Here is a 54,385-nt window from a genome sequence, read left to right as displayed (position 1 = left end):
CGTGTGGGAAGCGGTGGGCCTCGTTCTCATCAGCGGGCTAGGCGTAGTGCTGCTGGGCGAACACCTGACGCCGACGCATCTGCTGGCGCTGGTGGGCCTGCTGCTGGGCGCAACCCTGCTGCACCGGGGCACGGTTGGTCATGAGGCCCAGCCGGCCAACATTTCCCGCCTGACTGCCCTCTCTCGGGAAGCTGCATGACCCCGTTTGCCCTGCTGCTGATCGTGGGCGCGGTGGCGCTGGACGTGCTGGCAAACCTGCTGCTCAAGCGTTCGGATGGATTCCGGCACAAGGGGCTGGGCGTGGCGGCGGTGGCGCTGGTGCTGCTGGCCTTTACGCTGCTGGGCGTGGCCGTGCGCGAGGTGCCTGTGGCCGTGGCCTACGCTGCGTGGGGCGGGCTGGGTATCGTGACCACCGCGCTGCTGAGTCGCCGCCTGGACGGCACACGCCTGACGCCGACAGCCTGGGTTGGCTTGGCGATCATTCTGGGCAGTGTGGCGCTGCTGCATTCGCACGGGTGATCTGAACACCCTGCCATCAACCCCGCGTCACATTGCCCCGCTAGACTCGGCTCATGCTGCGTTTTGCCCTGCCTCTGTCTGTGTTGCTCGCCGCTTCTGCCCATGCCGCGCCCGTTCGGGTGGAGTTCTGGCACGCGATGGACGGCGTGCAGGCCAAAGTCAGCGACTATGCCCGCGAATTTAACCGTTCTCAGACGGAATATGAGGTGGTGCCGACATCGCTGGGTAACTACCGCGAGTTGCTGCCGCGCCTGCAAACGGCGCTGAAAACGGGCAAGGCTCCGGCGTTGGTGCAACTGGAATACACCCAGTTTTCGCGCATGGCCGCCGATGGGCAACTGGCCGACCTGACCAGACCCCTAGACGCCCTGCCCGACGCACTGACCCGCGACTTTGCCCCAGCCGTCTGGAAGGCGGGCGAGGCAGGTGGGCGGCGCTTGGGCCTACCGTGGAACGTGAGCGTGCCTGTGCTGATGTATAACGCGGGCGCACTGAACCGCGCCAAGATCACGGCCCCCGATACGTGGACGCAACTGGAAAGCGCGAGCCGCAAACTGGCAGGCGGCAGCAAGCGTCCCCTGGTCATCGCCGCCGACGCCTGGACGTTTGAAGGCAATGTGCTGGCACGGGGCGGCACCCTCAGCAGCGGCACCCAGCCCACGCTCAACAGCCCCGACGCTGTGGAAGCCCTGACCCAACTGGCCCGCATGAGCAGCACTGGACTGGCCCAACCTCGCACGCTGAACGAGGCCACCCGCGCCGCGTTTGATTTTGCACGCGGCCAGAATACCTTCGTGCTGGCGAGCGTCGCCAACTGGGTGGACGCCAAGAAACTGCCCTTTTTTAGCCTCGGCATCGCGCCCTTTCCGTGTGAAAAGGTGGGCAACTGCACAGTACCACTGGGCGGCGCAAACCTGGCAGTTCCGCGTGGTACGCCCGCAGGTGAGCAGGCCGGAGCCGTGGCCTTCTGGGCTTATCTGATGGAAGCGCCGAGGCTCGCCGATTGGGTCAAAACCACCGCCTACGCCCCGCCCCGCCGCGCCGTGACTCCGCTGCTATCCGACTGGTACGCCAAAAACCCCCAACTCCGGGCCGCCCATGACCAGTTGGCCCGCGCCGTACCCCGCCTGAATACGCCCGATGCAGGCCAGTGGGCCACGTACTTGGAAGACGCGATTCTGAAGGCCACGACGGGCAAATTGACGGCAAAAGCAGCACTGGACGAGGCTCAGGCGAAAGCGCAGAAGTAGCCGAGGAAAGACAGGCACTCCAAACGCGTAGGCGGTGGGTTTAGAGTGGAAGTGAACAGAAGTACTCTGAGGCCATGACCAAACGAGACAAACCCGTCCGGCCACCGCGCCCAACTCAGCCAGCACCAATCCCAGCCCCAGATCACAGCGGAACCAAAGGCGGTTAACAAACCGCACTGCGTGGAACCGCCTCCCGCAACCGTTTCACCGGCAGAACAGCAAGGACTTGATCTCCGTGGATTGCCCCTCCCGCTCTCCCGTCACGTTCCCCTCGCTTCCCGCAGCAACTCGCTCACCCGGCTCAGGCAGCGGCTGTACTTTTTGGCATACGCGCCGTGCCGGTACTCGTCGCTGAACAGGGCGTTCAGGGGCACCCCGGTCAGGGCGGCGGGCAGGCCCAGGTCATACAGTTTGTCTATAAAATGCACGAAGCGCAGCGCCACGTTCTGATCGGACATGGGGGCCAGATCGTGCAGGCCCACCGCGCCCACGCCCGCCAGCATTGGGGTGAAGCGGCTGGGATGCACCTCCAACAGGTGGCGGTTCAGGTCACGGTGAGACACCAACGCGAAAGTTGCCGGGTCTTGCTTGGCCTGCCACACAGCCCACTCTTCGGGCGACAGCGGGCCTTCGGACACCGTGCCGCGTTGACGGTAATCGGGGCCATCTACCCGGTGGGTCTCGAAGCGGGTGGCAATCCCCTGAATCTGGCGCTGAAAATCTGAGGCATTGAAGCGGCCCTGTCCGAGTGCGCCGGGTTCGGTGTTGCTGGTGGCGACGACGCTGGTCCCGGCGGGCATCAGTTGGCCCAAAAAGGTGTTTGCCATGTGGGTATTGCCGGGATCGTCCAGCTCAAATTCGTCGATGAGGAGCAGTTGGTGGCCCCGGAAGGCTTCCACCGCCCGCACCATGCCGAGCGACCCGATGATGTACATCAAATCCTGAAAGCTCATCAGGGCGCGGACGCCGTGTGCCGCGTGGTAGGTGCTGGCGAGCAGGTGCGTTTTGCCCACGCCGAAGCCGCCGTCCAGATACAGCCCCCGGCCCTCGGAGCGCGTTTTACGGAACAGCCGGAAGCCGCCGGGCCGCACCTGGGCCCCCTGAAGAAACGCCTGCAAACTGGCCCGCGCCTCTGCCTGACTGGGAAAACCGGGATTGGGCCGGTAGTTTTCAAAGCGCACGCCCTGAAACCGCGCACTGGGCGTCAGGCCCGCCGTCAGTTCCTCCGGCGAGAGGCTGGGGTTGCGGGCCAGCAGATCAATCACGGCAGAGGCTCAGCCTGTCGGGGCGGTTTCTGCGGTTGGCACTCCACCTGGTGTCGCCCTCACCTATGAACATCCAACTCCACCTTGTAATTGCCCCGGCGCGTTTCGTTCACCACGCGCTTGAAATCTATGCGGCCCAGGCCCTCGGCGCTCAGGCTGTCTCCTTCGCGGATATCGCTGCTGGAGCGGGCGGGCTGACCGTTCAGGCGCACCTTGCCGCCCTCTATACCCTGCTGAAAATAGGCGCGGCTGACACCAAAGCCTTTGGCTCCCACCACATCCACGCGCATAGAAGGAACCACCACTTCGCGCACGCGGCTGCTTTTGCCTGCGCTTTCGCCCACGTCTTCTACGTCCAGGCCGCGCCCGCCCAGTTCCGTCAGGGCGGCCAGGGCTTGTGCGGCCTTGCCAGTAGCGGCGATCAGGAACGCGCCCCGGTCTTCGCGCACATCTCCGATCTGATCTTCGTTCAGTTCCAGCTTGCGCAGTTGCACGGTCAGGTCTTGCAAGTCCCACACGGGCGCGGCTTCTTCGGGCATCACGCGCAGCACGGTGATGCCGCTGTCTACGTCTGGAATATGGGCCGGATAGATGGTCAGGATCACGCGCCGGGCATCGGGAAAGCCGCCCGCGATCTTGTGGCGTACCTCGTCGTCTTGCAGCAGGCGACGGTCTATCTCGTCGCCGTCCAAGAATGGCGTGCGAACCACGCGCCCGCCCCGCGCCTGCGCGACCAATGTGCCGAGTTTCTGCTTCATGGGGGCAAGATAGCGCCCCGCTGCGCCTGCCGCTCCCAAACAGTTCATAGGCATGCTGGCTCATCTGGTGGCCCCCCGCCGCTACACTGCTTCTATGCAGCCCACCCACCGTTCACCCACAGACCTGCAAGTCTCTGACCCGCTGGGCGTGCCCGGTGCGCCGCAGGAAACGTGGGGTGCGGTACAGGCCCACCTTGCAGACTCGGCGCGGGCCGGTGGCCGCCTGATTCTGGTCACAGACCGTCAGGGCGACCGCCTGAACGCGGCATATGCGGCGCTGATCGTTCAGGATGGGAGAGCTGTCATTGCCGCCCCCGCGTTTGGGCCGCGCTATGGCCGCCCCGGTGCAGAAGCCTTGGCCGAATTGGTGCAGTGGGCACACGAGCGCAACTGGCCCGTGCGCGAAACGGTGCTGAATTCGTCCGACTTTGTGCGCGTGCTGGCCGAACCCGACGCCGAAGAGGTGGGCCGCCTGATCGCCGCGAGCAATCCCAGTGACCCCGGCATCTACACCACCTTGCCCAAGCTCAAGCCCGTGGATGAAGAGGACTGGGAAGACGCTTAAACCAGAGAGCTGTCAGAGCAGGGAGGAATCCCTGCCAGTTCAGCACAGCCTTACTGACAAGTTAGTCAACCCTGCCGAGCGCTGAGAACGCTGCTCAAAAAGGTACCCGCTGATCTGGCCAGTTAGATCTTTACAGAACATCAGTGTGCTGGCCGTCAGAGGAACGTTGGAGTGGGATGATTACACTGCCGAGGTGTCACATCCCATCTCCGCCTCTGAGCAAGACGCCTCTGGGCAAGAACGGCTGATCGAGCTTGCCCGCCTGCAAATTCTGGACACGCCCCCAGAAGCGGGGTTTGACCGAATTACGGCGCTGGTGGCGCGGGTGTTGGACGTGCCTTATGCGGCAATTAATTTTATGGACGCCACGCGGCAGTGGGCCAAGACCTCGCACGGCATGCCGCGCGGCAGCATCCCACGTGGATTTGCCCCGTGCGACTGGGTGGTCGAGGGCGGTCAGGCCATGATCATTGACGATATGGCCGAAGATGCCCGCTTTGCAGGCACGATGGCGGCCAAGCCCCCCGAAGGCCACGACCTGCACACCTACGCGGGCGTGCCCCTGAAAACAGAAGACGGCCTGAGCCTCGGCACCCTGTGCGTCCTGGATCATCAGGTGCGGCATTTTGGGGCCAGAGAACTGGAAGTCCTGGCGGCGCTGGCCGAAGTGGTGATGGATGAGCTGGCCCTGCGCTCCAACACCCGCGACCTGACCTTGGCCCGCGATCAGGCCGCCACCCTGCGCGACCTTGCCCAGCTGATGCAGCAACCCCTGACCCCCGAAGACACCGCCCGCTAGGCCATGCAGATTCTTCAGGACCGGGTGCCCTCCGACTGGTTTGGCCTGCTGCACCTGACAGCCAGCGGCGCAGAACTGCTGCATCAGGAGGCGAGTGTGGCAGCACAGCCGTATCTGGAGACCATTCACGCCCGGTTCGTGGCTCTAGAAGCGCCCGCGCACCGGCATGTCAGTACCCATAACATCAATTTTGTAGAGGAGTATTCCAGCTATGAGTACGCCTCTCCCGCCTGGTTGGCCATCGGCGTAAAGCGCACCGCTTGGCTGCATTTATCTCATCCAGCGGCGTCGCAAACCTTCGTGCTGGTCATGATGCGCTTTGAAGAACTGGGCCAATGGACGCCCGAAGAGCGCACGCTGCTGGAGGCCGCCGCCCGCAGTATCGAGGTGGTGCTGGAGCGCACCGGACATGTGCAGACGCTGGAGCGGGCCGCCCTGACCGACGCCCTGACGGGGCTGGGCAACCGCCGCGCCCTCGATATGGCCGTAGACGAAGCCACGAAGTCGGGCCAACCCTATACGGTGGCGATCATTGATCTGGACGGCATGAAATGCGTCAACGACACGATGGGCCATGCCAGCGGAGATATGTTGCTGCGCGAATTTGCCCACCAGTTATATGCGCCCGGAATCACGGCCTACCGCTTGGGCGGCGACGAATACGCGCTGCTGCACCTGACGGCTGCCGGGGACGCAGACGGTGTGTTGCTGAGGCTGGTGGCGCGGGCCTCGGCCCATGTGCGTGAAGCAGGCTATCCGGCCAGCGCCAGTATGGGCATTGCGGGCGTGCCGCACGACGCCCCAGACGCCACTTCTGCCCTCCGAACCGCCGATCAGCGCATGTACGCCCAGAAACGCGAACGCCAAGCCAAACGCGAGGTGTCGGCAGTCAGTTTCTGAAGCGGGCGACCAATGAAACCGGGCGCACACGGAAGGCCTCAAGCAGTTGTCCGAATGACAGCGTCAGAAAAAAACCTCTGACGCTTCCCTTCTCTCCACTGCTCGCCCGAATTCACTCCCTCCGTTCGGTCAACAACAAACAACTCTTTCGACAACTGCTCTAAAGACCAGCTAAACCGCGCCCGCCCTGGCCACTGCTCTAGTCTGCTGGTCTATGTCACACGCGCCCCATTCACTTTCACCTTCTGATCTGACGCTCGATCATGTCGCCATTGCCACGCCTGACCTGGACGAAGGGAGCCTGCCTTACCTCGCGCTGGGGCTCGTGCCAGAAGGCCCGGATGAAGAAGTGGGGTCTCAGGGGGTGAGGGTGCGGGCGTTTTGGGCAGGCCCAACGCTGATAGAACTGCTGGCCCCCACCCGCGAAGACAGCCCTATTGCCGCGTTTCTGGCACGGCGCGGGCCGGGGCTGCATCACACCGCCTACCGCGTGGCCGACCTGCACGCAGAGATGGCGCGGCTGCGGGGCCTCGGCGCACGCTTTTTGCAGGACGCACCCACGCCGGGGCGGGCAGGCACGCGGGTGGCCTTTCTTCATCCCAGATGGGGCGCGGGCACGCTGATAGAACTGGTGGAACATCCCGCGCCGCCTGCAAGCCAATGATTCGGATGCCGGCCATTCCGTTCCCTTTCGGGAAAGCGCCCAACGGGCCTGAGCGAAGCGTCGTCCCTCGACCGAAAGCTCACTCCATTCTCGAATCCGCACTTTTCCCACTCTGCTCCGCAGCTCTACGGGTCGCTTTGCTCGGCTTGCCCAGTTCTTTCATCACTGTTCAATCGGAATCCGCATGACCGCCGACGCCCACCCAATGCGGCGCGGTCTGTGGTGGGCACTGGCCCTGCTGATCATGGCCGTGATCTGGCTCCTGAGTGCCAGCAGCGATACGCCGGGGCCGCCGCTGCGCCATCCGCTGGACTGGGTGGCTCATTTTCTGGCGTATCTGGCGCTGGCTTTTGTCTTGGGCCGCGCAACGGGGCGCTGGCAGGTGGCGTGGGTCATCGCCGTGTGGTTCGGCGCAATTGATGAAGTGCATCAGGCTTTTGTGCCGGGCCGGGAAGCCGGAATTGTAGATTGGTTTTTTGATACGGCGGGCGCGTGGCTAGGGGCAGGATTGGGGGTCAAAAGAAGGGGAACTGGCGGGAACGACTCGCGGGATGACCCGGAGCAGACTCCGGGCACCTAGTTCACAGGCTCCAACACCGCATTCTCTGAAGTCGTTGCCGCTTTTTTGGCCCGTTTCCTGGCGGGCTTTTTGGTGGCGCTGGCCTGTGCCGCAGCTTGAGTAGATACAGCTTCGGCAGACGCATCTTCCACATTGGCTGGCACGGCGGCGGGCTGAACCACGCTTGCCAACTCCGCCAATTCCCCCCGCATCAGCGCCGCCACCGCTTCTTCTTTGCCCTTGGCCTCCACTTCTATCCACGGCACATCGGCATAGGCAGTGGGCAGGTGCGAAATCAGGTGGCTGTGGCGGCGGTCTTGCGGGCCGTCTATGCCGTTGCTGAGGTGAACCACCTGCCATTCGGGGGGCGTCCAGGTGTCGCGGGCGGCCAACGTCCACTGGCGCACGCTGGGGTGATCGAGGTCGGGCAGCTTGTCGTGAACAACGTGGTGGTGGGCATCGAATACCAGCGGCACACCCGTCGCCTGACAGACCGGCCAGAGGTCTTCCACCCCGTAAGCGTGTTCATCGTTCTCCAGGGCCAAACGCAGCCGCACGCCATCGGGCAGATCAGGGATCAGGGCGGCCAATTCTGCGCCACGCCCGCCTTTGCCGCCGTGTAGCAGCAGCAAATTCCACGTGCTGCGGGCCAGTCCCATTCTGTCCATCACGCCCGCGTGCGCTTCTATGGCCCGCAAACTTGATACCCGCACTTCGGGGCGGTCACTGTTCAACACAATAAACTGTTCGGGGTGCATCAGCACGCGAATTCCGGCGTCTTCGAAGGCGTGGCCTGCTTCCAGCAGTTGTGGTTTCAGGTGATCCAGCACCGCCATGCCCGTGTCGTCGTCCACCAGATCGGACATCGGGAACAGGCTGGAACTCAGGCGGTACAGCCGGATGCCCCGCGCCGCACAGAAGGCCGCCGCCGCCCGCACCCGCGAGATGTTGTCGGCGTACAGATTCAGCAGCGTGCTTTCACGTGCTTCCGGCTTCAGCATCCGGTAACGCGTGAGGGTGATGGTACGGAAGTGGACTTCTGGCCCGATGGTCATGCAGACGAGGCCATACGCCGGGCCGGAGACTAGAGGGGGCAGGCTCATGCTTTGGCCCCCGCACCTGTGCCTTGCCCAACAACACTTTTCCCCGCCGTGCGGCAGCGATCCGAGCAGTATTTGACGCCCTCCCAGTCGCGCTCCCACTTTTTGCGCCAACTGAACGGCAGCCCGCACGCCACACAAATTTTAGAAGCCCGTTCGCTGGGTTTGCGGCCCCCACCCATTGTCTTCTCGGCTGTTTTTTCTCCGTTCGTGCGCCTTGCCATAGGGCCAATATGACGGCTGGCGCGGCGGGGGAAGGTGGGAATGCTGCCCGAATGAAGGAAGTTGGTAGGTTCGGGAGGTGGGGTTGGAAGGTGAACCCCCCGTTGCTGGCGCAACGCCCCCCTGAGAGGTGGGGACTTAACAGCTTTTGCACTCCCTCCTGACTGGCACAGCCCGCAGGGAGGGGGGCTGACTGCGAAGAAAACTGGGGGGTCAAACGCAGCGTTAGGCGTGTGCTTCCAGCAACAGCGCTTCGGTTTCGGCCCAGCCGATGCAGGCGTCGGTGACGCTGACGCCGGGTTTGAGGGCAGACAGGTCGGCGGGAATATTCTGCTTGCCGGGGTTGATGTTGCTCTCGATCATCAGGCCGCGAATGGCCGTCTGTCCAGCGCGGCGCTGCTGCAAGACGTCGCGCCACACGAGGCTCTGACGGGTATGATCGGAGCCGCTGTTGGCATGAGAACAGTCCACCATCACGGCGGGTTCCAGCCCTGCGGCCCGCATCAGTGCCTCGGCTTCCTTTACAAATTGCGGCGCGTAGTTGGGGCCGCCGCGCCCGCCACGCAAAATCACGTGGCCGTCGGGGTTGCCCCGCGTATGCACGATACAGGCCTGCCCGTCGTCGTCCACGGTAAAGAAGGCGTGCGGATTCTGCGCGGCCACGATGGCGTCCACGGCCAATTTCAGGCCGCCGCCCGTGCCGTTCTTGAATCCCATCGGGGCGCTGACCGCGCTCGCCATGACCCGGTGCGTCTGGGATTCGGTGGTGCGTGCGCCGAGGCAGGCCCACGCCACCGCGTCAAAGAGGTACTGCGGCGCAAAGGGATCGAGCAGTTCGGTGGCGACGGGCAGGCCCAACTCCGAGACCCGGATCATCAGGTCGCGGGTGAGGTGCAGCCCTTTATTGATGTCGTTGGTGCCCGTCATATCGGGATCCATCAGGTAGCCGCGCCAACCCACCGTCGTCCGGGGCTTGTCGACGTACACGCGCATCTGCACTTCCAGGCGGTCTTTCACGCGCTCGCGCAGGGCGGCCAATTTGTGGGCGTAGGCCAGCGCCTCATCAAAATCGTGGACGGAACAGGGGCCGACAACCACCAGCAAGCGGTCATCGCGGCCATGCAAAATATCCTGTGCAGCGCGGCGGCCTGCCAGCACCACACGCTCGGCTTCGGCACTCAGCGGCAAGGCGGCTTTGAGGGCGCGGGGCGTCAGGAGGGGTGTAAAGCCCGTGACGTTCAGGTTTTCGGTACGGCCCGCTTCGATGATGGGCTGCGGGGAAAGTTCTGGGGCAGGGATTGTCGGTGTCATATGTTCTCCTCAGGCAGTGTTGGGGAAGCAGGGATAGGGTAGAAAAAACCGCCCGGAAGCTCTTGGCTTGACCGGGCGGTCTGGGAAAAACTCAATGCAACGCTAGGCCCGGCGATTCCCGAACCAATAAAAAAACGCTGCAAGAAAAAACTTCATGCCGGGCAGTGTACGCCGCGCCGCCTGTACGTGGGCAGGGGCGGTCTAGTCGGGCACAGCATAGAACAGAATAGAAGAACACCGCGCCTTCATCTGGCCTACAAACACCGCGAATCCAGGAACTTCTTGGCCAAATCAACCGTATTTAAAGCATATGAAGTCTTCCCGGTTTGTCTTTTCTGCCCTCTTAGTCACGCTGACGCTGGCTTCCGGCGTGGCCGACGCTGCCCGCCGTTCTGGGGGCGGCTTTGGCGGCAGCCGCAGCACGGGCAGCACCTACCGTGCCCCCACGCCACAGTACCGGGCACCTGCCCCGCAGTACCGCGCTCCCCAAAACACAGCCCCACAGAACACTGCGCCCCAGTACCGTGCCCCGGCTCCGGCCACGCGCACTCCGGCCCCCACGCAGCGCAGTACGACTGCTACACCTACGCGCACGCCCAATACCGCAGCAATCCCCAAAGTCACTGCCACACAACTGAACGGCTGGAAGAGCGTCAAGCTTCCGGCGGGCGTGCCCCGCAGCGCCATCACGTACAGCGCCGCCAAAAGCAGCAAGTATCCGTATCAGCTGCAAAATGGGCGCTATTACCCGTACCCGCAAAGCTATTACAAGAGCCGGGGCATCGGCGCAGACATCTTCAAATACGCGCTGATCTATACGGCGGTCAGCAGCATTGCCAACGCGGGCGCGACGAACGTGGTGGTCAACAACGTACAAACAGGCGGCGAACTCAGCGGCCTGACCTACGACACGCCAGTACCTATCACGCAACCCGCCGGGCCGAACATCTGGGCATATGTGGGCGTCGGCTTTTTGGCGGCGGCGGCGGGCTGGTTCCTGCTGGGACGGCGCAAACGCTAGAGCTTTTTAGTTCTGATACGGACTTGCTTTGATTCCCGAACATCCGTACCGACACCGGATGTTCTTCCCTCGCCGCCAGCCCGTACTTGTTCCCACTCGCTCTGCTTCGCAGCCGTTCCAGTCCGATCGGATGATCCTCGCGAATTATCGCAATTTGGTATGAGTCTGAAGGCCGCTTGGAAATCGCTTCCCGGCGGCCTTCTTATTGACCTGCTTGTTGGCGCAGTTTCATTGCGATGGTTTTGACTTACAAGTCATTTGCATCGTGATTTGTCAGGTTTTTGTGACAATTTATACACCTCAAATCAAGCACTGCGCGGCGGGTGATCAGGGTTCGCAGTCTGTACACCCAATCAACAGAGGCGGCACAGTCGAGCTTACGGCCTATATTTCACATTTCACCGACTTACCGGTCACTATCCATACCCCCAATCAGGTGTTAGATAACATGACAAAAATACAGGTAAATATCATAAGACCGTATGGCACCAAAATATGATCCGTCTTACTGATGCGTACACATCTAACTTCGCGTATTGTCCATCATCAATATATATACGCAGATGTTAGACCCCTCAGCCATCAGCTCAATCTTCTCGATTTTGACTTTCTGGAGTGTAAGTTGACCCTTTTCTCCCCTGTGGTGCGCCGCTTCTGCTCTGTGTTCCTCTGTACGGTGCTGGCCCTGTGCAGTCTGCTTCTCGCCTCTCCCGCCGCCCACGCCGAGGGCAGCAAAGAACTGAACAGCAGCGGTGGTGGCCGCGTATTTTTGGAATGGAATCCAACCGCATCTCTGGGGGTTGATTTGGCACGGCGCACCCGAATCTTGGTGTATGCCCAAGCAGGCGAAACGATTAATTTGGGATCGAGCGTCAGCAACAGCAGTGACAGCAAAGACATCGTGTACAGCAGTCCATCGGGGGCACAGGCGGGCGTGTGCGATGTCCTGGCTGGCGGATATGGCCTGATCAATACCACAGCCAAAGAACTTGCCGGGCCGCTGCCGAACGTGGGCGGCTACACCCCGTGCGTGGTCACCGCCACAGAAACGGGCGTGTACCTCATCGAATTTCATGGAGCGACTGGCAGCAACCCGACGCCGCAGCCCGCGACTGCCGAGATCACAGCAGCTGTTCCCGGTAACACCATAACCACATGGGACGTGACCGTGAAAAATGGGGCCGTCGCCTTTGCCGGACGGGTCTTTACGCCGTATCTATCGGTCAATATGGGCAACAGCGGCCAATCCCTGAGCAGCAACGTGTATGTACAAACGCGGGACGGCTACCAGTACCGGGTGGATTTCAACGGTGTAGACCCATACGGCTTCATTCTCGTCGCCAACCGCAGCGGGTTCACCCTGAATGGCAAGCCTACTTTTCAATCGTTACAACTGGCCGATAACGGCGCGACCATTCCCGCAGGCTACAAGGTGGGCAATGAAAACGTCACCGACCTCAATTCGTTTCATAAGATTTTTTTCAATCCGCCCAATCCCAGTTTGCCCACCACAGCGGCGGCACCGGGCGGCAGCATTTGGCTTCATCCCCCAACTGCCCTCCCCGCCGATATCAATAATGTGACCTTCACGGGACAGGATGGAACTCCCGGCCAGTTTGCCCCCGGCACAGGCGGCACGTTCTCTTACAATGCCCTCGGCGCGGGCACGGTGCTGTTTGCCCTCGACCTGAACAACGACGGAATTTACGGGAACGCCAAAGACCGGGTGCTGTTTGGCACGGCAGAAATTGGCACGAATACCCTGACTTGGGACGGCAAAGATGCACAGGGTGTGGCCGCTTCCACGGCAGCGACCATTCGCGTGCGGGCCGAACTTGCCGCCGGAGACGTGCATTTCCCGTATATAGACGGCGAAACCAATTTAAACGGCCTGATCATCGAACGCCTGACCTTCTCGGATGCCAACAAATACACTGTGTATTGGGACGATACATCGCTGAGTCCGGCTGTTTCTGGAAGCATACCGCTGGGCACCCAGGGCACCAGCAGCGTGGGCGGGGCACACCGTTACCCCGGCAATTACGGCGACAACCGGGGCATCGACACTTGGGCGCTGTATCCATCCGGGCGGCCCCTGTTTCAAAATTTGGCGACCCCCGGTCTAGCCGATGTGTCTATCACCAAAACCCACAGTCCAGCCGTGCTGGTGCCGGGGCAACCCGTAACCTACACCGTCACCGTTACCAACGCTTCCACGCTGGCGCGGGCCAACGGCGTCAGAGTGACCGACAACGTGCCCGCTGCGGTTACTGGCGTCACTTGGACGTGTACGCCGACAGGAGCCGCCGTCTGCGCTCTGGCGAGTGGCAGCGGCAACACCATCGACACCATCTTGAATTTGCCGCCGAGCAGCAGCGCCACGTTTACTGTTTCAGGCACCCTGAGCAGCACTTACGCCAGTGGCACCATCAGCAACACCGCCAGTGCTGCACGCGGCAACGACACCACCGACCCCAACCTCAGCAACAACACGGCCACCAATGTCGCGCCGATAGATGTGGCCGATATAGGCGTGGTCAAAACGGGTTTTATGGCTGCCGCACCACTCTCAGATATGACCTATACGCTGGTGTTCACCAACAACGGCCCAGCCAGCGCCACTGTTACGCGCCGCGACACCTTCAGCAACTCCACGTTTGTGAGTGCCAGCGACGGCGGAACAGCTCCGGGAGGCGCAGTCACCTAGCCTCCCGTGACGCTTGCCAACGGACAAAGTGTGACCCGTACCGTGGTGTTGAAGGTACGCGGCACGGCAGGCAACAGTGTGAATACGGCCAGCTTCACCAGCACCAAGGCCGATTTGGTGGGGGGAAACAATACCAGCGCCGTGACCACCAGCGTGCAGCCCACCAACGGCCCAGATGTGATGGTGCAAAAAACGGGCACACCCCTGATTCGTGGGCAGAACGGCACATTTACTCTGCTGCCGCGCAATATTGGGTTGCAGGCCACCACAGGCACGATCACCCTGACAGACCCACTGGACGCCAACCTGACTTTTGTGAGTGGCACAGGTATCGGCTGGACTTGCGGTGCTGCCGGACAGAACGTGACTTGCACCAGCACGACTGCTATCGCGGCGGGGGCAAGTGGCAACCCGATTACGCTGACCGTGCTGACGGGGCAAAGTGCCGGAGCCACAGTGGCCAACTCGGCCTCCATCTCGGGCGGCGGAGATTCGGCCAACACCAACAACAGCAGTAGCGTCACCGTACCTGTGAGCAGCCTGACCGACATACAACTGACCAAAACCCCGACTGGCACGGCAGTCACAGCGGGTACGAACATCGTGTATACCCTGACGGCCTTTACTGCTGGCCCCAGCAACGCGGCGGGCGTCACCATCAGCGACCCGCTGCCCAGCAACGTGACCTACGTCAGTACTACCGGGGGCGGCGTGTACGACGCCAGCACCCGCACCGTGACCTGGACTGTGGGGGCAGTAAATGTAGGAACGCCGGTCAGCCGCACCGTCACGGTCACTCCGCCCCTCAACGGCAGCGTCGTGAATACAGGCAATGTGACCACCAGCACCACCGAAAGCAATTCAGCCAACAATGCATCCACCTCTACCCTGACTGTCACCCCCCGCGCCAATCTGGAAATCATCAAAACGGGCGCGGCCAATTACGGCCCGCTTGCCAATCTGACGTATATGCTGCGGGTCGCCAATTTTGGCCCCAGCACCGCCGAAAGTCTGACCGTCACCGATACGCTGCCCACCAACAGCACCTATGTCAGCAACACCGGGGGCGGCGTGTACAACGCACTCAACGGCACCGTGACCTGGACGGCTCCGGGCCTGGACGTAACGGGGCCAAACAGCAACCTGACCTACACCGTGACCGTGCTGACGCCTGCCACAGGCACCCTCCTCAACACGGCCGCCGTCAGTAGTGTGGGCAGCGATGCTATACCGGGCAACAATTCCAGTACCGCCAGTACCACCATCATTCCGCTGGCCGACCTGCAAGTCAGCAAAACTGGGCCTGCAACGGTACTGCCGAACGGCGACATGACCTACACCATCAGCGTGCTGAATGCGGGGCCGAGTCCCGCCACTTCTGTGACGGTCACCGACCTGTTGCCCAGCGGCATCACCGTGCAAAATACAGGCGGCGGCACGCAAACGGGGAGTAGCATCGTGTGGACTTTGCCCCTGCTTGCCAGTGGCGCGGCCCAAAACTACACGGTAGTCGTCCGTGCGCCCAATACGGCAGTCACTCTGGTCAACGGCTCCCGCGCCAGCAGCCCTGTATCTGATCCCAACAGCGCCAACAACGACGGCACCAACTCCGACTCGCAGGTCAGCACCACTGTCAACGGAAGCGCCGACGTGCGAATCACCAAAACTGCCCCTGCGGTAGTGCGCGGCGGCGCGGCGTTCAGTTACACCATCACCGTGACCAATGCTGGCCCAGCCGATGCCGACGGCGCAGCCCTGCAAGACGCTGCCATTCCTGAATTTACGGCCAGCGCCATCCTCTGCACGTCCAGCGGCAACGCCACCTGTCCGGCGGGCCTGACTGCCGGCACGTTGCAGTCAGGCACCACCATTCCGACTTTTCCGGCGCTAGGAAAACTGATCATCACACTCAGCGGCACGGCAGCCAGCGGCGGCCAACTCGTGAATACCGCCACAGCCACAGCCCCCAGCACGCGCACCGATCCTGATCCCCTGACCAACTCTGCCGTCGCCACCACCGACACCGTGAACCTGAGCCTTAGCAAGAGCGTGCAGAACCTGACGGCGGGCGGCAGCATAAGCACCACCAGCACGGGCAAACCGGGCGATACGCTGGAATACTGCGTCACTTACACCAACTCCGGCAGCGCCCCTTTGCCCAACCTGACCCTTGCCGATATTCTGCCCAGTACCACCGAAATCCGGGTCATCGCCGCCTATGTTCCGGGCAGCAACATCAGATTTACCCGGACGCCCGCGCGGACACCGACGCCTGATGACCTACATCCCACCAATGCCGCAGACACCGACGACGGCACGCTGGGTACCGGACTGACCTTCAAAGTAGGCACGGCAGCAAGCGGCGAGACAGGAACCGTGTGTTTCCGGGCCACCGTGAAGTAGCAGGGAGAGATTCAGACAAACAAGGGGGCAGACCCACGATGCGTCTGCCCCCGCTTTTTTGCCCCCGCTCTAGCCTTTCTTCTCCCCTACCCCGCCCCGGTTTTTGGGTGCGTTTTTTACGGCTTGAAGCAGTTTGGCAATGGCGCGGGCCACATTGTCTGCCTCTTCGCGCACCTGTGGGTCACGGCTCAAGTCGGCCAGTTTTCCGGCAGCGCTTCGGGCGGCATTCAGCAGGGCCTCCGTAGGAATCTTAATTCTGGCTTTGCCGGGTGGGGGTGAGCCGGTCATCGTGGAGCCTCCGATTGGGTGAGCCACAGGGCACGGAAGGGAGACAGGCGCGTGGTGGCCCGCTGGAGCGTGAAATGCGTGCCCACCACGGCGTCGGTGGCGTGTTCGCCCAACTGGTCGCGCAGCAGGTAGGTGGGAAAAGCCACCTCGTGCTCACTGAAATTGTAGACGCACAGCATGACGCCGAGCGGATGGTCGCGGCGCAGGAGCAACACGCGGGGATCGGGGCTGGGCACAGCGCGGGATTCGATGCTGGCGTGCAGGTGCGGCGTGCGCTGGCGGGCGGCAATGAGGGCGCGGATTCCAGCGTTGACCCGTGCTGCGGGTGCAGAAGGATTGTCCTGTACGGCTTCGGCCAGCGCCCAATCCATTTTGGGGCGGTGAACCCAGCGGTTGTCGGGCGCGTGGGCAGGATCGGCCTCAAAGGTGTAGTCGTTCAGGAGCGCGAGTTCGTCGCCCATATACAGCAGGGGCACGCCGCCGAAGCCGAGGGTGACGGCGTGGGCCAGCAGCAAGCGCCGCACCGCGTGGTCTGTCCATTCGGCGTTACTTGCGTCCAGCGCGGCTTCCAGACCCGCCAAACTGGCCGCGCTGCCGCTGATTCGCCGGTCTCCGGTGGCGGGGTTGTGCTGAAACACCAGCCCCCGCGCAAAGCTGCCGGGATACTCGCCGCTGTAAAAGTCGCTGAGAAAATGGCGGTGGCCCGGCCCGCTGAGGCCCGCGCGCCCCGCATCCTCGTCGCTGATGGCCCAGCCGATATCGTCGTGGCAGCGCACGTACATGCCCCAGGTGGTGGTGGTGGGTTTGGGCGGAAAGGCCAGCAACGCCGTCTCGAACAGGCGGGTATCGCGGCTGGCGAGGCTGCTCCAGATCTGCACCATCAGGCTGTTCTGGTAGGCCATGTCGCTGACCTTGCCGTGATGCCCCCCGGTGCCGAGGTAATGGATCAGGTCGGCGGGGGCCACGATGGCTTCGGCCTTGAAGGCCACTGCCGGGGCCACGATCCGGATGGCCGCCCGCAGCGCCCGCGTCAGGTGATGGACTTCAGGCTGGTTCTGGCTGGCCGTGCCGAGGCGCTTCCACATAAAGGCGATGGCGTCCAGCCGGAACACCTCTACGCCCCGGTTGGCAAGGTGCAAGATCAGGTCGGCGAACTCGCGGAACACCGCCGGATTGCCCCAGTTCAGATCCCACTGGTAGGCATTGAAAGTTGTCCAGACCCAGCCCCCGGCACCGTCTTCTCCAGCCTCGTCGTCCCAGGTAAAGTTACCGGGGGCAAAGTCGGGAAACACTTCAGGCAGCGTGCGCTCGTAGGCGTCGGGTTGGGTGCGATCCGGGTAGATGTGAAAATAGTCGCGGTAAATGGGGTCGCCCGCCCGCGCTTTCTCGGCCCACTCGTGTTCGCGGGCCACGTGGTTCAGCACCAGATCGAGCACCAGGCTCATGCCGCGCCCACGCAATTTGGACGCCAACGCCGAGAGGTCGTCCATGTCACCGAGGTCGGGCCGCACGGCGCGGTAGTCCTGCACTGCGTAGCCACCGTCGTTCTCGCCCTCACGGGGCTTGAGAAGCGGCATCAGGTGCAGGTACTTGACACCCAAGCCTTCTAGGTACTCCAGCCGCTCCTGCACGCCGCGCAGGGTTCCGGCAAAGCGGTCGGTGTAGGCCACGTAGCCGATCATTTCGGGCGCTTGCAACCAGTCGGGGCGCAGCAGGCGGGCCTCGTCCAGCCGCTTCAGGTCGGGGGCGCGGGTGTGGTGCGCGTGAATCAGCACCTCCAACAGTTCGGCCATCAGCGTGTCGGTGGCGTCGCCGTACACCGCCCGCAAACTGCCCTCCAGGTCAGCGCCGTAGCGTTCCAGCCGCAGCAGAAAGGTTTCCGCATCGCGGTCATCATCAAAAGCGGGCCTCAGCCGCGCCGCCAAGTCCGTCTTTAGCACGTCTCCTAGCATACGACGCGCCGGGTGGGAACGGTTCCAGCTGCTTGTCTGACGCCCCTCTGACGCCGCCACGACCTCTGATCACGCCGCGCCCGCTGCCGATCATGGGCCGTTCACGGGGGCGTGAGTACGCTTGGTTTACCAGCAAGAGGAAAGCGAAAGCGCCCGCTGGGACGGCCAATCTACCCTCTCCCCGCACCCGGCCCACGAGGCCAAAGGAGTTTCACCATGCCCAACTTCAACCTCAGCAAGCTCAGCCGTTTTGCCCTGACCGCCTTCGCCACCCTGACCCTCGCTTCTTCGGCCCACGCCGCCACCTCCGACTTTGTAGGCACCTGGACGAACACCAACGCCACCACACGCGGCATCACCCGCCTGATTTTTACCCCGAACGGCGACGGCACGCTGAATGTGCAGGTGTTCGGCAAGTGCAGCCCCACCGACTGCGACTGGGGCAAGGCAGGCGTGCTGACCTACGGCACCAGCGTGTCGGACAGCAATCACTGGTTAGCCAGCGCCGTGTACGCCAAGGGCTTTTCTAACACCATGCTGGTCATGAACCTGTTCCCAAACAAAACCCTGAGCGTGCAGAGCATGACGCAATTTGTAGACAAGAGTGGCCGCCAGAACTACGCCAACCGGGAGGTCTTCAGGCGCTAGAGGGCATGAACAGGCCGCCCCAGTTGGTGCCGAGGTGCGCGGGTTGGAGCGACAGACCAGAGACACTCACAGCAAAAGTGCGGCCCTGTCGGGAGTGACGGGGCCACACTTCTTAATTGACGGTGGAAGGCGAACCCCACCCATTGCTTCGGAACGCCCCCTTAGAGGGAAGGACTTAACAGCTTTTGCGCTCCCCTCAAGGTGGCTGGCTGCGAACTGGTACAGCTCCGAAGGAGAGCAGACTGGGGGTACCCGGAATCTGCCTGCTATTTCCCTGCTTCCAGCGTCAGCGTGAGCGTTTTCCCCCAGTCTTTGGCATCCGTACTCATGGGCAGATATTCGCCCGCCACCCACATTTTTTGTTGGTCGGACACGTTGCTCCCCAGCGGGTTTCCGCTCTGGCCGAGGCTGCCCACGTACAGGCTGCGGTTGGGGTCGCTGAGGTCTACGATCTGGCGGTAGCTGGCCCCATGCGTCTGGCGGTAAGTGCCGACTTCGGGACGGGCCACATTGACCGTGTTGGTGCCGCCGGGGGTGGGGGCGCTGTGATTGAACAGCCAGGACAGCGCCGACACGTTGCCAAAAGCGCGGTGATTGCTGGCAACGGTGTGCAGCTTGCCCGCGCTCCAGCCACTCACATCGGAGCCGAGGCGGGTGCTGAGGTCGTCTACGGCCTGCTTGAGGGTCGCGGTCAGAGTGGCGGCGCAGTTGGTCAGGGCCGCCCCCTGACCCACACTCTCGTTCTGGCACAGGTCGCCGTCTGATTTGAGTTGGTTCAGCACGGCCAGACTGTTGATCTGAGTCTCGTTGCCGAGTTCGTCGCGGGCCATGCCCTGCAATTTCATCAGCCATGCTTCAAAGATCAGGCTGGGTACGCTGGACACGGTTTGGTTGCCATCCCAACCGCGCAATTGCTCCAACGCCCGCGTGCTCAGGTCTCCGTCGGGGCGGGCGGCCAGCAACAGCGGTTTCAGCCCCTCCCACACCAGACTTTGGGTGTCCAGTTGCACCTTCCGCACCTCATCCACCGTCCAGCCCTGCGCTTTGGCGGTCAGCAATTCGGTAATCCGCTCGGCGCGGTACGGCTCGGCCCAGTTGCGAACATTGGCGAGGTCGAAGCGGTAGGCATCCGGCGTCACGCGGTTGTTGGCCGTGACCACCAGGCCGTCGGCAGGATTGTAGGTATGCGGCAATTGCTCGAAGGGCAGGTAGCCAGTCCACTCGCGGGAACCGTCGCCGGACACGGGCAACGAACCATCCCAGCCGCTGCGAATCGGCACGCGGCCCGGTGCGTAATAGCCCGTATTGCCGTCTACATCGGCGTACACGAAGTTCTGACTTGGCCCCACGTAACTCTTGAGCGCTCCCACGAATTCTGTCCAATTCTGCGCGTAATTCAGGCCCATGAAGGCGTCCATGGTGGTGTCGCCGGGTTGCAGCGCCGTCCATTTCAGGGCCACACGCGGCCCCACGTCGGCAGCCCCCACGTCGCTGATGATCGGGCCGTGACTGCTCTCGCGCACCACCAGTTGCACGTCTTCCGCCCCCTTGACCTTGATGATTTCGGTGCGTTCGGTCAACTTTGTTCCTTGGGGTTCGATGTACAAGTCCTGCACATCGGGATTCACGTTGGTTACGCCCCACGCCACGCGCTCATTGCGCCCGATTACGATGGCGGGCAGGCCGGGAATGCTGGCCCCGATAGATTTCAGCGTCGGCCCCTGAATGTCGGCCAGATACCACAGCATCGGGCTGGTCAGAGACAGGTGGGGATCGTCGGCCAGGATGGGTTTGCCGCTGGCCGTTCGGCTTCCGGCCATCACCCAGTCGTTGCTGCCCTTGCCCGGTACAGCCTGCATCCCCAGTTCCCGCGCCGCTGCAAGGTGAGTGCGCAGGGCGGCAACGGTCGAATCCGGCAAGGTGGGAGCCGCTGCCAACGCCGGGGCGCGGGTCTGCGCGGTGGTTCCGGCGGGCAATTCATCGGCACTCAGGATGGTCGTGCCGTCTTTGGGGTACGGCGGCATGATTTCATTCAGCCCGCTTTCGCCCAGGCGCTTGACCGTGCGTGCGCCCAACACCTCGTCCTCGTAATTGCCCCCCAGATCGAAGGCCATCAACTTGCTCCAGGCAATGCTGTCCACGTCTGTCCACGGTTCAGGCGTGTAGCCCAGAATGCGGAACTCGGGGGCGGTTTTGCCCTGCTTAAAGCCTGCATTCACGCCCGCCGTATACGCGGCCACCATGCGCTTGCTGCGCTCAGACAGGGCAGGCAAGGCCGACTGGGCCGCGCGGTAAAAGCCCCATGTCCGCAAAAATTTGTCCTGACCGAGTGCGGGGGCACCCAACACTTCCGACAGGCGGCCCTGAGTCACCCGCCGCTGGAAATCCAGTTGCCAGGCGCGATCCTGGGCATGTACGAAGCCCAGCGCGAACACGGCGTCTTCATCCCTGGCGGTGGCCCGGATGTGCGGCACGCCCCAGGCGTCGCGCGTAATGGTCACTTTGCCCGATACGCCTGGTAAGGTCACGCTTCCCGAAACACGCGGGCTGGACGTACCCCGCAGCCACAGCACTGCTGCCAGCACCAGCACCAATACCACCAGAATCAGCCACAGCAGACCCCTTCCCAACCGTCCCAGTATCCTCACCCATTCACCCCTTTGGTGGCCCCAGTCCGCCCATACCGCGCAGGCAGAAGCTATGTTGCCCTGATTTGTAGTGAGTACAAGATAGGGCGCAAAGAGCAATCAGCACCACAGCAAAACAGCCGAGAGCGCCCGGACAGGCTCCCGACTGAGGCTTGCTCACCCGTTTCAGCTCTCGGTATAGGCTCCCAGCGCCCGGAAACGTGCGGCCCGTTGCGCTTTCAGCTCTTGCTCGTTCAGCAGGCCCAGTTCGTCCAGATGGCGGCCCACAGCCTCGCCCAGTGCGGCAGCGGCAGCGTCCAAGTCCAGATGTGCGCCGCCCACAGGTTCGCGGATCACTTCTTCTACGATGCCCAGTTCCAGCAGATCGGGGGCCGTCAGCTTCAGGGCTTCGGCGGCTTTGGGGGCCTGCGCCGAATCGCGCCACAGGATCGCCGCGCACGATTCGGGCGAAATGACGCTGTACCACGCATTTTCCTGAATCAGCACGCGGTTGCCCACGCCGATGGCCAACGCCCCGCCGCTGCCGCCCTCACCGATCACGGCGCACACGGCGGGCACGCGCAGGCGTACCATCCGCTGAATGCTTTCGGCAATGGCCCAGGCCTGGCCGCGCTCCTCGGCCTCTATGCCGGGGTACGCGCCAGGAGTGTCGATCAGGCACACCACGGGCAGACCAAATTTGTCGGCCAGATCCATCAGGCGCATAGCTTTGCGGTAGCCCTCCGGATTGCTCATGCCAAAGCGGCGGCGCACGCGGCTTTTGGTGTCGCGGCCTTTTTGCTGCATCAGGAGCATCACGGGGCGGCCCTGCCAGCGTCCCGGCCCGCCGATCAGTGCGTGGTCATCGGCAAAATTGCGGTCTCCGTGCAACTCGGTGAAGTCGGTGACCAGACGCTCGGTGTAGTCGTGCGCGGTAGGCCGCCCCGGTGCGCGGGCCAGTTGCACCCGCTCCCAGCGCGTCATGGGGGCATTGGACGCCCGAGTGGGGGCCGCTCTGAGGCGTTCTACCTCGGCCCGCAGGGAATGAATGGTGGAATCCAGATTCTGTCCGGTTTCACGTGCCGTCACTTCCAGATCGTGCACGCGGGCTTCCAGCTTCAGGAGGGTGGCTTTGAGGTCGGTGGGTGGGGTCGTCATCACGCGGGGGCCTCGGCGGATTGCTCGGCAGACTGTTCGGCTGGGGGGGCGTCGGGGGCGCGTCGGGTCAGGACACCCAGCAGCCCGGCCAGAAAGGTGCGGTGGGTGCGGCGGTCGACCACATCGTCGATCATGCCGTGTTCCAGCAAGAATTCGGCCCGCTGAAACCCTTCGGGCAGACTCTGGCGAATGGTCTGCTGAATCACACGCGGCCCCGCGAAGCCGATCAGGGCACCGGGTTCGGCCATGATCACGTCGGCAATGGTGGCAAAACTGGCCGTGACGCCCCCGGTGGTGGGGTCGGTCAGGATACTGACGTAGGGCAGGCCCCGCGCCGTCAGACTTTCCAGAGCCACGGTGGTTTTTGCCATCTGCATCAGCGACAGCGCACTTTCCTGCATTCTGGCCCCGCCACTGGCCGCCACCAGCACGAACGGCGTGCCGATTTCGGCAGCATGTTCGGCGGCGCGGCTGATTTCCTCGCCCACCACACTGCCCATGCTGCCGCCACTGAAGGCGAAATCCATAACCGCCAGTGTAACGGGCAGCCCCAGAATGCTGCCTGTGCCCGTCAGAATCGCGTCTGGGCGGCCCGTTTTCTTCTGGGCGCGGCTCAGGCGGTCTACGTAAGCCTCCGTATCCTGAAACTTCAGGGGATCGGTGGGATGCACGCGGCCCGACAACTGCACGAACGAACCTTCATCGAGCAGCACCTCCACGCGCCGCCCCGCCTCCAGGCGAATGTGGTGGCTGCATTTGGGGCACACCCAGAGATTGGCCTCCAGGTCGCGGTTATAGACACTTTCCTTGCACGCAGGACACTGCGTCCACAGGTCTGGCATGTCGCTGCCCGCTTGCTGCTGCGGGCGGCGTCTGCGAAAAAAACGATCTAACGCCATTCAGGGAACACTCCTTGCCCCCATTCTAGACGCCACTTGCTCTAGGGGTTGCACCGGGTTCAAGTGAGGGGGCGGGAAGGGCGAAAGGCTGGTCTCCGGGTTTAGGGTCGGAGGGTCTAACGGAGGGCCCGAAGGCAACAACCGCCACGACACCGCCCACCCGAATCATTCTGCCCAGATGCGTGTGAGGCCGTCGTCCACGCAGTGGGCGGGCCAATTCCATCTCAAAGACGAGTGGCGATTCCGCTTCAAGTGAGGGATTCAGCCGACTTAAAACGCGACAAGATCAATCCTGCCGACCGCAGCGACCAACTCCCCCGCCCCCAAAGGGGTCAGGGGCTGGGGGCGGGGGGAAACGTGTGAGCGACACCAGAACTTAGCCTAAATCCTTTCCCTAATGCCCACTCGTCACCTTCAGCCCAATAATCGCCACAACCATCAGCGCCATAAAGCCGAGGCGGGCTGCACTTGCAGGCTCCTTGAACAACACGATGCCCAGAATAGCCGCCCCCACTGCGCCAATGCCGACCCATACGCCATAAGCCGTGCCAATCGGCAACGTTTTAGTCGCCAGACCCAGCAGGCCAATGCTGGCAATCATGCTCACCAACGTGAGGGCAGTCGGCAGCGGGCGCGTAAAGCCCTCGGTGTATTTCAGGCCGATGGCCCAGCCCACTTCCAACAGTCCAGCCAAGACGAGTAGTATCCATGCCATGTTTCAACACCTCCGCAGGTGCGCCGTCTTGTCCTGACCGGGTACGGCGGTTCTCTCGTCCGGAGTCTTGCCCGCAATTCAGACAACTCGGGGGCGACTGAACCCAGTGTAGCGACGGGCTGTAAGCCAAAAGGGAGCGGAGCGTAAGGCTATGCTTACACTCCGGCCTGGAAGGCTAAACCCCCAGTCTGCTTCGCAGACGGCCCCCGAAGAGGGGAGCGAAAAAGCTTTCATCCCCACCTCTCAGGGGGCATTGAGGAGCAGTGAGAGGGTTCACCTGCCAACTCAGAATGCCCCCGCCACCCCTCACCGTGCCCTTCTTAAACCCCTCGACCCTTGAACAATCTCTTTGCCCCTCAGACTCCCAAGTAAGCACTCCGCACCCGGTCATCGGTCATCAGCTCGTGCTGGCTGCCCTGCAAGCTCACGCGGCCTCCCTCCAGCACATACCCCCGGTGGGCAATGCCGAGGGCAGCGTAGGCGTTTTGCTCGGCCAGCAGCACGCCCACGCCAGCCGCATTCACGCGTTGCACGGCCTCAAAGACCTGCTCCACCACCAGCGGCGCAAGGCCCAGCGACGGCTCATCCAGCAGCAGCAATTTGGGCCGGGCCATCAGGGAGCGGGCAATGGCGACCATCTGTTGCTGCCCGCCCGACAAGCTGCCTGCCTGCACATTCCGCTTTTCCACGAGGGCCGGAAACAGTTCGTAGACGCGCTCCAGCTCGCGGGCCGTGCCTGCCGGGTCTTTGCGGTGAACGAACGCGCCCAGCCGCAGATTCTTTTCGACACTCAGTTCGGGAAACAGCAGGCGGCCTTCTGGGCACTGCGCGACCCCGTTGGCAACATTGAATTCAGGCTTGCCCCCGGTCAACGAAACGCCGTTCCAGGTGGCCGTGCCGCCGGAAGGCCGCTGCAAGCCCGACAGGGTGCGAAACAGCGTGCTTTTGCCCGCGCCGTTGGCCCCCAGCATCACCACGATTTCTCCGGGGCTGACGGTCAGGTTCAGGCTGTGGAGGGCCGTAAAGTGGCCGTAATTCACACTCAGATCACGGATTTCAAGCATGGGGCGTTTCTCCTGTGGCCGCTGCGCTGGCCTGTGCCGCCGCTTGGCCCATCTGCCCGCCGTGCGCGTGTGATCCCAGATACGCCTCGATGACCGCCGGATCGCGGCTGACCTGGGCGGGCACGCCCTCGCTGATCTTCTGGCCGTGATGCAGTACCAGAATGTGGTCGGCGAGGCTCATCACGAGGCTCATTTTGTGTTCCACCAGAATCACGGTCAGGCCGCCCGCCACCAGTTCGCGGATCAGGGCCATCAGGCTCACAGTTTCCTCGGGGTTCATTCCGGCAGCGGGTTCGTCCAGCAGCAGCAATTTAGGGTCGCTGGCGAGGGCCATAGCGATACCCACGCGCTTCTGGCCTTCCTGCGTCATGGCTCCGGCAGGGCGGGCGGCGTGTGCGGCAATACCCACACGGGTCAGGGCGGTGAGGGCGGCGTCGCGGCTTTCCTGTTCGTCGCGGCGCTCGCGGCCAGTCCTCAGCAGCGCGTCCAGCAGACCGGCGCGGGTACGCACGCGGTGGCCGATCATGGCGTTTTCCAGCACGCTCAGTTCCTTGTAGATGGTGGTGGTCTGAAAGGTGCGGGCCATGCCGCTCGCCACCACTTCATGCGTTTTCAGGCGCGTGATGTCCTGACCCTGAAAGATAATTCGGCCTGTGGTGGGCTGATAAAACCCAGAAATCAGGTTGAAGAAGGTGCTTTTGCCCGCACCGTTGGGGCCGATGATGGCCGTGATCTGGCCCGCCGGAATGGTGGCCGTGACGTCGCGAACGGCGTGCAGGCCGCCGAATCGGATACCCAGTCCCTCTACACGCAGCAGTTCGGAGCCCGTCTGAACAGAAGAATCAAGCACGTTCGGCCCCCTTTTTGCCCGTAACCGCCGACATGGCCCGTTTGGCCTGCGCTTTCATCCACAGGCCTGCCAAGCCCTGCGGCGCAAACATGATCAGCACGATGAGCAGGGGCCCGAACACGATGTATTGGTAATCTTGCAGTCCCTTGAGGCTCTGGGTCAGCGTGTACATCAGCGCAGGCCCGATGAGTGGCCCGGCCAATGTGCCCAGCCCGCCCACCAGCAGGTACAGCAGCACTGTAAAGGTCATGACGGGGCCAGCCGATGCCGACCCCAGAAAGCCGACGTACACGGCATACACGCCGCCCGCAAAGCCTGCGATGGCCGTAGACAGCATCATGGCCCGCAGCTTGTGCGTAAACACATCTATGCCCGCACTCCGCGCCAGATCCTCGCCGCCGCGAATGGCGATCAGCGAGCGCCCGAACACGCTGCCCCGCGCCCGCGCCACCGCCAGCACGGTCAGAATCAGGGAAATCAGGGCCAGATAGTAAAACCCAGCCGACAGCTTGATGCCCACGCCCTGAGACAAGGCCTCCAAGCCTGCGGGCGGATTGATGCCGTTCAACCCTTCGTTACCGCCCGTCAGCGTGTCCCATTTGTTGATGACCAGCATGATGATGACGCCCACGCCGAGGGTGAAAATAGAGAAGGCGTCGCCCTTGGTGCGGAAGGCCACCAGCCCCAGCAGCAGCCCCAACACGGCGCACAGCGCCACCGCCACCGGCCACGCCAGCCAGAAACTCCAGCCCGCCTTGAGGGTCAGGATGCCCACCGTGTACGCGCCGATGCCGAAAAAGCCCGCGTGCGCCAGCGGCAACTGCCCGGTATAGCCCAGCAACACGTTCATGCCGTAGGCCAGCATGGCGTAAATCATGATGTTGATACCGATATCGAGCAGGTAGCCGGAGGGCCCCAGCAACGGCAGCAGCGCGGCCACCACGAACACGGCCACCCAGCCCCACGTGCCCAGTTTGAAACGGCCCGCTCCCGCGTTTCCCGGTTGTGTTTTGCTGAGCATCAGTTTCCCCTCTTAAACAAACCCTGCGGCCTGATGGCCAGAACCAGAACCAGCATGGCAAACCCGATCACATCGGAGAAATCGAGGCTGATGTAGTAGCCGCCGAAGACTTCGGCCAGCGCCAGCAGGAACGCGCCTACAATCGCCCCCGGTACACTGCCCATGCCGCCCAGAATGATGATGGCGAAGACCTTCAGGTTCATGACTTCGCCCATGCTGGGAGACACCGAAATAATGGGCGCGATCAGGGTAGCGGCAGCCGCAGCCAGAGCCCCCGAAATGGCAAAGGTCAGCATGCCGACGCGGTTGGTATTCACGCCCACCAGCCGCGCCCCCTCGCGGTTCTGGCTCATGGCCTCAATGGTGGCCCCGGTCAATGTGCGCTTCAGGAAGTAGTTCAGGCCGATCATGGTCAGCACCGACGCGCCGATAACCAGCAGGCGCTGCCAGGTGATGATGACGCCGCCCACGTTCACGATGCCGGGCACAGGCTCAGTAATTTGCTTAAAATCCGGCCCCCAGATCAGTTGCACGGCGGCTTCCAGAAAAAACAACATGCCCAGCGCCGCAATCATGGAATGCACGTGCGGCGCGTCTCTCATCGGATAAAAGATGACGCGCTCCATGAAGGCGGCCAGCAGCGCCACGCCCAGCGCCGAGATGAGCAGCGCGGGCACGTAGCCCCAGCCCAGCCCGGTCAGCACAGCGTAACTGAGGTAGGCGCCCAGCATGTACAGCCCGCCGTGAGCGAAATTGGGCACGCGCATCACGCCGTAGACCAGCGTCAGGCCGAGGGCCACCAGCGCGTACACGCCGCCCAGCGCCAGCGCATTGAACAGTTGTTGCAAGAATGTAGACAAGGGCAGATTCTCCTGATGCGGTTAAGTAGGTCGAAGTTAATCTGTAGATTAACCGAGCGAAGCGACTATCGAAGAAAGTACCTCGTAGTGGGAATGAAGCTTCATCCCGTCGTTTGGGATGAAGCGCAATGTTAACTACGACGTACTTAAAAAGGGAGGGAAGCTCATCAAATAACCCGCGCCCCAACACGGATGTAGGGCGCGGGCAGTGGGTTCTGGATCAGGCGGGCTAGGGCACAGGTGCCCACCGAACTGGGTTGCTCGGCGCACCTGTGCTCCGGCTTTACTTGAAGACCTTGGTCACGCGCAGCTTGGTGTATTTGCCGTCTTTCACGCTGGCGATGATGAACTCGGCGTCCACGTGGCCGCCTGCCGTCACGCCCAGCAGCTTGTACACGGTTTTGCCGAGGGGGAGGGCCTTGGCCGCCGCGTTCAGTTGGGCACGCACGGCTTTGGGGTCTTCGGTGGTTCCGGCCAGTTCCATGGCCTTGGCCAGCACGTTCATGCCCATGTAGTTCAGGCCTGCTTCGCTGGTGGGAATCTTTTTGTAGGCCCGCTGGTACTGGGTCACGAAGACCTGTGTGCCGGGGAACTCTTTAGTGGGCATCACGCCGACGGAGCCGTCGAGGTAAGCGCGGGGCACGATGGTATCCATCTGCTCGAACTTGGCCTGATCCATGACGATGAAGCCGCCCTTAAAGCCCTGCTCGCGGGCCGCCTTGACCACCAGCGCGGTGGGCTGGCTGGGGCCGCCTATAAACAGCACGTCGGGCTTGTCGGCCAGCGCCTTGGTGACGGCAGAGGAGTAATCCACGGTGGTGGCGTAATCGACGCCGTTGTTGGTGCCCAGCGTACCGCCCTGCTTCTTCCACTCGCCCATAATCGCTTCGGCCCACTGCTTGCCGTAGGCGCTGGTGGTGCCGATCATGCCCAACTTCTTGCCGAACGCCTTCATCTGGGTCGACACGAAGGGCTGGAGGTAGTTGTCGTAGCGGGGAGGCAGCATGAACGTCATGGCGTTCTTGGCTTCCAGAATGGCGGGTTCGCTGGAGTAGGCCACCAGTAGGAATTCGGGATCACGGACGGCCAATGGCTGCACCGTCAGAATGCCCCCGGCGTGCGGCACGAAAATAAAGTCGATGCCCTGAGAGGTCAGGCGGCGCACGTTGGTCGCGGTTTCGTTGGGCAGGTAGCGGTCATCGAGGCTCACGAGCTTGAAGGTCACTTTCTCGCCCTTCACGGTTACGCCGCCCGCCTTATTCATTTCGTTGATCGCCATTTCGATGCCCGACTGCACGTCTTTGCCGTAAAACGCAGCGCCGCCGGAGAGGGGGCCGCTGTAGCCGATGCTGACCACTTTTTGGCCGAGGGCCGACGCGCCGAGGAGGGCGAACGCGAGGGAAGCGAGTTTGAGGCCGACCCGCTTCTGACGACTGCTGTTGCCTAAAATTTGCTTCATATGTACTCCTCCTGCCGGGCGCAGACAGCCCTGAAGGGCAAAAAGATCGCCCGCCGTACTGCTGGCTGCTCCAGACTGCTGATCTAACGTTTTGTGTAATGTTCATGCTGGCACGCAGGAATAGGGGTGTCAATTCATTCGGTTTCAATCAGCCCACTTGCCCCCAATGTTTGAACTGCCCCTCTAAATCTCACAATCTACTCATCTGAGGCTACATCGGGTGATTCTGGCCCGTGCAGGCGCGATACTGCATCCCGATGAACGATCAGCCCGCTCCGATTGCCCCCGCCCCGCGCAGCCGCGCCCGCATGCTGGAACTGGTCTTTCCCAAAGACAGCAACTATCACGGCACAGCGTTCGGCGGGTTCGTGCTGTCTCTGATGGATAAGGCCGCGAGTGTGGCCGCCGTGCGCCATGCCAGAGGCAGTGTCGTGACCGCCCGCATGGACGGCGTGGACTTTCATGTGCCGATCCGGGTGGGCGACGCGGTAGCCCTCGATGCCCGCGTGGTGCGCGTGGGCCGAAGCTCTATGACCATCCGGGTAGACGTGTACCGCGAAACGATGGCGAGCGGTGAGGTACAACTGGCGACCACCGGACATTTCGTGTTCGTGGCGCTGGACGAACAGGGCAAGCCGCGCCCCGTGCCCGCCCTGCACGACGGCGCAGATTTGGCCCAGAACGATCCGGACTTCGAGGAGCGCCCGTGACAGGTAACGCCCTGCACCTGACGTTGGTACGGCACGGGGCCACCGACTGGAACGGCATAGGCCGCTGGCAGGGTTGGACAGATACGCCGCTGGGCACGCTGGGCGAATCGCAAGCCGCCCGCCTGGCCGCCCGCCTGAGCCACCAGACCTTCGACGCCGTGTACAGCAGCGACCTGAGCCGCGCCGCCCGCACCGCCGAACTGAGCTTGCCCGGTCTGAGTTTGTCCGGCGCACCGCTGCAATTGGATGTGCGCCTGCGCGAAATGCACTTTGGGCAATACGAGGGCGTGACCACAGACGCTGTGACCCACGACGCCGACTACGCCGATTGGCAGCGCGACCCCTGGCTGCTCGCTGCCCCCGGCGGCGGCGAAAGCCTGCGCGTGGTGGCTGACCGAATGCAGGATTGGGCCGACGGATTGAGCGGCGAGCGCGTGATCGCCTTTTCGCATGGGGCGGCCATTCGCGCCCTGCTGTGCGGCCTGTTCGGGTGGCCTGCCTTGCCCCAACCGGGCTACGTGTTGCCGTTTCCGTACCAGTTGGCGCACACGGGCCTGACCCGTCTAAGCCGTGCACAGGGCCGCTGGACGCTGGTGAGCTACAACGACGCGGCGCATTTGGAGGAGTGAGCGGCTGGTCTAAGGAGGTGGGGCGGGTGCAGAGCTGAATTACCCCCTCACCCCAAAAACTCCGCTCCCACCTCTTCTCCCAGATTCGCCAGAAATGTCCGCATGACTGCCGTGCGCCGCGCCGCCTCCTGCTGACCTACAGGCGTCTGGAAGGTGGTTTCTAGCCGCAGCAGCTTAGTAAAAAAGTGATCCACGGTGTAAGCGGCGTCGTCGGGTGTGCGGGCAGTACAAAAGGGATCGGTGGCGTGTAAAAGGGCGCGGCCCATGCTTCCGCCTGCTGCCGCTGCCCGCAAAATGCCCAGTGCGCCCAGGGCGTCCAGGCGGTCTGCGTCTTGCAGAGCGGCCCCCAACAGCGTTTCCGGCGTGGCTCCGCGAGAATAGGAATGGTCGCGCACGGCGGCAGCGACAGCTTCTGCTTCCGCCCCATCAAAGCCGAGGGTGGGCAGCTTGGCCAGCACCATTTCGGCAGCTATGGTGCTGGCCTGCGCCCGCTGGGGGTGGTTTTTGGGCAAGTTGACCACATCGTGCGTAAGGGCGGCGGCCACCGCGAGGCTGGGAGCCAAAGCTGGGGCGCAGTGCAGCGTCCAGCGGGCCACCCGTGCCAGGTGGGCGGTGTCGTGGGCGGCGTCGAAGGTCATGCTCGCCCCCACCCAAGCCCATACCACAGGCAAGCGGGAATCTTGCGCCAGCAGCGGCTCCAGCAACTCCGAATCCGGTACGACTGGACTCAAACGCCCGTGCCTGTTCCTGCACCAGAAAAGGCTTCCAGCAATCGCACCACAATCACCAGCACACTGAATCCCATCAGGCCCAGATAGAGCCAGCGGGCCTGTCCCATCTGCCCGGTGCGAGCGTGGCGCACCCGCCGCCACTGGGTGTAGGCCCAGTAGCCCAGGCCGCCGTAAATCAGGATATTCAGGGCCGCGTACAGCAGGGGCGTGTTACGGGTGGCCGCCAGCAACACCGACAGCACCAGCCCCGCCACCACCATCAGGGCCACGCCCATCCACGGCGTTCTTTTCATCGGGCCAGCCCCGAACCCAGCGCAATTTGTGCGTGTGCAAGGTGATGACGCAGGTGCCAGTCGTGCTTGGCGACCAAACGCCACAGGGTTTGCTGGCCTTCCTGCGGGTGAATAATCTGCACATCGAAGGCGCTTGGGTTGGTGCCGTGCAGCAGGGCGGCCCAACGCAAGTTCAGCGCGTCCAGCAGCGTGAGGGCGTGCTGCACGGGCGCGTCGGTGGTGGGCAGGGTCAGCCAGGCCTGCTCACTCATCGGCTGGATGGTGTAGGGTTGCTCGGCCAGGCCGTAGCTGAGGCGCATCAGGCCATGCATATGGGCGTCGGCAGCGTGGTGGGCCAGTTCATGCACCGTCCAACTGCCGGGGCGGTAGCGTTGGCCCAGTTCAGCTTCATTCAGGCCAGACAGCAGCGTGCGCCATGCCTGCGCCGCCTCCACCATTCGCGCCGCCACCGCCTCCAACGTGGCCCGGTCATGGCCCGGTAGGTTGGGAATCGGCCCAATAGGGTACTGATCTGGACGGGGCGAGACTGTCATGGACGCAGTATCGCAGCCCTGACATCCGGCGTGGGTGAGCACTATCCTGACCCCATGTCCTCTCCCCTGCCCGTCACTGTGCGCCGCGTGCTTGACCCGGCAGACCCGGCTCTACCTGCTTTCGGGCGCGTACAAGACGAGACTTACTACGATCCCGACACGCTGATGCCGCCGCAGATGTTCCCGCGGCTGGTCTCCGGGCCACGTAACCGGGTGCTGGTGGCCGAAGACGAGGCTGGGCAAGTCCTGGGCGGCACGGTCTTTCACCTGATGGCGGGGGCCGGATTCACGTCGTTTACGGGTGTGGCGCGGCAGGCGCAGGGCCGGGGCGTGGGCTGGGCGCTGCACGCTGCCAAGCTGAAAGAAGTGCGGGCGGCAGGGCTGGCAGGCATCTTTGCCGACAGCGTATATGCGGGGCGGCAAGATGGAGCAGACCGGGAAGCCGAAGCAAAAGCGGGCAGCAGCGCCACTGCCCGCCGAGCCGCCCTGCACGCCTGGGGCCTGCGAACCGTAGACATTCCGTATTGGCAACCCGTGGGCGGCGAAGGCGGTGGCCCGCTCACCGACCTCGATTTGTTGTATCAGCCGCTAGATGGCTCGGATACGGTGCCGCTGGACTTGGTGACGCAAACGCTGCAAGCCTACTGGAATGGCTGGCTGGGCCAGAAACGCGCCGTGCAGGAAGCGCAAGCTTTGGCAGACCGCGCTGATGCACAGAGCCTGCGCCTCTTGCCCGCCACGGAAACGTCGTCGTATTGGCGGGAGCGTGAGGGAATCGAGACGGAAGAAAGATAGCCTCTGCAAGTGTTCAAAAAATCCCCCCTCTTGAGGAAGGCGCGGGAGTAGAGGCACGCCCTTGACCTTCCCTTAGACCCTCAGACCCTTGACCCTTAAACTCAGCCAGCCCAGATCGAGCACAACCCAAAAAAGCCGCCCCACACAGGACGGCTGATCTGTTCCGATTGCTGAAATCCGATTGTTGAAACAGGCTTAGGCGGCAGGCTGATCGGCGTTGCCCGCTTCGGCTTCGGCACTGCGGCGGGGGCGGGCAGCGCGTTCGGCGCTGGGTGTGGTGGGGGCAGAAGCCGTTTCGGTGGTCGGAGCAGCGGCAGCCGGGGCAGGAGCGGGCGTGCCAGCCGTAATCCGGGTCAGCGTGTCGGCAAAGGCACGCAGGGCGTCTCCAGCCTCTATATCGGCCACGGCGCGGGCGTTCAGTGCGCCGAGCTCCTCGCGGGTCACGGCGTATTCAGGGGCGTCGTGGCCCTTCAGAGTGCGCAGCACGGCGTAGGCGTTGCCCGACACGATGGTCGCGCCTTTGGTGGTGGTCACGTTCGGTGCGGCGCTCTGCTCGCTGCCGATCAGCGTGATGGTGTCGGGGCTGATCAGGGTCACGCGGTCGCCCCGCTCCTCCATATGTGCGGCCAGTTGCAGCAGCCCGCGCAGGTGCAGCATGTGGTGAAAGAGGTCGAGGTGGGCCAGCATCGCGCCTGCTTTCTTGAGTGCGGAGTCCATACGTCACAGTATTCTGCTCTGCACAGAATTGTCAAGCTTAATTCTAGGTTAATAATTCTGTAATCAGCAGAATACACAACTACAAAAAAGGGCCAGAAGCTCTGGCCCTCTCCATCTGCTGACCCCAATTGCCGATGTGTATGCCAATCAGTTCGCGGCCACAGTGCTGCGGCCTGTCAGCACCAGCTTCACTTCGATGGGTTTGCCTGCCCGCAGCACGCTCAGCGTGACCGTATCGCCGGGGGCATAGGAGCGCACCGCGAACTGAAACTCCAGGAAGTTGACGATGCGTTTGCCGTTCACGGCAGTCACGATGTCGCCGCGTATCCGCTTGCGTTCCTCATTGTATTCAAGGGGTTGTAAGCCCGCTTTGGCTGCCGGACTGCCCACAGAAACGCTGGTAAAGAATGCGCCGGGAGTGTTGCCCAAGTCCAGTTCCAACACCCGGTTGGCTTCGGCAAAGTCGCTTGCGCTGAGGTCGGTCAGGGCCGCCAAAGTGCCGCCAATGGCGATGCCTATAATCGGGGCGTCGCGCTTCTCACCGCGTTTGAGGGCGGCAACGCGGGCGTCGTTGGTGGTCACGGGCACGGCGTAAGACTGAATCCGGCGGATGCCCCCCTGCCCCTGCACGCTGATATAGCTGACCACGCCCGTCACTTCACCCCTGGCGTTCAGAATCGGGCCGCCGCTGTCGCCGGGGATCAGTTGGGCATTCAGTTCCAGCGTGCCTGCCGGAAAGTCGGCGCGGCCTGCTTCGGAGTCCAGCCCAGTCAGGCGGCCCGTTTTGGAGGTCAGGAATGCGCCCCCGCCGTTGCCGATAGCCAGAGCCGCGTCACCCACTGCCGGGCGTGTCACGGCCAGCGGCAAAAAGGGCGTGCCCTTGGGCACCTTGACGCGCAGGAGGGCCAGATCGGACTGATCGTCGTACCCGATCACTTCTACGGCGTAGCGCTTTTTGTCTACGGTTTGGGCGCTCAGGTTCTTGGCCTGAAACACCACATGGTAGGCGGTGAGCGCCAGGCCATCGGCACTGATCAGGAAGGCAGTGCCCACGCCGTCCGAATCGGCGCAGTTGGTGGGTGGGCACTGCTCTATCCGCAGGGTGGCGGCACGGCTTTTGCTGAACAGGGCGTTCAGGGCCGCTTTTTCGGTGGTGGTCAGTGGGGCGGGCGTATTCCCGGCGCGGCGTTCGGCGGGGGTGGCGGGCTGCGCCGACTGAGCCTGAACCACCTGCGGCACAGCCTGAAGCGCCAGGCTTGAAGAAGACACGGCAAAACCGCCGACCAGCGCGGCAGAGAGGGCCAAAGCTAGAGGGCGGACGCGTGCGTTCTGAGATGTCATAAGTCAGTTTGGACGGCGAAGGAGTCGCGGTGTGTGGGGTTGGTTTCGTTCCTGAACGCACGGGATTACAGTTGTCCTTCATGATTAAAATGAGCTGTGCATAGACCGCTCTGTGCTCCGATTTGGCCGCGCCGCTAGCATGTGCCCATGACTGTTCCCGCGAGTGTTCCCGGAATTGGCCCGCTGACTACCGTTTTCGTGTACGGCACCCTGATGCCCGGTGAGCGTAATGCGGGCGTTGCGGCGCGGGGGGGCACTTTTCGCGCCCAGCCTGCTACTTTGCACGGCTACCAGTTGCTGCATCTGACGCCGGAAGCCTACCCCGCCGTCATTCCCGGCAGCCCGCAAGACTTCGTGTTGGGGCACGCGCTGACCTACGCCCCCGCCGACTGGCACGCCGCACTGCCCTTTTTGGACGCGCTGGAAGGGACTGAAGAAACGCCGCCGTTATACACCCGAGAACGTGTAGAACTGGAGTTGCAAGGCGGCCAAACCTTGCCTGCATGGGTGTATCTGTATGCCCGCGCCGACCGCCTGAAGCAGCCCGGAGCCGACGCCATTGCCAGCGGCGACTGGCGAGAAGCCCCTGACCGGATGCGCCCGCGCCCCAGCGATAGGTAAGACTCCTCTCCATGAAAAACGCGTGTAATTTGACGGTTGACCCGGCTTGAAAGCTGCAAAGGGGCAGTGTAGAGGAACGAGTAAGAAGTCCGTATCAGACGGCCTGAGAGCGCAGGGCAGTTCACACATGAGCGTCTGATGTGTCACGCTACAGGCATGGCCCACATCCAACCGCAGCCGCTCTCTTCACAAGCCTTGCCGTCGCGTGCCGAGCGCCGCGAACAGGGCCGGAGCCTCCGCACCTCTACACCGCGCGAAAGCCACGCCACGTTTACCCCCGCCGCAGACCGGGCCAATGTGCTGGACGTGCTTCACGCGGGAACGCAGGGCTGTATTCCGGGCCTGATTCCGCTGCGGTATGGACGCATGGTGACTTCACCATTCGCATTTTTTCGGGGCACGGCGGGCATCATGGCGGCGGATCTGGCGCACACCCCCACCACCGGGGAGCGCGTGCAGGCCAGCGGCGACGCCCACTGCGCCAACTTCGGAGCCTTTGCCACCGGAGAGCGCAATCTGGTTTTCGATCTGAACGACTTTGACGAAACGCTGCGTGCGCCGTGGGAATGGGACATCAAGCGGTTGGCGGCCAGCGTGGTACTGGCGGCGCGGGGGGCCGGGCACAGCGAATCGGACGCCTGTTTTGCGGCCCAGAGCGCTGCGCGGGCCTACCGCCTGCACCTGCGCGAATACGCCTGCATGACCCATCTGGACGTGTGGTACGACCGCATAGACGCCACCGAAGCACTGGAGGACATGGCCGCCGACGCCCGCGAACAGGGCCAAGAAATGTTCCGCAAGGCGCAGAGCCGCACGCAACTGCACACGCTGGGCAAACTGGCGTACAAGGAAGGCAAACAGTGGATGCTGCGCGATGATCCGCCGCTGCTGACGCACACCGATGACCCCGAAGCCGCTTCCTGGCTGGATGAAGTGCGGGGCGGCTACTTCGACAGCGTGCCCGCTGACCGCCGGGCCCTCCTCTCGCGCTATCACCTGACCGATTGGGCGTTGAAGGTCACGGGCGTGGGCAGTTGTGGGCGGCGGGTGCTGGTGCTCCTGCTGGCTGCCGACGGCGACGACGTGATTTTTTTGCAGGTGAAAGAAGCGCGGCCCAGCGTGCTGGAACCCTACGCAGGCAAAACCGTGGCCCGCAATTCGGCGCACCGGATCGTGCGGGGGCAACAGCTGATGCAGGCGGCCAGCGATCCATTTCTGGGCTGGGCCACGCGCGGCGAACACTGTTTTTATGTGCGCCAACTGCGCGACATGAAGGGCCGTTTTGATCTGGAAGAGGTGACGCCGCGTTCTCTGGAAGAAATTGCAGAACTGTGCGGCTGGGCACTGGCCCGCGCTCACGCCCGCACCGGAGACGCCGCCACCATCGGCACCTATCTGGGCAAAAAAGAGAAGTTTGACGGGGCCATTGCCCGCTTTGCCACCCTCTACGCGGATCAGGCCGAGCGCGACCACGCCACGCTGGAGAAGGCCGTGAAGTCGGGGGCGATAGAGATAAAGGCCGATCCAGACGACAAGTAATTCAAATTAAATACCTCGCCGTAAAGTATTCGCTTTACCGAGCGGAGCGAGTATGGAAGAAGGTCGGGCGCACTGGGAATGAAGAGGTCCCGGCGCAGTTCCGGAAACTCGTAAGGTTAAATGCGCCCGACTTAACACGGTATCCAGATCAACACAAAGCGCCGCTTCACTTGGAAGCGGCGCTGAGTTGAGGCTGGACTCAGCGAACGATGCGCTGGCCCCGGCGAATGCCGAGCTTGTCCGTCAGGGTGATGTACTCGTCGTAGTTGGTACGCTCGAGGTACTTCAGCAGGCGGCGGCGCTGGCCGTTCATGAGTTGCAGGCCGCGCTGACCGTGCTTGTCCTTCTTGTTGGCGGTCAGGTGGCTGCTCAGGTTGCTGATGCGGGCGCTGAGCAGCGCGATCTGCACGGTGGTGCTGCCTGTGTCTTTGTCGCTCTTGGCGTTGTCCTGAATGGTCTGTTTCTTGTCGATCATAGTGAACCTCTCGTGTTATGGAGTCCCGCACGCAGCAGTCGGAGTAAGGACTGAAACAAGTATTGAGCTGACTTCAGTGGCCCCACCGCTCGCGGCGGCAAACGCTAGGGTAGCACAGGCAGGGGCAGCCTGCACAGGCTCCACGAGTCCCCAAAAATGCGGCCAAACTTGACATGGCTGCTCACCGCCCCTATCATTGCTACCGCTTCATCACCTGCTGGGGTGGCGGAATTGGTAGACGCACTAGCTTGAGGTGCTAGCGCCGCGAGGCGTGTGGGTTCAAGTCCCATCTCCAGCACCAACGCACTGCCGAAGTCCTTTACGGGGTTTCGGCGGCGTTCTTTTTGAGCCTCTGGAGTGCAGCTCTATTTGGCCCTCTTGCGGTTGCCCACGCCTGTGCTACACTCCCGAACGCATTGCTGGCGCAGCGCAGCGTGAACGCCTGAACCTGGTCAGGGCCGGAAGGCAGCAGCCATAAGGGATGATTCGCGGGTGCCGTTGCTCACCGGCAATGCTTTTTTCTTGTTCAGATAACACAGGACACCCCACAGGGAAACTCCGCTTCAGGCCGGGTTTCCCTGTTTTTAGGATTGCCGGGGGTTCAAACTGGTTCCATGCCTGCCCGACCCGCCACCCTTGCCGACGCCCCTGCCATTGCCCAGATTTATAACGAGGGCATAGAAGACCGAATCGCCACCTTTGAAACCCAGCTACGTACCCCGGATGACATTCGGGAACGCCTCAGCAGCCCGCTGGCGGCCCAGCATCCGGCGGTGGTGATCTCGGCGGCGGACAGCGTTGTAGCGTTCGCCTGGAGTGGCTCCTACAGCGCCCGTGAGGTGTACGCGGGCATTGGGGATCACGGCGTATATGTGGCGCGGGCCGCACGAGGTCAGGGGTACGGCGAGGCGGCGCTGAGATCGCTGATGGCAGCGGCCACAGTTGCGGGCCTGCACAAGCTCACCAGCCGAATCCTGACCGAGAACACCGCCAGCCGACGCCTGCACACCCGCTGCGGCTTCCGCGAGGTGGGTGTTCATCAGCGCCATGCCCAGCTTGACGGCCTCTGGCACGACGTGGTGACGGTAGAAGTGCTGTTATAGGCAGCAAAAAACAACCCGACTCGGTCAGAGGAGGGTTGGGAAAAGGAGGAATTAGAGTGCGCGGTTCCGCCAGAGGCTCGCGGCGTCATATGGAACAAGGCGCACCGCCGTTATGGTGCTGCTGCTCCGACACAGGCTTTGTGGTGATGTACCCAATCTGGCACGGCGTTTAAGGCCATCTCAAGCGGAGATCAAGACTCGCCCAATACGATCTTCCAAGATCCTACAAAGAAGCGCCTGAAATCATGCGGTGCGTCGGTGTGAGGTAAACCGTGCCTTTGCCCGAAAAGACGTACACGAAGCCTTCTCCGGTTCGCATGGCGTTTCTCAGTCCACGTACCAGCGGGCGCAGTTCTACATTCAGGGAGGCGCTGTACATCAGGGCAAGGTCGCCGTCTGCCGTCAGGGTCTGGCGGCCATCCAGCTCAATCACCTCTATTTCACTGACGGGCACGGGGCTTTCTACAGCAAAAATGCCCCGGCCCGACAGCTTGGGCTGGCGTAAACCGTTGCCCGACAGGATGCCGGAAATGCTGGAGTGCGTGTGCGTGCCGAGCTGCATGGTGTCCTGCGCCAGATAAAAAGCGCGGTCATCCAAGAGCATCGTGTCGCTGGGATCGCCCGACATTTCGGCAATGATGAAGTGTTTGCGGGTGGGTTCCGTCCAGACCTTGCCGTGTCCAGTAAAACGTGTGGCAAACGCGCTCTCACCCGACCCGGCGGTGGCGATGGCGCGGCGCAGGAAACCGCCCTGCTGCTGTTGCTGCACGCTGGCTTCCACCTGTCCCAGCGAATATTGAAAAGCTCCGGGCTCCAGCAACACGCCCGAGCCGCTCAATTCCGCTTCGATGGTAAAACGCCCGTCCATCTCCCGCGTTTCGCCCAGTTCGCCGTCTGGGGTGCGGGAAAAGCGGGTGACATGCGTCAGGGCATGAACCCGCAACGTGAGGCCCGAACCGACGTGCTCCTGTACCAATTGCATGTGTGACATTGAGCTTCAGCATGGCACAGTTGTGTTGATGGGCACACAGTTGCAGGGGCGCATCTATTTTTTATCCTTGCTGGCGCGTCAGCCCAAGCAAATCCAATTTAGCCGGATCGACTGAAACCAACTCAACCTCATTCACTCAGGTACTCGTCGGGTTCGATGCCTTCCAGCACCAGTCCCATCTGCTGACCTATGGCCTCGCGCATCTCGGCAGCCGACTCTTTGTCGGGTTTCCAGCCCTCGAAGCGGATTTCGGCCTGCCGCGAGTCCACCACGTTCAGCTCCAATTCGGGGTAGGCGTCGGCAGCCCAAATCTCCAGGCCTTCTTGCAAAAACCCCACCAGTTTGTCGGTGTTCCAGTCACGGGTGCGGCTCACGCCTTTGCTCACCGCAATTTTGATGGGCGCGGGCGGCACGAACCGGATGAGTACCTTTTTGTTCATGCCGCCAGTGTAGGGCTGCCAGAGGAGACACTGGGGCAAGAAGGGCAGCGAGCGGCATGCTCAGATTGGCTTGGGAATCAGCGCCTCGAAGAAGGCGTCGATGCCTTCTTGAGCGCTATGGACGTTGTCTGCCGAGCGGTTGACGAACAGAGTGTAAGACGTGTCGGCGTTTTTGCCCAAGCTCAGGTACACCGTTTCGGCGGGCAAATTGGTGTTGCCGTCAAACTGAATTTGAAGACTGCTGAGCAGGCGGCCATCTTGCCAAATCGGATGTTGGATAACAGTCGTGCTGCCGCGCAGTTGTCCAACTTCGGCTTCTATGCCGCTTGTCATGGACATTAGAAAGGAGCGCAGCTCATCTTGAGTGCCGACCTGATCGACTTGTTGATTCATGCGTGCGTTCACAACATCTTGGAATCGCGCCATAGTCCATTGTTCCATATTCACTCTTAGCGGCGCAATGAAAGCCGGTGGGCTGATCATCGGGTTGTATTCAGTACCTTAAGTAACGCCAGCGCCAGGGCTTCCACGGGTGTAGCAGCGTCCGCAACACACTCTAAGAGGCGTTCCGGTGCTCTACAGGTCACGCAGGCGCCAGCAAGTTCTACCGTCTCACCAGTGACCTGCCACTGCCACCCCCGTTCCTCGCAGGCTTCCCTCAGAGCCGCTTCCAAAAACAGCAGCCCACTCGAGGTCAGAGGGCGGAACATATCGGTGATCAGGCCCACCGTAATCCAGCCGTCATTGAAAGGGTAGTCGCTGTAGCGCACTTCTATAGCCAAAGCGTCGCGGGAAGAGGACTGCCGTACACGCTCCGGCAGGCACCGGGTCAGCTCCCGTAGCGTCTCCTCCCAAGGCATGATCCCTATTCTCACCTAATTTCGTCGCCAGCCGGGCCAGATGAGCGGCATCTTGTCCAGTTCATCCTTTCTTAAGTGGCCGCAGCGGCGCGTAAGCAGTTGGATGCTCTCGGCCCTTGCCGAATGCAGGACAGTGATTGACACTGATCAGCTACCTCTGATTGTGCGGTGGGTATACGCCGGGCCGCTTCGCATGGTTTCTAAGGATGGGAGGCAATAAAAAACCCCGTACTGGACGGGGTTTCTACTTGGTGCGCCCTAGTGGACTCGAACCACTGACCGACCGCTTAGAAGTGAGCCGCTACCTCATCCCAGCCCGCCCCGTTATAACTTCACTGATCCCATCAAGCACGTCTGATACAGCATATTTTGCCCTCGCTTCGGGCGGTTGCTTTCGGTTCATCCCGGCTTGTGCCGCCCTCTCCCGTTCCGGTTGGGCACGCGTTGGGCACGCCGGGGCATGGAGAAGAACTGGACAGGCTCCCATCCTGTGCGGCGTCATGCACTCTGAGCCCAATAAGTCCCATTTGGTCATTGCGTTTTGGGCCACCAACCTCTATATTTTTGTTAATCTAGTCAGCGTTTATTTAAGCGGCCTGTTTCCACTGTGGAGCGGGCCACTTTGCTGTGCTGAGTTTCACAAGCTGTGGATAACCCTGTGGATAACCAGTGGATAAGTCCCTAAATCGTGTGGGTAAAGTACCAAATAACAGGAGGTAATTTGACGCCTGTGGAAAAGGTACGTAGTTATCCACAGCTTATCCACAGGCAAACGCCATTTATCCACAATTTCATTCACAGGCCATATGTGCGCTGACACGTCTTTAAAGCCACTTATCCACAGTTTCCACAGGCCCTGTTACTACTACTACTATCTTTTAATTTATATAAGAGACAGGACAATCTTAGGCAGGAGGTGACAACAATGGACAGTACCCAAGAACACCAAAACAAAGCGCGTAAGAGTGCATCCGACCAAGAACACCACTCCCACGCGCCCCAAACAGCCAGAGGCCCCGCAAGGGGCAACCCCAACCTTTAACGACCCCACAGGAGGCCGCCCCATGACTCTAAACCAAGACAACCCCACTCGCCTCACCCGCAAACCTGAAGAGGCCGCGCCTATGTTGGGCGTCGGTAGAAACGGGGTCTATGACCTGATCCGCTCCGGACAGCTTCGCAGCATCCGCGTGGGCCGCAAGATTCTCATTCCGCTAACAGCCATCGAAGACTTCCTGAACGGCGGCACAAAATGAAGCGGCCCACCGGGGACGCGGTGGGCACTCCCGACAGACTAGCGCATCTGTTCCACCTTGCTCAGCAAGACGCCCAGCGCCCCGGCAACGCGGGCGGCGGCCTGAAGATCATGGAAGCCCTACTGACGCTGCCCTACTTCCGGCCCACCAATGGCGGGAAGGCGTGAGACTGAGCGACCTGCTAGACCGTGTGCATCTGCCGGAGGTAATCGCCCGCGAGTGTGGCCCGGAGACGGTGCGCGGCCTGAGTTATGAGCGAGGCGGCGTGATCTGTGACCCGCGCCCCGGCTGGCGCGAGACTCACCCCAGTTTCAGTGTGTACAAAGACCCGAAAGGCCGTTGGAGATGGAAGCGGCACGGCGGGGATGAGGCAGGCGGAGACGCCCTGACCTTTCTGGAAGCCATCGGCTACCGTCCAGAACATGCCCGCGAAGAGTTGGCCCGTCATGCCGGAGTATCGCTGGATACGTGGACGCCCAGCCCCACACGGCCCGCGTATGAGGCTCCTGACCCACTCCGGGCAGTACGCGGGGCGCTGCAACGGTGCGCCCCTCTGAGTCCTGAAGATTTGGGGCGGGTGCATGTGTTGCTGGACTATCTGAGTCTTCAGAACGTGGCAGGGCGTGACCTCAAGCGGCGCGGCCTGTACGGGTGGCATGGACTTGGGGCGGGCCAGTTGCGCCGAGACTTTATAACCAAAGATGGCCGGATGCTGGCCCACGCCGGGGCGCTGGCCTTCTTCCTGCGCGGCCCGGACGGGCAAGCATGGGGGCTGAAGGTGCGGAACATGGGCACTGCAGACGCCTTACAAGCATCCGGACTGGATCGGTATGTGTACCGGATTGGGCGGCACGGTGCGCCCGCGTGGTGTTCCCCCAAGTACGGGCAGGGTGCGGGCGTGTTGATCGTCGAAGGGGAATTGAACGGGGCAGCGGCGGCGCGGGCGCTGAAGCTGGCAGGCTCCAGCCTGGACGTGCAAGGGCTGGCAGGCGCGGGCGGTGCGCCGTTCCTCACGGGGCTTCAGGGCCAGACGGTGTTCCTGTACACCGACCCGGACACAGCGGGCGCGGCCTGTCTGGAGCGTGTAGCGCAAGTGGCCCATGCTGCCGGGGCGCGTGAGGTGCGGATACTGGCCCCATTCTCTGAAGGCGACTTCTGCGACCTGTGCGGTACGCACGGCGCGGCGGTGTTTGGTGGCCTGCTGATGGAACGGGTGGACTCTTACACCACTCACCACACCGTTTCACCAAGTGGTGAGAGCGTAGCCTCTCCCTTCTCACCACCACACCAAACCCCTAGGCGTGGTGTGGTGGTAGAAGTCTCACCGGAGCAAGTGGCGCTGAGAAAGTACCGGGCCAAACTTCGCAAGTATGGGGGTGTGCTGTGACTGCCCCTCGTGAGCCTCGCGCCTTGCGCGTCTTCAATGGACAGACTGCCCCGCCTGTCAAAGCGGTGGAATGGTTGGTGGAACGGTTCTTAGCACGGGGCGCGGGCACGCTGCTGTTTGGACAGCCCGGCGTAAGCAAGAGTGCCCACACCGCGCATCTTGTGGCCTGTTTGGTAGCAGGGCAACCCTTCGCACACTTGAAGACCTCTAGGCGTGGCCTCCGGGTGCTGTATCTGGACTTCGACGGCTCGTGGGAATGGAACCATGAACTTTTTGAGGCGGCCTTTCGCGGTGTGGGCATTGAGGGCATCCCTGAAGCATTCGTCTACTACAGCCCCAACACGGAAGAGTGCAACGCGCCAGAAGAGGGTGAGGGGTTGAAAGCTCTGGAGGCGATGGGGCCAGACATTGCCCAGACGGTGAAAGACTTGAACATAGATTTGGTGATCTGTGATTCGTTGGGCCAGATGATGATCGGAGACACCAACAACGGGCAAGAAGTGGCGCTAGCCCTGCGCTTGGGCTTAAATCCAGCACGCAAGGCAGGCGCGGCGGTGTTGGTGATCGACCATGCCACCAAATCAGCGGCGGGCGGCGTGGGCATTCCTACCCCGATGGGTAGCCAGCAAAAGCGGGCGTGGGCGCGTGTCTCTGTCGCTCTGGAGGGTGAGGAACTGGACGGAAAAACCGTCACGCGCTGGAGTGTGGACAAGAGCAACACAGCACCGTTTGAACCCTTCCACACTCGCCTCAATTTCACCAACACAGGCGAGCGGTTGGAGGTACTTGATTTGGACTTTTTGGGCGAAGCTGGCCCCCGGATCGTTCACCGTGAGCGAGATGAACGGGCACAGGAAGCCCAGCGGGAGATTCTGGACGCCCTGCAAGATGGGCCACTGGTACGGGCCAAACTAGGCGGGAAGGGTGGAACGTTTGACCGGGCGCTGAAGACTTTGGAGACAGCCGGGCAAGTAGTGAAGCTGGAACGGGGACTGTATGGTCTGCCAGAACATGCGCCGGACGTTTCACCACCACACCAACCCTTGGGAAGTGGTGTGGTGAAAAGAAGCGAATCCAGCCCTGCCACCTTTTCACCACCACACCAAACCCCTACATCTGGTGTGGTGGTGAAAGAAGACGTGATGATTCTGGTAGAGCTAGCGGAACCTGTGGCGATTGAGGAAGAGGTGCTGACGTGGTAGCGCGTGACCTTCTCCGGGAATTGGAAGGGCGCGGCGTGCGGTTAGGCGTGCAAGAAGGGCAACTGATCGCCCGCGCCCCGGCTGGAGCCGTCACGCCGGAATTGGCCGCTCAGATCAAGGCCCATAAAGAAGACTTGCTGAAGGAACTTCAGGCGGGCGCGGCGGGACAACTCGCGCCCCTGCCGGAACCCCTGACCCGGCTTATCAGGGCCGCAGCGGGCAACCATCTGAACCGCTCCGGCTTCCTGCCTTCCGGGATCGTGCCCAACTTGGGGCTCTACGTGCTGACGTGTGCGGCCCTATACGCTTGCCACTGCGACTCGGCGCAGCAACTGGCCCACCTCTGGGAAGCGCGGGCGGCGTGGGCCTCGTGAGTGGCTTGAGGTGGGCGAGCGGCCCAACCCCCCCCGTACTGAAAGGTGGGTGGGCCTGTGAGCTTGCCAGCGGGCATACCGCAAGGGCTGACAACAGGTGAAGTTGCCCGCGCCCTGCATCTCAAGGAAGAGACGGTGAAGCGGGCACTGACTTCCGGGGCGCTTCCCTCATGGCAAATTGTCGAGGGGCGCGGGTGGCGTTACGTGACGCCGGGAGCTTTGGCGTCCTATGCAGCGGCGCGGGGGCTGTCTGTGGACTGGGAAGAGTTGCTCTGAAGATACACTCTGGTATGAGTCGATTTGTCCGGTTTGAAGACGGTGGCTATTACAACTTGAATGAAGTCAGTGCCTTCAGGATTGAGCCTGAGATAGCAGTGAATGACCGCGCTGTTAATTCCCTTACTGGCACAACGCCTTCAGAAGTGAACGCACCTCCTCAAACAGGACACTATTCAGTGATTGCGAGAATGAAACAGATTTCAGGAGAGCGCACACAAGAGTTGGTAGTAGGAGTTTTTCCCAGTCAAGAAACGGCAGAGCAATTTATAGAACAGTTCTCCCAATAACCCATTCCCCCTGTTTACCCCGTCTGGCCTGACTTGCCCGGCGGGTGTTTTGCATTGTGGGGCATGACCTTAACCCACCAAATCAAAGAAGCACAGCAAGCCCTCGCAGACCTCCTCGCCGATGAAACGGAACTCTCGAAGCTCGAACAGGAACAAACCGCAGAACTGCACAGCCTCAAGGCAGGCGGTTCTAAAGACTTTGCTCACCTCGCCACGCTAGAAGGCAAGCGGGCGGCGCTTGCCTCCATGCTCACTGAGCAGCGCGGCCACATCACACAGGCCCGCACGCGCCTCACTGAACTGGAGACGGCACGCGGGCGCGAGATTCACCTGGAGCGCATCGAAGAGATTGCAGGCCAAATCCGGCAGACCCGTGACAGCCTTCATGCGGGCCGACTGGCCCTGATTGACACCCTCAGGCCGGAACTGGTACGGCTTATGGGACTACATAGGGAGTGGGACGCGCTGCGCGTTGCATTTGTCGCAGAGGCGCGGGAGATGGGCCTTGTGCTGTACCCAGATCATTACGGCTTCCCTCGGGAAGGGTCAGCGGCTGGAATAGAAGCGATGTGGGCAGAGCTTGAAGCGCGGGGCGGGGATGTGGACGCCCTCAAACTGACGCCGGGCACAGCACCGCAGATTGTCGGGCAAGTTGCTGACCCTCTGCCGTTTGAGATGGCTGGGCCTGCTCCAGCGTCAATAGAGGTGGCGGTTCCTCCATTGGTGGGGAATCTGTACCTACAGGCTCTCCAGCTTCAAATGCATTTACAGAGCCGTCAAGCGCGATTTGAGCGCGAGACGCAGCGGGCCGCTGTGAAGGGTGGGCGGCATGGCTAACCCCAATGCAGACCCGACCAAAGCACGGCAGGCCCGGCGAAGGAAAAGACAGGGGCAACCCGGCACGCTTGAAGATGCCCGCGCCCTGCTGTGGCGTGCCCTGGAACGGGCGGGAGACTTGCTGGAGGAAGAAGACCCGCTGCTGAGCTTGAAGGCCATTCACGCTATCTCTCAGGGCGCGTCAGCGTATGCCCGCATTGTGGAAGTCGGAGAGATTGAAGCCCGTCTAGCGGCACTGGAAGGGCAAGCAAGCGAAATCACAGAGCCGCAGATAGGGCGGGGGGCAGCATGACAAAGAAACGGCTGGAACTCCTGGAAGCCCGGCACAGTATCCGCGTGAGTGCAGTAGAACGCCGTGCCATACAGCCTGACACCCTCCATGAACTTGCCCGGCGTGTGTGCCTTGCCTTGCCAGAAGACCTCCAGGCCACAGTGGAGGCAGACGGGGCGCGAGGTTATGCGGCATTGCTGGAAGCATGGTGGGAAGTCGGAGCGGGCGAAGTGACACCACAGACAGCACTAGAGGCGTATCTGCTGGCCTTTGAGGGCGGTACGGCATGAAGGGCAAAGGCGGCGCACTCGCCCGGCTTGAGCTGTTGGAAGCACGGGAACGGGAACGCATCGAAGCAGTCGAAACGGAGAAAGACCGTGAGGTAACAGAGGCAGCTTTACGCTTGTCTGACCCTATGCGGGTGGCCCTGTATGAATGTATTCACGCTGAGGACGCAGGCGGGGCATGGTGGGCAGAAGTCCTGGCAGCGGGCAAAGCAGTATGTGTGGAAGTCTTGCCCGGTGGGGATGCGATATGGGCGTGGGATCGGAGTCTAGGAACGTTGCCAGACGGCACGCCTTCACCACTGGCTCCAGTCGGAACGGCGGCCTACTTTGAGGCGGAAGCGGCCCGCTGTGAAGCTGTGGGGCTTAAGGCGCATGAAGCAGACTTGCCGGAGGGATTGAGCGAAGACGCTCTAGAAACGTTCTGCCGTTGGGCTGCAGCGCGGGCCTACCTGACAGCCCATCTTGCCCACGTGATCGGAGAGGGTGCGTAGCAGATCGTTATGCAGTTCCTGACAGGGGTAAGGATCAGCTTTACCCCTGTTTGCCGGGTGTGCTATCACTTCCGGCAAACTCACCACATCAGGACACACAGCGGGACACACGCCGGGAAAGGCAAAGCGGGAAAGGCCCGCTCAGACAGAGAACGGCGCGAGGCAGTCGGGACAATGCCGGGACTTTTTCAAGGGTGGCGATTGTGGACGATTACGGGCGGGCGAGTCTCTTTTAAAGGTGGCAAGTATTGGCTACTTAGCCGCCCCAACAACTCAAGGGTGCACGGTGGGCCACTCTTCGCGGGTGGCCTTCAGTGTTTGAAACCCCAGCGGTGCGCTGCCCTATTGCCAGTGGCCCTCCGACTAAAACAGATATGCGGCAACCCTGGGCTGCTAGGTGTGATACGTATGAGAGTGCATGAAGAAACTAACTCTCGGCTTGCTGGCTCTCACTTCCATCACTTTGGCCTCCTGCGCTCCCAAATACACGGCGGCCACTGCTAAGCCCGTCAGCGACATGAGTTGCGCTGAAATCAAAACTGAAATCGGGCAACTCAACAGTGTTCGCGCCGAAGCCGAGGCTAAGAAAGGCTTCAGCAAAGAGAACGTACTGTGGGCCGTGTTCTTCCTCCCCGGCGCAGTTGTGAACGAACTAGATAATCGGGAAGTCATTGCTAAAGTAGATGCTCGCTCCGGTGAACTTGTGAAGGCAAACTCTGCTAAGGGTTGCCCTTCTCTCTAAACTCCCCGGTTGTCTTCACTTCTTTTTTGAGCTGTAGAAGGCAGCGCCCCCATGAATTTGGGGGCGTTTTGGCGTGTGTCTTGATCTGTACTGCCGGTTTGCCATTAATCGTTTTCCCCGCGCTGGGCGCATTGTTTTTACTAGCAGTGCGTTTTTGCCAGTAATCATGTTTTGCTAGTAATGCCTGCGCTATCGCTGATAGCAACGGCGGCCCACCTGGAGTCTCACACGCTACGCAACCCCTGTTCTGGAGTAGTGAACCAAGTGCTATGGTCAGGCTATGCCAACCATCACCGTCGTTTGATCGAAAGACTTGTCACCACTGACCGCATGAACGCGTTTGACGCTTTCAGAGCATGTGGTTCGACCCCTTCTGTCTTAGACACTCGAGGTGAATACGGATGGCAACCTTACACTTGATTGTGGGGCTCCCCTGTGCGGGCAAAACCACGTACGCAAAGAACCTTGAACTCGAGCACTCTGCGTTGCGGCTCACACCCGACGAATGGCACACTCGTTTGTTCGGCCAGGATTTCACTCTGGACTTCGTGCACCCGGAACACGACGCGCGGCATACGCTGATCGAAGACCTGATGTGGGCTGTCGCGGCTCGAGTGTTGCAGCTTGGCACCGATGTGATTCTCGATTTCGGCTTCTGGGGCAAAAGCGAACGTGAAGATTACCGAGCGCGGGCCACAGCACTGGGCGCACAGTGCGTCGTGCATTTTTTGAATGTCCCTCAAGAGGTGTTGCTGTCTAGGCTGGAGGACAGAAATGCGCGGCAGCCACAGGGAACCTTTCAAATCTCCGCATCAATACTGCTTGAGTGGATGCAGATTTTTCAGCCTCCGACTGAAGACGAACTGACCTGCTGGACTTAATCTGTACTGCCAGTTTGCCAGTAATTGTTTTTCCTCCGCTGGGCGCATCTGCCATTTGATGACAGACACATTTCTTCTCCGCGAGCGAAGGCCAAGCCCCCGCACCCTTCAGGCGGCCACACTGTTCAGTCAGACGCGTTCGGATCGCGGGGCGCTTGGATGTGGCGACCCAGCGGGCGAGTACTGGGAATGGGCGTAAGTCTGGCGGGTGGATTGAGAATTTTTTGCACGGCCAGGACGTTCAAACCAAGGGTTTTAGCCAGTCTATCCGCGTCCCAGCCTTTAAAAACTTTTGCTACAGCAAGCTCACCAACGCCGAACTTTAAGCCCTGCAACTTCCAAACTGCTGGGCCGTGATGGATGGGATCAAAGCCATTCACTGGACGGTGACCAATCCACGGAAGAGTTTAAGCACCCTGCAGCGCCATATCAGGTCATTGAACATGCCTTACCGTATCGTCCAAGAAATTACACAAATATTTCAGCTCAACAGAAGTGAGGGCAAAAGTGTAGCCCTCTGAATCCTCAAAATAGCTCGTGCTGAACGTAGAAAAGGTCGCTCAACGGTTTAAGTGAATCAAGAGGGAGTCTGTCGTCTACCCCCTCACTATTAAAAGCAGGCCCAAAGTGAGAGACGGTTCTTATACTTGGTACAAGTTTTGTATTCATTGTGTTTGGCCTTCCGTTTCTCCAGAACGGGAAGGGCAACCGGCTGTAACGGTCATCAGATAAACATCTGCGGAAGTTTCGCGGATGAGGCGCACAGCTCTCAAGTCATGGTGCTGGAAAGCTCAAGAGGAACGCAGTGTCTTGATCTGTACTGCCAGTTTGCCAGTAATCGTTTTTCCCGCGCTGGGCGCATTGTTTTTACTAGCAGTGCGTTTTTGCCAGTAATCATGTTTTGCTAGCAATTGCCAGTAATCGCCTTCGCTGTGGCAGATAGCAACGGCGGGCCAAACCGCACAACCCTCACACCCTCAAGGCGCTGGAGAACAGACAACTTTTGACAGCCTGCCACTTCCGTTTTAAACGCGAGTGGGCAGGCTTTTTATGGGGGGCGGTTTGTGCTTCCCCCTGCCATACCTTTTACGGGTTGCCCCCAAAAAGGCGCGGCGTTCCTTCGATGGGGCGAGTCTCTTTTTAAGGGTGGCAACATCTGGCAAGTCACGCGGGCAGAGTGAGGGTGTCTGGAATGCTGACGCCCAGAGCGGGACGCATGAGCGGGCTTTTTCTCCGACCATATTGGCGGCGTGGACAAAATGGTACAGGAAGGCCATACCTTGACAATCCTTGCCAGGCTGACGCCCAACACGGCGCAGGAATACTCGCGTTTGAAGCGGAAGAACCCCCCGCAGAACGTTATTTATCGTTAGGAGTCGGGACGCTGTACGGGGGTTTTACCGGAGGCGGTAAAAGGCTCACTAGCCTCAGAACAGGGCAAGCGCATTTGTTACCAGAGCCGCTAGAAACTCCAGAATGAATACCGTGTGCCAGACGTAGGGTATTCACTTCTTTTTTTGGTGGATCGTGACTAAGTGGTGACAAAAAGCAGAGCAAGTACACGCCCTCTCTTTTTAGTCGGGGAATACCGGGGAATTAATCTCAAGTTTTATCAGGTTCCCGTTTGAAACGGAGGCCCGCTGCAAGGGTGTTGCTGGTTGTCAACACCCCATGACGAATCCACACCCGGCACACCCCCATGACCAATCCACACAGAGAGCGAAGGCGGGTCACCTCATGATGAATCCACACGGGCGAGCGTTACCCAGCGTCACTCAGGCCGGGGCGATGGGCACTGTGAGTAATACTCACGGCGGCCTCTCAGGGTTACGAATTGCTAATAACTTCGACGCCTGCCCACTGTCACAAATAGTGAGAGCGACGCCCAGCGCATCCAAATAGCTTCTAATTACCATGATTGTCGTAACTAGAACGGTTAATCGTGTACAAACAGCAACAATACAGATTTATGGGCGTACGATTTTTAAGTCAATAAACTTGACTGCTTCCTTGTAGTGGAGTTCAAAACGAAGATAACTAGCTTTGGCAAATTGTTCAACGTACTTATCGGGCTTTCTTCTATCATAGGAAGCAAAATTGAAGTAACTATACATTTCGTATGACACAACCTCGTTTTTATCATTTAGGATGGCCTCTGGATCTATCCACCCTCCAGTCGTTATCCGGGTGATCTCTGACTTTCTTGCATCTAGAAAAACGAGTTGTGGAACTGGGTGAGTCGCATCCACAAAATTTTCTGCTGTTCCGGTTATAACGACCGAAACATCTCCCCCTTCCAAGGGCCCGATATTGCTCAGCGGAGCACCAATTCTCTGCATTCGCCCTACTTCTCTAAAGCACGAGAGGTAGACCGCACGCTCAGGGCTTCTCATACGAATAGATATGTTTTTATTCTCAAATACCAGCGTACCACCCGTTTCCTGGCTCACGCGCCTTTCAATCTCTTCGTCGGTAAGATCAGGGGTTAATGCCAGCGCTATACCTAACTGACAGAATGTTGTGAAACGTTCGGGTGAAAGCGTGTTGTTAAAAAGAGTACTTGATACGGTTTTGATCGGAGACTCAGCGACAGCGTGGCCAAGTATAAGCAGGGCAATGAGTGCGGCACAGCGAACCATCATGCTCGTACAATACTGTTCTTAGCGTAAGTTTTTTAATTTTTATGGATTTTTGCAGCCTTAGCTAAGCTCCAGCTTTCAGGATGTGGCAAAACGTCACGACTTGGAGCGGGCGAGCTTGTAACAGATCATTACGACTTCTGGCAGCGGATCGGCAAACAGGCGGCAATAGAGCGGCAAACAAAAAGCCCGCCTCCAGATGGGGCGGGACAGTCTAGGAAAGTTTGACTCTCAGGGCTTAGGCGCGTACCTGTGGAAGCCCAGACGGGACAGCACAGCGGCACAATCGGGCAGCGGCGCGGCAAACTGGGCATATACCTGTAGGTTTAGTGTCTGACCTACGCTTATAACTTCCGGGGCGGGTTCATGGGCGAGCATAGTAGCCGCGTCCATATCTGCCGGATCGAACTGCAGGGCCATGACAGCCGTGTGCGGGATGAAGGCGTGAACCGCTTCTAGACTCTCTGTCAGAGCGAGTACGTCGAAGCCTTCCGGCGTTTCGCGAGCTTCCAGCAACACGGGCAGAGGGTGAGTCATGCGCCTTCCTCCAGGGCGGCAAGCTGGGCAAGCACCGGGGCGCGGGTGCGTTCGATGCACTCCAGAGCTTCGCGGCACTGTTCAGCGTTCATGGGGGGCTGAATGTGGACTGTGCGGGTACGCGCCTCATGCTGTGCCGCTTCTTCCCCGTCGAAGACTTCCGCCATGTGCCGGAACCGCTCGCCCAGATCAGGGCGGCGGAACGTTTCACCCCACACGCTGATCCACGCGGCCACAGATTCACGGATCAACAGTTCTAACTGTCCATACGCAGCGTCATACAGCGCATGACGGCGGAAGCACTCAGGGCACAGGTGGAACGGGGCATAGGGCGGATCGAAGTACAGCACGGCGTGAGGCGCTTCGCAGTTAAAGCACTTGCCAGTCAAGGCAGGGGCAGCGGGGGTGAGCGTGTGCGGTTCAGTCATGGGCAGGCCTCCAGTGTGGTGTGAAGGGGGCACATGGCCCCCATGCGGATTACGCGGCGTGAGTTTGCTGGAGGAAGCGCCACACGGCGCGGGCGTCCGGTTCAGTGAGCAGCGCGAGGCTGTACACAGGGGCATCTAAGGCAGCGGAAGCGAAGGCGTAATGCTCGCCACTAGGAACGCCATAGCGGGCCATGATCCGGTGCAGCTTAGAAGCGCGTGCTTTGCCAATGGGGGCAGCTTCCAACGTTTCAGAGATCAGGGTGAGGGTGTCAGCGGCCCCCAAGATGCTGACGGCGCAGGCCAGTTCTGCCGCTTCCCCGTCAATGTCGGCTTCGATGCCCGCAGCGGTGCTAGTCAAGGTAACGGTGTGGATGGCCGTGCCAGTCACGACGCTGCATTCACGGTAGGTAATGTGAGCTTCCCAAGTGCGGGTCATGGCGCGGGGTGCGGTATCGTTCATGGCGGTTCCTTCTGTTCAGGGGGAGTCAGTCAGGGGCGTTTACTTCCTACGGTGTGCGCCCCTTTCTGCTGTCCATATGATAGCACTTACTGCTATCATGTCAACACCTAGTGCTATCTTTGGTGCTACTATCTGAGGATGGATGAGTACAACGCCACTACGGACGCGGCAACGGCTGTACGCGTCGAACTGGCCCGCAAGGGTATGAATCAAGCTGACTTAGAGCGGCAGATGGGTGTGACTAGGGGCACGGTCAGCCGTGCGCTGGCAGGATCACCCTTAGATGAACGCTCCAAAACTTGGCCCGCCATTTTGGAGACTCTGGGCTTAGAAATTATCGTTAGGCCCAAAAGAACCTAACTTCACGCGTCCCACGCTTTCCCGGCGTGAGGCAGGCAGCGGGAACGGGGTTCTGGTATGGCAAAGAAAGTAGAGACACCCAAGCGGGGCAACGGGCGCGGCAGTGTGCGGCGACTTCCTTCCGGGCGCTGGCAATGGCGGGCCACCATCGAACTTCAGAGGGGGGAAATTCTCCGGACAGTGGGCACAGTGGACACCAAAACGGAAGCGGAAGAGGCGCTGAGCCGTGCCCGGACAGACGCGGGGCGCGGGCAGTTCAACGTGACCCACAGCACGACCCTTGAGGAATACGTCAGGGCGTGGCA

The 54,385-nt window shown here is 61.4% G+C and carries 62 protein-coding genes, 1 tRNA gene, 1 other RNA gene, 1 pseudogene and 1 riboswitch (2 of these 66 running past the window's edge); of the genes and pseudogenes, 35 read left to right on the top strand and 30 right to left on the bottom strand.

All coding sequences use genetic code 11. From position 1 onward, the window contains the following. The 3 genes in view from M1R55_RS08890 to M1R55_RS08880 are tightly spaced (at most 53 nt apart) and all read left to right on the top strand, a layout consistent with a single transcriptional unit that may run on beyond the window. Positions 1–199 carry the 3' portion of a multidrug efflux SMR transporter gene (locus tag M1R55_RS08890; RefSeq protein WP_249391452.1) on the top strand. The gene continues 182 nt to the left of window position 1, outside the view, so 199 of the gene's 381 nt are visible here — the last part of the coding sequence; the start codon falls outside the window, past its left edge; its stop codon occupies positions 197–199. After that, a complete protein-coding gene (locus M1R55_RS08885) occupies positions 196–519 on the top strand; it encodes a multidrug efflux SMR transporter (RefSeq protein WP_249391451.1) in 324 nt (107 codons plus the stop codon). The genes M1R55_RS08890 and M1R55_RS08885 overlap by 4 nt, the downstream gene beginning before the upstream one ends. A 53-nt stretch (positions 520–572) precedes the next feature. Beyond that, positions 573–1,769 carry an ABC transporter substrate-binding protein gene (locus M1R55_RS08880; protein WP_249391450.1) on the top strand — a complete coding sequence of 399 codons (1,197 nt, stop codon included), beginning with the start codon at positions 573–575 and terminating at the stop codon, positions 1,767–1,769. Between the two features lie 260 nt (positions 1,770–2,029). On the opposite strand, the gene zapE is transcribed toward M1R55_RS08880, so the two are convergent. Both zapE and M1R55_RS08870 read right to left on the bottom strand, forming a co-directional pair. Then, on the bottom strand, positions 2,030–3,034 hold the full coding sequence (gene zapE, locus M1R55_RS08875) for a cell division protein ZapE (protein WP_249391449.1): 1,005 nt from the start codon (positions 3,032–3,034) through the stop codon (positions 2,030–2,032). 59 nt (positions 3,035–3,093) lie between these two features. After that, entirely contained in the window at positions 3,094–3,792 is a 699-nt protein-coding gene (locus M1R55_RS08870) for a S4 domain-containing protein (RefSeq protein WP_249391448.1), read from the bottom strand. Positions 3,793–3,886: 94 nt separating this feature from the next. On the opposite strand from M1R55_RS08870, the gene M1R55_RS08865 reads away from it, so the two are divergent. The 5 genes from M1R55_RS08865 to M1R55_RS08845 all read left to right on the top strand — a co-directional run bounded on the left by M1R55_RS08865 (position 3,887) and on the right by M1R55_RS08845 (position 7,300). Beyond that, on the top strand, positions 3,887–4,357 hold the full coding sequence (locus M1R55_RS08865; RefSeq protein ID WP_249391447.1) for a DUF3197 domain-containing protein: 471 nt from the start codon (positions 3,887–3,889) through the stop codon (positions 4,355–4,357). 193 nt (positions 4,358–4,550) lie between these two features. Further along, positions 4,551–5,156, top strand: coding sequence for a GAF domain-containing protein (locus M1R55_RS08860; RefSeq protein ID WP_249391446.1), 606 nt, complete (start codon positions 4,551–4,553; stop codon positions 5,154–5,156). A gap of 3 nt (positions 5,157–5,159) precedes the next feature. Beyond that, the gene (locus M1R55_RS08855; RefSeq protein ID WP_249391445.1) at positions 5,160–6,056 is read left to right on the top strand and encodes a GGDEF domain-containing protein; all 897 of its coding nucleotides are present in this window, start codon (positions 5,160–5,162) and stop codon (positions 6,054–6,056) included. 214 nt (positions 6,057–6,270) lie between these two features. After that, a complete protein-coding gene (locus tag M1R55_RS08850; RefSeq protein WP_249391444.1) occupies positions 6,271–6,720 on the top strand; it encodes a VOC family protein in 450 nt (149 codons plus the stop codon). 184 nt (positions 6,721–6,904) lie between these two features. Beyond that, a complete protein-coding gene (locus tag M1R55_RS08845; RefSeq protein WP_249391443.1) occupies positions 6,905–7,300 on the top strand; it encodes a VanZ family protein in 396 nt (131 codons plus the stop codon). Here the strand turns inward: M1R55_RS08845 and uvsE are convergent. From uvsE to M1R55_RS08830, 3 genes are all read right to left on the bottom strand, one after another. Continuing rightward, positions 7,297–8,382: a UV DNA damage repair endonuclease UvsE gene (uvsE, locus tag M1R55_RS08840; RefSeq protein WP_371827093.1), complete on the bottom strand. Its 1,086-nt coding sequence runs from the start codon at positions 8,380–8,382 to the stop codon at positions 7,297–7,299. The genes M1R55_RS08845 and uvsE overlap by 4 nt on opposite strands. Continuing rightward, complete coding sequence (locus tag M1R55_RS08835; RefSeq protein ID WP_249394177.1) at positions 8,379–8,561, bottom strand: DUF2256 domain-containing protein; 183 nt, start codon at positions 8,559–8,561, stop codon at positions 8,379–8,381. The genes uvsE and M1R55_RS08835 overlap by 4 nt, the downstream gene beginning before the upstream one ends. A 265-nt stretch (positions 8,562–8,826) precedes the next feature. Then, positions 8,827–9,912, bottom strand: coding sequence for a 3-deoxy-7-phosphoheptulonate synthase (locus M1R55_RS08830; RefSeq protein ID WP_249391442.1), 1,086 nt, complete (start codon positions 9,910–9,912; stop codon positions 8,827–8,829). A 310-nt stretch (positions 9,913–10,222) separates the two neighbouring features. Between M1R55_RS08830 and M1R55_RS08825 the strand changes: the two genes are divergently transcribed. The 3 genes from M1R55_RS08825 (at position 10,223) to M1R55_RS08815 (ending at position 16,043) form a co-directional block, all read left to right on the top strand. Beyond that, a complete protein-coding gene (locus tag M1R55_RS08825) occupies positions 10,223–10,933 on the top strand; it encodes a hypothetical protein (RefSeq protein WP_249391441.1) in 711 nt (236 codons plus the stop codon). A gap of 622 nt (positions 10,934–11,555) precedes the next feature. Continuing rightward, on the top strand, positions 11,556–13,640 hold the full coding sequence (locus M1R55_RS08820; protein WP_249391440.1) for a DUF11 domain-containing protein: 2,085 nt from the start codon (positions 11,556–11,558) through the stop codon (positions 13,638–13,640). A gap of 6 nt (positions 13,641–13,646) precedes the next feature. Further along, positions 13,647–16,043: a DUF11 domain-containing protein gene (locus tag M1R55_RS08815; protein ID WP_249391439.1), complete on the top strand. Its 2,397-nt coding sequence runs from the start codon at positions 13,647–13,649 to the stop codon at positions 16,041–16,043. Between the two features lie 69 nt (positions 16,044–16,112). Here M1R55_RS08815 and M1R55_RS08810 read toward each other — a convergent pair whose 3' ends face one another. Next, positions 16,113–16,331, bottom strand: coding sequence for a hypothetical protein (locus tag M1R55_RS08810; RefSeq protein WP_249391438.1), 219 nt, complete (start codon positions 16,329–16,331; stop codon positions 16,113–16,115). Next, positions 16,328–18,271 carry an alpha-amylase family protein gene (locus tag M1R55_RS08805; RefSeq protein WP_249391437.1) on the bottom strand — a complete coding sequence of 648 codons (1,944 nt, stop codon included), beginning with the start codon at positions 18,269–18,271 and terminating at the stop codon, positions 16,328–16,330. The genes M1R55_RS08810 and M1R55_RS08805 overlap by 4 nt, the downstream gene beginning before the upstream one ends. Before the next feature lie 228 nt (positions 18,272–18,499). Here M1R55_RS08805 and M1R55_RS08800 point away from each other — a divergent pair, with 228 nt between their 5' ends. Then, on the top strand, positions 18,500–18,931 hold the full coding sequence (locus M1R55_RS08800; protein WP_249391436.1) for a hypothetical protein: 432 nt from the start codon (positions 18,500–18,502) through the stop codon (positions 18,929–18,931). Between the two features lie 266 nt (positions 18,932–19,197). On the opposite strand, the gene M1R55_RS08795 is transcribed toward M1R55_RS08800, so the two are convergent. From M1R55_RS08795 to M1R55_RS08755, 9 genes are all read right to left on the bottom strand, one after another. After that, the gene (locus M1R55_RS08795) at positions 19,198–21,579 is read right to left on the bottom strand and encodes a penicillin acylase family protein (protein WP_249391435.1); all 2,382 of its coding nucleotides are present in this window, start codon (positions 21,577–21,579) and stop codon (positions 19,198–19,200) included. A gap of 165 nt (positions 21,580–21,744) precedes the next feature. Further along, positions 21,745–22,716, bottom strand: coding sequence for an acetyl-CoA carboxylase carboxyltransferase subunit alpha (locus tag M1R55_RS08790; protein WP_249391434.1), 972 nt, complete (start codon positions 22,714–22,716; stop codon positions 21,745–21,747). Beyond that, on the bottom strand, positions 22,716–23,615 hold the full coding sequence (gene accD / locus M1R55_RS08785; protein WP_249391433.1) for an acetyl-CoA carboxylase, carboxyltransferase subunit beta: 900 nt from the start codon (positions 23,613–23,615) through the stop codon (positions 22,716–22,718). Before accD ends, M1R55_RS08790 begins: the two co-directional genes overlap by 1 nt. Positions 23,616–24,009: 394 nt before the next feature. Beyond that, complete coding sequence (gene sugE, locus M1R55_RS08780) at positions 24,010–24,330, bottom strand: quaternary ammonium compound efflux SMR transporter SugE (protein ID WP_249391432.1); 321 nt, start codon at positions 24,328–24,330, stop codon at positions 24,010–24,012. A 17-nt stretch (positions 24,331–24,347) separates the two neighbouring features. Continuing rightward, a riboswitch (guanidine-III (ykkC-III) riboswitch) is annotated at positions 24,348–24,419 on the bottom strand. Positions 24,420–24,686: 267 nt separating this feature from the next. Then, entirely contained in the window at positions 24,687–25,394 is a 708-nt protein-coding gene (locus M1R55_RS08775) for an ABC transporter ATP-binding protein (RefSeq protein ID WP_064015508.1), read from the bottom strand. Further along, on the bottom strand, positions 25,387–26,244 hold the full coding sequence (locus M1R55_RS08770; protein WP_249391431.1) for an ABC transporter ATP-binding protein: 858 nt from the start codon (positions 26,242–26,244) through the stop codon (positions 25,387–25,389). Before M1R55_RS08770 ends, M1R55_RS08775 begins: the two co-directional genes overlap by 8 nt. Then, entirely contained in the window at positions 26,237–27,265 is a 1,029-nt protein-coding gene (locus M1R55_RS08765) for a branched-chain amino acid ABC transporter permease (protein WP_249391430.1), read from the bottom strand. Before M1R55_RS08765 ends, M1R55_RS08770 begins: the two co-directional genes overlap by 8 nt. Then, positions 27,265–28,125 carry a branched-chain amino acid ABC transporter permease gene (locus M1R55_RS08760; protein WP_249391429.1) on the bottom strand — a complete coding sequence of 287 codons (861 nt, stop codon included), beginning with the start codon at positions 28,123–28,125 and terminating at the stop codon, positions 27,265–27,267. The genes M1R55_RS08765 and M1R55_RS08760 overlap by 1 nt, the downstream gene beginning before the upstream one ends. 283 nt (positions 28,126–28,408) lie before the next feature. Continuing rightward, complete coding sequence (locus tag M1R55_RS08755) at positions 28,409–29,584, bottom strand: ABC transporter substrate-binding protein (protein WP_249391428.1); 1,176 nt, start codon at positions 29,582–29,584, stop codon at positions 28,409–28,411. 257 nt (positions 29,585–29,841) lie between these two features. Between M1R55_RS08755 and M1R55_RS08750 the strand changes: the two genes are divergently transcribed. Continuing rightward, a complete protein-coding gene (locus M1R55_RS08750; protein WP_249391427.1) occupies positions 29,842–30,294 on the top strand; it encodes an acyl-CoA thioesterase in 453 nt (150 codons plus the stop codon). Then, positions 30,291–30,923 (top strand): histidine phosphatase family protein, encoded by a 633-nt coding sequence (locus M1R55_RS08745; protein ID WP_249391426.1) that lies wholly within the window; start codon positions 30,291–30,293, stop codon positions 30,921–30,923. The genes M1R55_RS08750 and M1R55_RS08745 overlap by 4 nt, the downstream gene beginning before the upstream one ends. 47 nt (positions 30,924–30,970) lie before the next feature. On the opposite strand, the gene M1R55_RS08740 is transcribed toward M1R55_RS08745, so the two are convergent. From M1R55_RS08740 to M1R55_RS08730, 3 genes are read right to left on the bottom strand one after another with little or no spacing between them, the layout of a single operon-like run. Further along, positions 30,971–31,654: an HD domain-containing protein gene (locus M1R55_RS08740; RefSeq protein ID WP_249391425.1), complete on the bottom strand. Its 684-nt coding sequence runs from the start codon at positions 31,652–31,654 to the stop codon at positions 30,971–30,973. Next, entirely contained in the window at positions 31,651–31,947 is a 297-nt protein-coding gene (locus M1R55_RS08735; protein WP_249391424.1) for a hypothetical protein, read from the bottom strand. The genes M1R55_RS08740 and M1R55_RS08735 overlap by 4 nt, the downstream gene beginning before the upstream one ends. Next, positions 31,944–32,480, bottom strand: a complete 537-nt coding sequence (locus M1R55_RS08730) for a DinB family protein (protein ID WP_249391423.1) — start codon at positions 32,478–32,480, stop codon at positions 31,944–31,946. The genes M1R55_RS08735 and M1R55_RS08730 overlap by 4 nt, the downstream gene beginning before the upstream one ends. 54 nt (positions 32,481–32,534) lie before the next feature. Between M1R55_RS08730 and M1R55_RS08725 the strand changes: the two genes are divergently transcribed. Next, positions 32,535–33,275, top strand: coding sequence for a GNAT family N-acetyltransferase (locus M1R55_RS08725; protein WP_249391422.1), 741 nt, complete (start codon positions 32,535–32,537; stop codon positions 33,273–33,275). 195 nt (positions 33,276–33,470) lie between these two features. Here the strand turns inward: M1R55_RS08725 and M1R55_RS08720 are convergent, their stop codons facing one another. Both M1R55_RS08720 and M1R55_RS08715 read right to left on the bottom strand, forming a co-directional pair. Next, positions 33,471–33,992 (bottom strand): multidrug DMT transporter, encoded by a 522-nt coding sequence (locus M1R55_RS08720; RefSeq protein WP_249391421.1) that lies wholly within the window; start codon positions 33,990–33,992, stop codon positions 33,471–33,473. A 147-nt stretch (positions 33,993–34,139) separates the two neighbouring features. Then, positions 34,140–35,333: a S1C family serine protease gene (locus tag M1R55_RS08715; RefSeq protein ID WP_249391420.1), complete on the bottom strand. Its 1,194-nt coding sequence runs from the start codon at positions 35,331–35,333 to the stop codon at positions 34,140–34,142. A 147-nt stretch (positions 35,334–35,480) separates the two neighbouring features. Here M1R55_RS08715 and M1R55_RS08710 point away from each other — a divergent pair, with 147 nt between their 5' ends. After that, positions 35,481–35,954, top strand: coding sequence for a gamma-glutamylcyclotransferase family protein (locus M1R55_RS08710; RefSeq protein WP_249391419.1), 474 nt, complete (start codon positions 35,481–35,483; stop codon positions 35,952–35,954). A gap of 156 nt (positions 35,955–36,110) precedes the next feature. Beyond that, positions 36,111–37,493 (top strand): DUF2252 domain-containing protein, encoded by a 1,383-nt coding sequence (locus M1R55_RS08705; protein ID WP_249391418.1) that lies wholly within the window; start codon positions 36,111–36,113, stop codon positions 37,491–37,493. 199 nt (positions 37,494–37,692) lie between these two features. On the opposite strand, the gene rpsO is transcribed toward M1R55_RS08705, so the two are convergent. After that, positions 37,693–37,968, bottom strand: a complete 276-nt coding sequence (gene rpsO / locus M1R55_RS08700; RefSeq protein WP_249391417.1) for a 30S ribosomal protein S15 — start codon at positions 37,966–37,968, stop codon at positions 37,693–37,695. Positions 37,969–38,184: 216 nt separating this feature from the next. Between rpsO and M1R55_RS08695 the strand changes: the two genes are divergently transcribed. From M1R55_RS08695 to M1R55_RS08685, 3 genes are all read left to right on the top strand, one after another. Then, positions 38,185–38,269 (top strand) — tRNA-Leu (locus M1R55_RS08695). 115 nt (positions 38,270–38,384) lie between these two features. Further along, positions 38,385–38,483: signal recognition particle sRNA small type (gene ffs / locus M1R55_RS08690), an RNA gene on the top strand. A gap of 99 nt (positions 38,484–38,582) precedes the next feature. Then, positions 38,583–39,071, top strand: a complete 489-nt coding sequence (locus tag M1R55_RS08685) for an arsinothricin resistance N-acetyltransferase ArsN1 family A (RefSeq protein WP_249391416.1) — start codon at positions 38,583–38,585, stop codon at positions 39,069–39,071. Positions 39,072–39,294: 223 nt separating this feature from the next. On the opposite strand, the gene M1R55_RS08680 is transcribed toward M1R55_RS08685, so the two are convergent. The 4 genes from M1R55_RS08680 to M1R55_RS08665 all read right to left on the bottom strand — a co-directional run bounded on the left by M1R55_RS08680 (position 39,295) and on the right by M1R55_RS08665 (position 41,362). Then, on the bottom strand, positions 39,295–40,062 hold the full coding sequence (locus tag M1R55_RS08680) for an AIM24 family protein (protein ID WP_249391415.1): 768 nt from the start codon (positions 40,060–40,062) through the stop codon (positions 39,295–39,297). A gap of 128 nt (positions 40,063–40,190) precedes the next feature. Then, entirely contained in the window at positions 40,191–40,502 is a 312-nt protein-coding gene (locus tag M1R55_RS08675) for a hypothetical protein (protein WP_249391414.1), read from the bottom strand. Positions 40,503–40,562: 60 nt separating this feature from the next. Then, positions 40,563–40,928 carry a hypothetical protein gene (locus tag M1R55_RS08670; RefSeq protein WP_249391413.1) on the bottom strand — a complete coding sequence of 122 codons (366 nt, stop codon included), beginning with the start codon at positions 40,926–40,928 and terminating at the stop codon, positions 40,563–40,565. 53 nt (positions 40,929–40,981) lie between these two features. Continuing rightward, positions 40,982–41,362 (bottom strand): hypothetical protein, encoded by a 381-nt coding sequence (locus M1R55_RS08665; RefSeq protein ID WP_249391412.1) that lies wholly within the window; start codon positions 41,360–41,362, stop codon positions 40,982–40,984. 1,064 nt (positions 41,363–42,426) lie between these two features. Between M1R55_RS08665 and M1R55_RS08660 the strand changes: the two genes are divergently transcribed. The 13 genes from M1R55_RS08660 (at position 42,427) to M1R55_RS08600 (ending at position 49,656) form a co-directional block, all read left to right on the top strand. Beyond that, on the top strand, positions 42,427–42,618 hold the full coding sequence (locus tag M1R55_RS08660) for a helix-turn-helix domain-containing protein (RefSeq protein ID WP_249391411.1): 192 nt from the start codon (positions 42,427–42,429) through the stop codon (positions 42,616–42,618). After that, on the top strand, positions 42,615–42,785 hold the full coding sequence (locus tag M1R55_RS08655; RefSeq protein ID WP_249391410.1) for a hypothetical protein: 171 nt from the start codon (positions 42,615–42,617) through the stop codon (positions 42,783–42,785). The genes M1R55_RS08660 and M1R55_RS08655 overlap by 4 nt, the downstream gene beginning before the upstream one ends. Beyond that, on the top strand, positions 42,782–44,005 hold the full coding sequence (locus M1R55_RS08650; protein ID WP_249391409.1) for a hypothetical protein: 1,224 nt from the start codon (positions 42,782–42,784) through the stop codon (positions 44,003–44,005). The genes M1R55_RS08655 and M1R55_RS08650 overlap by 4 nt, the downstream gene beginning before the upstream one ends. After that, the gene (locus M1R55_RS08645; protein ID WP_249391408.1) at positions 44,002–45,207 is read left to right on the top strand and encodes an AAA family ATPase; all 1,206 of its coding nucleotides are present in this window, start codon (positions 44,002–44,004) and stop codon (positions 45,205–45,207) included. Before M1R55_RS08650 ends, M1R55_RS08645 begins: the two co-directional genes overlap by 4 nt. Continuing rightward, positions 45,201–45,581: a hypothetical protein gene (locus M1R55_RS08640; RefSeq protein WP_249391407.1), complete on the top strand. Its 381-nt coding sequence runs from the start codon at positions 45,201–45,203 to the stop codon at positions 45,579–45,581. Before M1R55_RS08645 ends, M1R55_RS08640 begins: the two co-directional genes overlap by 7 nt. A 57-nt stretch (positions 45,582–45,638) precedes the next feature. Next, positions 45,639–45,857: a helix-turn-helix domain-containing protein gene (locus M1R55_RS08635; protein ID WP_249391406.1), complete on the top strand. Its 219-nt coding sequence runs from the start codon at positions 45,639–45,641 to the stop codon at positions 45,855–45,857. A 14-nt stretch (positions 45,858–45,871) separates the two neighbouring features. Further along, positions 45,872–46,147 carry a hypothetical protein gene (locus M1R55_RS08630; protein ID WP_249391405.1) on the top strand — a complete coding sequence of 92 codons (276 nt, stop codon included), beginning with the start codon at positions 45,872–45,874 and terminating at the stop codon, positions 46,145–46,147. 63 nt (positions 46,148–46,210) lie between these two features. Continuing rightward, entirely contained in the window at positions 46,211–46,984 is a 774-nt protein-coding gene (locus M1R55_RS08625) for a hypothetical protein (protein ID WP_249391404.1), read from the top strand. After that, positions 46,977–47,276: a hypothetical protein gene (locus M1R55_RS08620; RefSeq protein ID WP_249391403.1), complete on the top strand. Its 300-nt coding sequence runs from the start codon at positions 46,977–46,979 to the stop codon at positions 47,274–47,276. The genes M1R55_RS08625 and M1R55_RS08620 overlap by 8 nt, the downstream gene beginning before the upstream one ends. Continuing rightward, entirely contained in the window at positions 47,273–47,545 is a 273-nt protein-coding gene (locus M1R55_RS08615) for a hypothetical protein (protein WP_249391402.1), read from the top strand. Before M1R55_RS08620 ends, M1R55_RS08615 begins: the two co-directional genes overlap by 4 nt. After that, positions 47,542–48,033 carry a hypothetical protein gene (locus tag M1R55_RS08610; RefSeq protein WP_249391401.1) on the top strand — a complete coding sequence of 164 codons (492 nt, stop codon included), beginning with the start codon at positions 47,542–47,544 and terminating at the stop codon, positions 48,031–48,033. Before M1R55_RS08615 ends, M1R55_RS08610 begins: the two co-directional genes overlap by 4 nt. Before the next feature lie 418 nt (positions 48,034–48,451). After that, positions 48,452–48,775 (top strand): hypothetical protein, encoded by a 324-nt coding sequence (locus M1R55_RS08605; RefSeq protein WP_249391400.1) that lies wholly within the window; start codon positions 48,452–48,454, stop codon positions 48,773–48,775. 422 nt (positions 48,776–49,197) lie between these two features. Beyond that, a complete protein-coding gene (locus tag M1R55_RS08600; RefSeq protein ID WP_249391399.1) occupies positions 49,198–49,656 on the top strand; it encodes an ATP-binding protein in 459 nt (152 codons plus the stop codon). A 1,967-nt stretch (positions 49,657–51,623) separates the two neighbouring features. On the opposite strand, the gene M1R55_RS08595 is transcribed toward M1R55_RS08600, so the two are convergent. From M1R55_RS08595 to M1R55_RS08580, 4 genes are all read right to left on the bottom strand, one after another. Beyond that, the gene (locus tag M1R55_RS08595) at positions 51,624–52,298 is read right to left on the bottom strand and encodes a hypothetical protein (RefSeq protein WP_249391398.1); all 675 of its coding nucleotides are present in this window, start codon (positions 52,296–52,298) and stop codon (positions 51,624–51,626) included. 228 nt (positions 52,299–52,526) lie between these two features. Beyond that, the gene (locus M1R55_RS08590; protein ID WP_249391397.1) at positions 52,527–52,832 is read right to left on the bottom strand and encodes a hypothetical protein; all 306 of its coding nucleotides are present in this window, start codon (positions 52,830–52,832) and stop codon (positions 52,527–52,529) included. Further along, positions 52,829–53,260 carry a hypothetical protein gene (locus M1R55_RS08585; RefSeq protein ID WP_249391396.1) on the bottom strand — a complete coding sequence of 144 codons (432 nt, stop codon included), beginning with the start codon at positions 53,258–53,260 and terminating at the stop codon, positions 52,829–52,831. The genes M1R55_RS08590 and M1R55_RS08585 overlap by 4 nt, the downstream gene beginning before the upstream one ends. A 49-nt stretch (positions 53,261–53,309) precedes the next feature. Next, positions 53,310–53,720 (bottom strand): hypothetical protein, encoded by a 411-nt coding sequence (locus tag M1R55_RS08580; protein ID WP_249391395.1) that lies wholly within the window; start codon positions 53,718–53,720, stop codon positions 53,310–53,312. Between the two features lie 138 nt (positions 53,721–53,858). Here M1R55_RS08580 and M1R55_RS08575 point away from each other — a divergent pair, with 138 nt between their 5' ends. Continuing rightward, positions 53,859–54,080, top strand: coding sequence for a hypothetical protein (locus M1R55_RS08575; RefSeq protein WP_249391394.1), 222 nt, complete (start codon positions 53,859–53,861; stop codon positions 54,078–54,080). Positions 54,081–54,137: 57 nt separating this feature from the next. Next, positions 54,138–54,385: pseudogene (locus M1R55_RS08570) on the top strand (tyrosine-type recombinase/integrase) (its annotated part continues 793 nt past the right edge of the window); the annotation flags it as partial.

This window comes from Deinococcus sp. QL22, from assembly GCF_023370075.1.
In the GTDB taxonomy this organism is placed as follows: Bacteria; Deinococcota; Deinococci; order Deinococcales; family Deinococcaceae; genus Deinococcus.
Note: the sequence above shows the minus strand (reverse complement) of the source record. Positions and strands in the feature narration are given on the sequence as shown.

What these genes read in the sequence shown, in the direction of transcription:
- M1R55_RS08885 (WP_249391451.1), top strand. Translation starts at nt 196, where the DNA reads ATGACCCCGTTTGCCCTGCTGCTGATCGTGGGCGCGGTGGCGCTGGAC.
- M1R55_RS08880 (WP_249391450.1), top strand. Translation starts at nt 573, where the DNA reads ATGCTGCGTTTTGCCCTGCCTCTGTCTGTGTTGCTCGCCGCTTCTGCC.
- M1R55_RS08870 (WP_249391448.1), bottom strand. Translation starts at nt 3,792, where the DNA reads ATGAAGCAGAAACTCGGCACATTGGTCGCGCAGGCGCGGGGCGGGCGC.
- M1R55_RS08865 (WP_249391447.1), top strand. Translation starts at nt 3,887, where the DNA reads ATGCAGCCCACCCACCGTTCACCCACAGACCTGCAAGTCTCTGACCCG.
- M1R55_RS08855 (WP_249391445.1), top strand. Translation starts at nt 5,160, where the DNA reads ATGCAGATTCTTCAGGACCGGGTGCCCTCCGACTGGTTTGGCCTGCTG.
- M1R55_RS08850 (WP_249391444.1), top strand. Translation starts at nt 6,271, where the DNA reads ATGTCACACGCGCCCCATTCACTTTCACCTTCTGATCTGACGCTCGAT.
- M1R55_RS08845 (WP_249391443.1), top strand. Translation starts at nt 6,905, where the DNA reads ATGACCGCCGACGCCCACCCAATGCGGCGCGGTCTGTGGTGGGCACTG.
- uvsE (WP_371827093.1), bottom strand. Translation starts at nt 8,382, where the DNA reads ATGAGCCTGCCCCCTCTAGTCTCCGGCCCGGCGTATGGCCTCGTCTGC.
- M1R55_RS08835 (WP_249394177.1), bottom strand. Translation starts at nt 8,561, where the DNA reads ATGGGTGGGGGCCGCAAACCCAGCGAACGGGCTTCTAAAATTTGTGTG.
- M1R55_RS08830 (WP_249391442.1), bottom strand. Translation starts at nt 9,912, where the DNA reads ATGACACCGACAATCCCTGCCCCAGAACTTTCCCCGCAGCCCATCATC.
- M1R55_RS08825 (WP_249391441.1), top strand. Translation starts at nt 10,223, where the DNA reads ATGAAGTCTTCCCGGTTTGTCTTTTCTGCCCTCTTAGTCACGCTGACG.
- M1R55_RS08810 (WP_249391438.1), bottom strand. Translation starts at nt 16,331, where the DNA reads ATGACCGGCTCACCCCCACCCGGCAAAGCCAGAATTAAGATTCCTACG.
- M1R55_RS08800 (WP_249391436.1), top strand. Translation starts at nt 18,500, where the DNA reads ATGCCCAACTTCAACCTCAGCAAGCTCAGCCGTTTTGCCCTGACCGCC.
- M1R55_RS08790 (WP_249391434.1), bottom strand. Translation starts at nt 22,716, where the DNA reads ATGACGACCCCACCCACCGACCTCAAAGCCACCCTCCTGAAGCTGGAA.
- accD (WP_249391433.1), bottom strand. Translation starts at nt 23,615, where the DNA reads ATGGCGTTAGATCGTTTTTTTCGCAGACGCCGCCCGCAGCAGCAAGCG.
- sugE (WP_249391432.1), bottom strand. Translation starts at nt 24,330, where the DNA reads ATGGCATGGATACTACTCGTCTTGGCTGGACTGTTGGAAGTGGGCTGG.
- M1R55_RS08775 (WP_064015508.1), bottom strand. Translation starts at nt 25,394, where the DNA reads ATGCTTGAAATCCGTGATCTGAGTGTGAATTACGGCCACTTTACGGCC.
- M1R55_RS08765 (WP_249391430.1), bottom strand. Translation starts at nt 27,265, where the DNA reads ATGCTCAGCAAAACACAACCGGGAAACGCGGGAGCGGGCCGTTTCAAA.
- M1R55_RS08755 (WP_249391428.1), bottom strand. Translation starts at nt 29,584, where the DNA reads ATGAAGCAAATTTTAGGCAACAGCAGTCGTCAGAAGCGGGTCGGCCTC.
- M1R55_RS08750 (WP_249391427.1), top strand. Translation starts at nt 29,842, where the DNA reads ATGAACGATCAGCCCGCTCCGATTGCCCCCGCCCCGCGCAGCCGCGCC.
- M1R55_RS08735 (WP_249391424.1), bottom strand. Translation starts at nt 31,947, where the DNA reads ATGAAAAGAACGCCGTGGATGGGCGTGGCCCTGATGGTGGTGGCGGGG.
- M1R55_RS08730 (WP_249391423.1), bottom strand. Translation starts at nt 32,480, where the DNA reads ATGACAGTCTCGCCCCGTCCAGATCAGTACCCTATTGGGCCGATTCCC.
- M1R55_RS08725 (WP_249391422.1), top strand. Translation starts at nt 32,535, where the DNA reads ATGTCCTCTCCCCTGCCCGTCACTGTGCGCCGCGTGCTTGACCCGGCA.
- M1R55_RS08720 (WP_249391421.1), bottom strand. Translation starts at nt 33,992, where the DNA reads ATGGACTCCGCACTCAAGAAAGCAGGCGCGATGCTGGCCCACCTCGAC.
- M1R55_RS08715 (WP_249391420.1), bottom strand. Translation starts at nt 35,333, where the DNA reads ATGACATCTCAGAACGCACGCGTCCGCCCTCTAGCTTTGGCCCTCTCT.
- M1R55_RS08710 (WP_249391419.1), top strand. Translation starts at nt 35,481, where the DNA reads ATGACTGTTCCCGCGAGTGTTCCCGGAATTGGCCCGCTGACTACCGTT.
- M1R55_RS08705 (WP_249391418.1), top strand. Translation starts at nt 36,111, where the DNA reads ATGGCCCACATCCAACCGCAGCCGCTCTCTTCACAAGCCTTGCCGTCG.
- rpsO (WP_249391417.1), bottom strand. Translation starts at nt 37,968, where the DNA reads ATGATCGACAAGAAACAGACCATTCAGGACAACGCCAAGAGCGACAAA.
- M1R55_RS08685 (WP_249391416.1), top strand. Translation starts at nt 38,583, where the DNA reads ATGCCTGCCCGACCCGCCACCCTTGCCGACGCCCCTGCCATTGCCCAG.
- M1R55_RS08680 (WP_249391415.1), bottom strand. Translation starts at nt 40,062, where the DNA reads ATGTCACACATGCAATTGGTACAGGAGCACGTCGGTTCGGGCCTCACG.
- M1R55_RS08675 (WP_249391414.1), bottom strand. Translation starts at nt 40,502, where the DNA reads ATGAACAAAAAGGTACTCATCCGGTTCGTGCCGCCCGCGCCCATCAAA.
- M1R55_RS08670 (WP_249391413.1), bottom strand. Translation starts at nt 40,928, where the DNA reads ATGGCGCGATTCCAAGATGTTGTGAACGCACGCATGAATCAACAAGTC.
- M1R55_RS08665 (WP_249391412.1), bottom strand. Translation starts at nt 41,362, where the DNA reads ATGCCTTGGGAGGAGACGCTACGGGAGCTGACCCGGTGCCTGCCGGAG.
- M1R55_RS08660 (WP_249391411.1), top strand. Translation starts at nt 42,427, where the DNA reads ATGACTCTAAACCAAGACAACCCCACTCGCCTCACCCGCAAACCTGAA.
- M1R55_RS08655 (WP_249391410.1), top strand. Translation starts at nt 42,615, where the DNA reads ATGAAGCGGCCCACCGGGGACGCGGTGGGCACTCCCGACAGACTAGCG.
- M1R55_RS08630 (WP_249391405.1), top strand. Translation starts at nt 45,872, where the DNA reads ATGAGTCGATTTGTCCGGTTTGAAGACGGTGGCTATTACAACTTGAAT.
- M1R55_RS08625 (WP_249391404.1), top strand. Translation starts at nt 46,211, where the DNA reads ATGACCTTAACCCACCAAATCAAAGAAGCACAGCAAGCCCTCGCAGAC.
- M1R55_RS08620 (WP_249391403.1), top strand. Translation starts at nt 46,977, where the DNA reads ATGGCTAACCCCAATGCAGACCCGACCAAAGCACGGCAGGCCCGGCGA.
- M1R55_RS08615 (WP_249391402.1), top strand. Translation starts at nt 47,273, where the DNA reads ATGACAAAGAAACGGCTGGAACTCCTGGAAGCCCGGCACAGTATCCGC.
- M1R55_RS08610 (WP_249391401.1), top strand. Translation starts at nt 47,542, where the DNA reads ATGAAGGGCAAAGGCGGCGCACTCGCCCGGCTTGAGCTGTTGGAAGCA.
- M1R55_RS08605 (WP_249391400.1), top strand. Translation starts at nt 48,452, where the DNA reads ATGAAGAAACTAACTCTCGGCTTGCTGGCTCTCACTTCCATCACTTTG.
- M1R55_RS08595 (WP_249391398.1), bottom strand. Translation starts at nt 52,298, where the DNA reads ATGATGGTTCGCTGTGCCGCACTCATTGCCCTGCTTATACTTGGCCAC.
- M1R55_RS08590 (WP_249391397.1), bottom strand. Translation starts at nt 52,832, where the DNA reads ATGACTCACCCTCTGCCCGTGTTGCTGGAAGCTCGCGAAACGCCGGAA.
- M1R55_RS08585 (WP_249391396.1), bottom strand. Translation starts at nt 53,260, where the DNA reads ATGACTGAACCGCACACGCTCACCCCCGCTGCCCCTGCCTTGACTGGC.
- M1R55_RS08580 (WP_249391395.1), bottom strand. Translation starts at nt 53,720, where the DNA reads ATGAACGATACCGCACCCCGCGCCATGACCCGCACTTGGGAAGCTCAC.
- M1R55_RS08575 (WP_249391394.1), top strand. Translation starts at nt 53,859, where the DNA reads ATGGATGAGTACAACGCCACTACGGACGCGGCAACGGCTGTACGCGTC.